The following is a 57,671-nucleotide window of genomic DNA, read 5'->3' as shown; positions in this document are numbered from 1 at the left end:
TTGTTTCTCCAGCCCATGGATTTCATTAAAGTATCTGGTATATAAAAGATTTTCATTGGAGGATATAAAGGACAGGCCTTTTTGGGAATCGAAAGAGAGAACAATGTCCTCCTTTCCATTATAGATAAAATCAAAATAGAATTCCTCTTGGGGTACGGCATATACCAGTCTGTACATTCCCGTCTTGGCATTGGCAGGAATAATAAGGGAGAAAGTCCCGTTCTTAACAGCGGTGTCGGCTATATAATTCTGATGGTCCGGATTTAGTTTATAGGCAATCAACCATTTGTAATCATCGGCCGGGGATAAATTTCCTGAAATGCTGTGCTGGGCCTTCGAAAATAGAGAAAAACATAGGATTGATAGGTATAATACGTTTTTTAAATTCATCTCTTTAAGGGCGTTTTATGGGACCGTTATTCCAGTTTTAGGGATAAGTATATTAAATGGTTGAATGGACTTATAGGCTTTATCAATCGAATTTATATGCTCAAATACCAACAGAAGTCGCAGTCCGTTACGGGTCTGCTTTTCTTTTAGTTTGGCAAGGTTGGGATGGGCTTGTACAAATTGCAACACGGCGGTAAAGGAACTGCTTTGGTAAAAATCAGATTGCTGGTCCGCTATAAAATAGCCGATCATCTTGCCCTTCTTCATCACTATTTTCTCCAGGCCAATACTATTTGCTATCCATTTGATGCGGACCGAGTTTAATAAGTCCTCCGCCTGGGTGGGTAGCTCCCCAAATCTGTCGATCAATTCCGTCTCAAATTTTTGTAACCCCTCTTCCTCGGAGACTTGGTTCAGTTCGGTATAGAGGTTTAAGCGTTCGGTTATATTGTTAATATAATCATCAGGGAACAACAATTCAAAATCGGAATCTATTTGGGTTTCCTTCACAAAGACTTTTGGTTTGCCACCAACTTCTTCGTAAAGCTCCTTAAATTCGTTTTCCTTAAGTTCGTCTATGGCTTCGGCCAATATTTTCTGATAGGCATCAAAGCCAATTTCATTGATAAATCCACTTTGTTCGCCCCCCAACAAATCACCTGCACCCCTAATTTCCAGATCTTTCATGGCAATATTGAAACCGCTACCCAGATCCGTAAATTGTTCCAATGCCTGAATTCTTTTCCTAGCATCGTTGGTCATAACATCATAGGGAGGGGTAATAAAGTAACAGAAAGCCTTTTTATTGCTTCGGCCTACACGTCCTCTCATTTGATGGAGGTCGCTCAGGCCAAAATTATTGGCATTGTTAATAAAAATGGTGTTGGCATTGGTAACGTCCAGACCGCTTTCTACAATGGTGGTGGAAATAAGTACATCGAACTCACCATTCATAAAGGCCAACATAAGGGTTTCCAATTTTTTGCCATCCATTTGCCCGTGGCCGATACCAATTTTGGCATCAGGCACCAGTCTTTGGATCATTCCGGCAACTTCCTTAATATTTTCAATTCTATTGTGGATAAAGAAGACCTGTCCGCCCCGTTGGATTTCGTAGGTGATGGCATCGCGAATGGTTTCTTCGCTGAATCGGATTACCTCGCTTTCTATAGGGTATCTATTGGGTGGTGCCGTATTGATGACCGATAGGTCCCTGGCCGCCATTAAACTAAATTGAAGCGTTCTTGGGATGGGCGTAGCGGTAAGCGTAAGGACATCTACATTTTCCTTTATGGATTTTAATTTGTCCTTGACCGATACCCCAAATTTTTGTTCCTCATCAACGACCAATAAGCCCAGATCCTTGAACTTCACGTTCTTGTTTACCAACTGATGGGTGCCAATAATGATATCTACCTTACCCGCTGCCAGATTTTCCAAGGTCTCTTTTTTCTCTTTGGCGGTCCTAAAACGATTTACATAATCTACCGTAACCGGCATATCCTTTAAACGCTCCGAAAAGGTCCGGTGGTGTTGAAAGGCCAAAATGGTAGTGGGTACCAATACGGCCACTTGTTTACCATTGTCAACAGCTTTAAAAGCTGCCCTAATGGCTACTTCTGTTTTTCCAAACCCTACATCCCCGCAAACGAGTCGGTCCATGGGCCTTTCGCTTTCCATGTCTTTCTTGATGTCTTCGGTAGACTTGCTTTGGTCCGGGGTATCCTCGTAAATAAAGGAAGCTTCCAGTTCGTGCTGTAAGTAGCTGTCCGGACCGTATTGAAATCCTTTTTCCAGTCTTCGCTTGGCATAAAGTTGGATTAGGTCGAAGGCAATTTTTTTAACACGTGACTTGGCCTTGTCCTTGATTTTTTTCCATGCCCCTGAACCCAGCTTGTATATTTTTGGGGGAGCGCCGTCCTTTCCATTGAATTTCGAAATTTTGTGCAAGGAATGTATGCTGACATAAAGAATGTCCCTTTCCCCGTACATTAGCTTTATAGCTTCTTGTTTCTTGCCTTCAACGTCTATCTTTTGTAAGCCCCCAAATTTCCCGATACCGTGGTCTATATGGGTAACATAGTCCCCAATTTCCAATTTGTTCAGATCCTTTAGGGTAATGGCCTGTTTTTTGGCGTAGCCATTTTTTAAGTGGAATTTTAGATAGCGCTCAAAGATTTGATGGTCCGTATAACAGGCTATCTTTAGGTCGTGGTCCAAAAACCCTTGGTATAGGGGAAGTACAACGGTTTTATAATGGACTTCCTTTCCCACTTCATCAAAAATATCGTGAAACCTTTTGGCCTGTTGGTCTGTGGCGCAAAAGAGGTAATTGGTAAATCCGTTTTTGTAGTTATCGTTAAGGTTTTCAATTAATAAATCGAATTTCTTATTGAAGGATGGTTGAGGTTTTGTATTGAAAACTATGGTTTCCGAATCACTTGAAGTTGTAGAGCTTCCATCGATCTCTACCAGGCCAAAATCGGCCAGCTGATGTTTTAATAAATCGGAATTGGTAAACAATTCCTGTGGTTTCGCATGCTTTATTTCTTTGGAGAGTTTGGTAAATGCCTCTTCTGCCTTTTCAAAAAATGAATCCAACCTAGCGTAGAGCAAACTAAGGTTCTTGCTAAAGATTAGGGTGTTTGGGGATATGTACTTTAGAAAGCTTTCCCGGTTTTCGTCCAGGAACTTGTTTTCCACATTGGGGATGATGGTAATCTTTTTGACCTTTTGTGTAGACAATTGTGTTTCCACATCAAAGGTTCTGATGCTGTCTACTTCGTCCCCAAAGAATTCAATTCTGTAAGGTTCATCGTGGGAAAAGGAAAATACGTCCATGATACCACCACGTACAGAGAATTCTCCTGGCTCCGTTACAAAATCGACCCTTTTAAATTTATATTCGAACAAAACCTCATTTAAAAAGTCTAGGGAAAGGGTATCCTCCAGTTTAATTTTTAGGGTATTTTTCTCCAGTTCCTTTCTGGTCACCACTTTTTCAAAAAGCGCATCGGCATAGGTTACGATGATCGCCGGTTTTTTTCTGGAGTTGATACGGTTTAGTACTTCTGCACGCAAAAGCACATTGGCATTGTCCGTTTCCTCAATCTGGTAAGGCCTTCTGTAACTACCGGGGTAAAATAACACATCGTTATCCCCTAACAGCTGCTCCAGGTCGTTTAAATAATAGGCGGCTTCCTCCTTATCGTTTAAAATTAACAAAAATGGAGCCTCGGATTTATGAAATATTTCTGCAATTACGAAGGAGAGGGCAGACCCTGTTAGTCCTTTGATATTGGTTTTAGGTTTTGAGGTCGCAGAGGCGTTATTTTGGAAATCGGCAATAGTTGCCCTCAGTTTTCCCAGTTGGGGAGACTGTGCGAACAGTTGTAACATTGAAGATTTTGTCAACCGTAAATTTTTATGCAAATATAACCCTTGATTATCCTTTTTACAAAAGATGGCAGGGAATTAAAAGATGAATATGTTCTAATTCAACAATTCTATGATTTTGGAAACGGTTTCCTTATTGTTAATTCCCAAGCCTTCTTGTTGATAGGCCAATTCCCCTTCTTGGTCAAAAACGCTAATAATGTTGGAATGGGAAAAATCCATAGGGGATATTTTTTTGTAGTTGACCGCCAGTACTGCTGAAAATTCACGGGTGTCCGCTTCGGAACCTCTTAGAAATACCCATTTTTCCGAGTCCATCTGATTTTCTTTTGCAAATTCTTTTAAGCGCTGTGGCGTATCTGTTTCAGGGTCTATGCTAACAAAAACAAGGGTAACCTTGTCCTTTTTGTCCGCCGGGATTTGCTCTTCTATACCGCGCATGTCCGCAACCAATCTAGGGCATGCGGTTTGACAGGAAGTGTAGATCATGACCATGACCAATACATCTCCTTTTAGTGCCTTCAACTGTATGTCCTCATTGTTCTGATTGGTCCATTTGGATGGTAGGTTATAAATGGATAGCTCGGAAATTTCACCCTCCTTTTTGGTGATCATTGCCAGTAGTTGGAGGTCCATTTTACAAACGCCACACTTACCAGGTTGATCATAGGTTTTGTCGCCCTCGCAATGCATTGGACATTGGTATTTTTCTACTGTCGTTTTGGTAGAGGTTTTTGTATTGCACCCTATATGATTGATGACCAAAAGGCATAACAATGCGGCATTGAGAATTTTTTTCATTTCTTTAATAAGTTAGGTTGTTATTGTTCGGTCCTTTGGTCTGTACACATCGGAATCCCAAATTTCTTATGGCATAATTGGCTTTTAGGCTGCCTCTAAAGGCGTAGCGCATAAAGGCTGCATAGTTCATTAAGTCCGATGCCCCAACAGCAGCACTACCACAAAATAGATTACTGTCCTTGTCCACATCCTTTCTGGATTCACCGGAAATTAAAACGGAATTAAAGTCCATGGTCCACTCCCATACAAGGCCGTGAAGGTCATAAATTCCCCAATAATTTTTAAAGGTGGAGCCTATGGAATTGTTAAATGTTTTTGGAGCTTCGTACCAATCCAGAATGAGCTGATTGTAGGATTCCTTTTTACGGGCATCTGCATTGCTTTTATCGGCCATAGCCGCATATTCCCACTCATCAACGGTTGGCAACCTTTTTCCTTGGCATTCGCAATATTTCTTGGCGGCAAACCAAGAAACGTTGGTAACCGCGGCATCCTCGGCTAATTGCGTTCCAAAGGATTCATCACTTTCCCAATTTAATAAGTAATTACCGTCTGCAAATAGTCGCTTGACCTTACTTTTTTTCCATTCAGGATATTCCTGAACGAATTCTAAATACTCCTTGTTGGATACTGGATATACGTCCATAGAAAATTCATCAACGGTGACCGCCGTTGAATCAACTCCGTAAAGTGGAATATAAGTCCCTCCTTTTACGGTAACCATTTGCTCTGCTTGTGCAAATGTGCTACTGGCGGTAATTATGCCAAAAAGAGTAAATGCTACTTTAAAGAAGGGACCCATAATTATCCTTTTATTATTTAATTTTATTTGTTTCTTACACTTTTGACCATAGACGGAGTTACATCTTTTTTGGAATTGCCCCAACTATTGTAAACATAGGTAAGTACATTGGCCACCTCTTCATCAGACAAGGTCTGCGCCGTCATAACACTATTGTATTTTTGTCCGTTTACGGTTATTTCACCTGTTTTTCCATGTAAAACAATGTCTATAGCTCTATTAACATCGGCATTTAAGTAATCCGATTTGGCCAAAGGAGGAAATGCATTGGCAATTCCTTGGCCCTCTCCCTGGTGACAGGCAAAACAGGTCTGCATATAGGTTGCTTTTCCAAATTCCATCTTTTCCTCCAAGGATTTGGCGGGAATTTCAGATTCCACAACGCCATTTGTGGAGGGCATTTTTTGAATTCCACTACCTTCAGGCTGGTAAATACCATCCTCCAGTTCACCGGAATAAATGGTCTTGTTTTTCTCACCTTCCACTTTAAGCATTCCAAGAGCTCCCTTGTTAAAGGCTCTGAATATGGAATGGTCTACCAATATAAAAGTTCCGGGTACATCTACTTTAAATTCAACGATCGCTGCTCCTCCTGCCGGTATTAGGGTAGTTTGGACATTTTCATTAATCATATCCCCACCTTCTACATGTACTTTATCGAATATTTCACCAATAACATGAAAGGAGGATACTAGGTTGGGACCACCATTGCCGACGAACAAACGAACTGTTTCACCTACCTTTGCGGTAAGGGCATTGTCGCCTGTCAAGGCTCCCATTTTTCCATTAAAAACTATATAATCCGCCTTTTCGTCAACTGCTTTTTGCATGTCAAAAGGCTGTAGACCGCGGTCACCATTGGCGCCTTTGGTGTAAAAATCGCCTTGCATTATATAGTATTCCTTATCTACCAAGGGCAGGCCACCTTCGGGCTCAACCAATATCAATCCATACATTCCGTTGGCTATGTGCATTCCTACGGGTGCAGTGGCGCAGTGGTATACATAAAGTCCGGGATTTAGGGTTTTAAAGGAAAAAACCTTTTCGTGGCCGGGAGCTACAAAGGAAGATTCGGCACCTCCCCCTGGACCGGTAACGGCATGGAGGTCGATATTATGTGGTAATTTATTGTCCGGGTGATTCTTTAGGTGAAATTCAACCTCATCCCCAACCCTGGTTCTTATAAAACTGCCTGGCACAGAACCGCCAAAGGTCCAGTACACGTATCGCACCCCATTGGTCATTTCTCCTTCCAGTTCCAGGATTTCCATATCCACCTTTAGTAATTTGGCCTTTCTATCCCCAACTGGGGTAGGTACATGGGGCGGAGCGGTTAGTTCTGCTATCATTTCACGATTTGCAGGGATATCTGCGGTGTTTTCGTAAACGATCTTTTCTTTTTTAGCACATGAGAGGATAAGGCTACCCATTCCTGCTACCAGCATAAGGAAAAGGAATACTTTTTTTGTTGATTTTGTATTCATAATATTTTGTTTTGGTTGCTTACTAAAAAATAAAGGACTTTTTTGTCTTTTATAGGGACAAAAATAATTGCGATTGTCAAATAAAAACATGACAGTTGTCATGTTTAATATTAAGTGTTGATTTTGATTGCTTTAGAAGCGTTAATGCCAAGAAAACAAATTATAAGGGGGATAAAAATACCTGTCCCAATTAGCATTGGGACATTGTTTTTGATAGAAGTTGTCTTATGAAATTTTTTAGGTCGATGGAGGCTAGAGGCCAATGGTCATTGAAAGCCATGAGAACAAATCAATTTACATATCAGAATGTGTATGACGGAAGACTGGGTTTAAAAGCTGTAACCTTTATAATCCATTTAAATGGAGGTTTCCAATGTCTCAATTACAAATTCCTTAAAAAACGACCTATCTATTTCGGAAAAGTTCACGATATTGAAGCCTGCAAATTGAAATTCAGCGCATAGATCATAAAAAAATATAAATATTAAAATCTATGCTATGCTTTATAGGCCAAGCAGATTTAAATATTGGCGGATTCATAAAAACCAAAATAACCAATGGAAAAAGATGAGAAGAAAAAGCTGCTTAGCAGCAAGAGGTACGGTCGCATAGGTAAGGACGGTTTTATTTATAGGGCCTGGATGAAGAACCAAAGGATTCCCATTAACACTATTGATTTATAATGGATTTTAAGGATAAAGTTGCCATTGTTACAGGAGCGGGGCAGGGTATCGGCCTGGAAATCTGTAAACAGTTGGTGGGGCAAGGAGCCCATGTAATCTTGAATGATTTGGATGCCGCATTAACGAAGGAAGCAGTGGCGGGCATGGATGGTGAAGTTGGAAAATGTATTGGTCTTTATGGGGATTCCAGTGATATGGAGGTAATACAACAAATGGTAGATACGGCGGTTGCAGAATTTGGAAAACTGGATGTGGTGGTAGCCAATGCTGGGATTACCCTCTTCGGGGAATTCCTAAGCTATCCGCCGGAATCATTCTTTGAGGTTATGAAAGTAAATTTGGGCGGGAGCTTCTTTTTGGCCCAGGCAGCAGCAAAGCAAATGAAAAAACAGGGTTTGGGTGGCTCCATACTTTTTATGTCGTCCGTAACCGGGCATCAGGCACATGAAAACCTAGCGGCCTACGGGATGAGCAAGGCCGCATTGGAAATGTTGGCCAAGAACTTGGTCATAGAGCTATCGCCCTTTAAAATAAATGTTAATACCGTGGCTCCTGGGGCCACCTTGACCGAAAGGACCTTGAAGGATAAAGACTATTTCGGGACATGGGAAAGTATTACGCCCATGGGCAGACCTGCTTCTGTCAATGATATTGCCCAAGCCGTATTGTTTTTGATCTCCGATAGTGCCAAACACATAACGGGACAAAGTTTGGTGATCGATGGGGGTTGGACATCGGTTAGTCCATCTCCTTATAAAAAATAATGGTCACTTTAAATATTTCTAATACTTTAACAATTAATAAAATATAATAGAATTTAAAATCTATGAATCCAGAAGTAGTTAGTGGAATTAATTGCGAATTGGGAGAAGGGCCGTTATGGGACCACTCCAGAAAACAGATATGTTGGGTAGATATTTTAAATGGAAATATTCATGAATGGTCTCCCGAAAACCATACTTCCAATACCATTTCGGTAGGCCAAATGATAGGTGCTATGGCTATTACAGACAATGGAAATTACATTGCTGCCATGAAGGACGGTTTTGGATACGTAAACCGTGAAAGCGGGAAAGTCGATATGATAGCGAATCCAGAATCGCATTTACCGGAAAACAGGTTTAATGATGGGAAATGTGATCCGGAAGGTCGGTTTTGGGCAGGGACCATGCCCATTGCAGAAGATAAATCCTCAGGTAGCCTTTATATGCTGGATGCGTCATTAAATGTTCTGAAAAAGGAATCCAACATTAGTGTTTCCAACGGTTTGGCGTGGAGTCTGGATCACAAAACAATGTACTTCATAGATTCCCCTACACGCAAAGTAGTGGGCTACGATTATAACAAGGAAAACAGGGAATTGTCCAATAAGAGAACGGTTGTCATTATTGCCGAGGATGACGGCTTTCCGGATGGCATGACCATAGACAATGAGGGAATGTTATGGGTAGCACATTGGGGAGGGTGGCAGGTAGCCCGTTATGATCCTGGAACTGGAAAAAAATTATCGGCCATTGCCATGCCTGTATCCCAAGTTACCTCTTGCGCCTTTGGGGGTGAAGCCATGCAGGATCTTTATATTACTTCGGCCAAGAAGGGACTAAGTAAAGCTGAGCTGGAGAAACAGCCTTTGGCAGGGTCCTTATTTGTGGTAAGGAATTGTGGTCATAAGGGTCTTCCTTCCAATAAATTTAAGACCATAGAATAATTATAGGTGCTTACCACAATCTATTTTCAAAAATTGCAAATCAAGATAACCAAAGAAATCAAATAAATTATAATGAAAGGATTGGACGTACTGGATTGGGTGGTGATCAGCGCCTATTTTGTGATATTGCTGGGAGTTGCCTGGTGGGTCATAAGGCAAAAACAAAAGAATACCGAGGATTATTTCTTGGCCGGACGAAACATTGGATGGTTTATGGTAGGGGCGTCTATTTTTGCCTCCAACATTGGGTCCGAACATGTAGTGGGATTGGCTGGTAATGGTGCCGGGGATAAAATGCCATTACTGATATATGAGCTCCATGCCTGGATAGTATTGATGTTGGGATGGGTATTTTTGCCTTTTTATGCCAGAAGTGGGGTGTTTACCATGCCCGAATTTTTGGAAAAGCGTTTCGATGCCCGTTCCAGATGGGTGCTTTCCATAGTGTCTTTAATTGCCTATATACTTACCAAGGTTTCTGTAACCATATATGCGGGAGGGGTGGTGGTATCTGCCTTGTTGGGTATTCCTTTCTGGATCGGTGCGGTGGCAACCGTTGCGCTTACCGGACTGTACACTATTTTGGGTGGAATGCGCGCAGTGGTCTATACAGAGACCATACAGGCCATAGTCTTGGTACTTGGGGCAGGAATCCTTAGTTTTATGGGACTGGAAGCTGTTGGTGGTTGGGGAGCGCTAAAGGCAACCATAGGAGTGGATTATTTTAATATGTGGCGACCCAATTCCGATCCAGATTATCCTTGGCTGCCATTATTTTTGACCAGTACCATTGTTGGAATCTGGTATTGGTGTACAGATCAGGTAATCGTACAACGGGTGCTTACTGCCAAAAGTATCAAGGCCGGTAGGCGCGGAAGTATCTTTGGGGCACTTCTTAAGTTGATGCCCGTTTTTCTTTTTCTTATTCCGGGAGTAGTGGCCTTGGGACTTAAACTTCAAGGAAAATTGGATTGGAACAGTCCGGATGAGGCCTTTCCGGTGCTTATGAGCAACCTTCTGCCTTCCGGCCTACGTGGATTGGTTGCGGCAGGATTGCTGGCTGCCTTAATGAGTTCCCTGGCTTCCGTTTTTAATTCTTGTTCCACTTTGTTTACCCTGGATATTTATAAAAAATTGAAACCCGAGAAACCTGAGGAGGAATTGGTTAAAACTGGGAGGACCGCTACTTTTTTTGTGGTAGGTCTTGGCCTGCTTTGGATTCCCGTGATAACAAGGCTTTCTGATGGATTATACGAATACCTACAGAATGTGCAGGCCTATATTTCCCCGCCTATTACGGCGGTATTCCTGTTGGGGATTTTTTACAAACGCATTAATGCCAACGGTGCCATTGCTACCTTGATAGGCGGATTGATTATTGGATTTTCCAAACTTACCTTGGAAATTATGAAATCCAGTTTTTCCGAAGGAAGTTTTCTATTCAACCTTGCCGATGTAAACTGGTTGGTATTTGCAGCCTATTTCTTTGCCCTTTGTGTGGCCATCGCGGTTATTGTGAGCATGTTTTATCCTGCTCCTTCGGCAGCACAATTGTCCGGACTAACTTTTGGTACTGTTACGGCCACACAGAAGGCGGACAACAAGTTGAGCTATACTATTTGGGATATAGTGGCTTCGGTCTTGGTGGTGTTCATTGTGCTGTATATTATGATATCATTTAGTACGCTTTCCTTGTAGCGGTTATTGATACCTGTTTATAGCCCTAATTTAGCCTAGTTTTTCCCTAAAAAAATCGATGGTACGTACCCAGGCCAATTCAGCCGCTTCCCGGTCGTACCTCGGTGTGGTATCATTATGAAAACCGTGGTTTGCCTTAGGATATATATAGGCCTTGTACTCCTTGCCATATTTTTTTAAAGCTTCTTCGTAGGCTGGCCACCCTTCATTGACTCTGGTATCCAGTTCCCCAAAATGGAGCATTAGGGGAGCATTTATTTTATCGATATTTTCTGTTGGCTGACCTCCGTAAAAAGGAACGGAAGCCCCTAAGTTGGGAATCTTTACGGCCATCATATTGGAAATCCAGCCACCAAAACAAAATCCTACCACGCCAACTTTGCCGGAGCATTCCGGATGAGCTTTTAAATGGTCAAATGCAGCAATAAAATCTTCCAACATCTCCTCTCGGTTTCGTTTGCTTTGCAATTCACGGCCATCATCGTCGTTACCGGGATAACCGCCCAGAGGTGTCAAGGCATCCGGGGCCAAAGAGATGAATCCTGCAAGTCCGGCCCTACGCCCAACATCTTCGATATGGGGATTTAATCCCCGGTTTTCGTGCACTACGATTATTCCTGGAAGCTTTGTTTTGGTGTCGGCCGGTCTGGACAACAAACCCTTTATGGATCCTCCGCCCTTTGGCGAATCATAGTGGATATATTCCGATTTTAATTTTGGGTCATTGGGTTTTATCTGGATTTTTTTTACGTAATCAGGGGAAATAAAGCTAAGGAGGGAAGCTACGGTAAGCCCGCCAACGGCATAGGTGGATAATTTATCCATAAATAACCTTCTACTTACCCTGTTGTGGGCATAGTCATCATAGAGGTCAAAAACCTCCTGTTTAATGTCTTCTTTTTTCAATGGTTTCATGGGCGTTGATTTTGGGTTGAACTTGCTTTAAATTTATTAGTTTTCATCAGGTACGAATATAAATAGTCGCACGTCACATATGGGGCGTATGCAGGGAGATTCTTTTGAAAAGGTTTTCCTGTTCTTCAAGGGCATTATTTAATGTTAATAGTAAAATGATGCTCAAGAATAGCAGTACTTATTAAAAATATGATATTTGTTTTAACTTTTTTAGGGATTTATGAAGGTAGCCAAATTTTCCCATTATCACAATGTAAAAAATTATTGGACTTAAAGGTTCAATTATTTAATAGTAGCTTTTTATTAAATAACAAACATGTGCATGTCACGTTTAGTCGAAGTAGATGGGGCTATTTTTTTATTGGAATAAAATTAATTATGAATAATGAGATTTAATTTTAATTATCTTTGATGTTCAGTTTATTGCCAGACTGGATCTTTAATACTTTCCCCCAAATAGATTAAATGTGCATTGGCCAGTGATGGTATCCCAAAAAGGGATTTAACTTTAATAGCCTTAAATTTGCTTAAACGATTACTATTAAAATTTGTCAAATACTACCTCCCAATTCTAATATTGAGTGTTTTGGCGGTTTTGTGGCTATATAAAATGGAGCAGGAAAAGCTGATTTCCTTACAGCAAGAAGAACTCTCCAATAAAAAGCAACTCATCGTTACACTTTTAAAACCTATGATAGCCAATCTTTATTATTGGGAGCAGTATGGTTTTGTTGAAAGCGATTTTGATCCGGACAAGAATGCCCATTTGGATAAGAAAATAGGCGATTTTGTGATCGGTATGGATAGCTATAGTCAGTTCAGACTTCTTGATTTGTCAGGGAAGGAGGTTTATAGGATAAATAGACAGGATAACGGTAAAATAGTAAAGAGTTTAGCCCTTCAGGATAAATCCAACAGGGATTATTATCAGGAGACTACAGGCCTCAAAAAAAATCAGATTTATTTGTCCCCATTAAATCTGAATCAAGAAAATGGAATACTGGAATTTCCATATAAGCCAATGATTCGTGGGATTGCCCCTATATTTGATGCACAAGGAACCAAGTTGGGAACAGTAGTTATTAATTTTAGTGCAGAAAGGTTCCTGGAACTACTTAAAAAGGACAACCTCTATTCCTTTATACTGTTAGACCGTTTTGGCAATTATCTTGTAAGTAAGGACAGTATAAAGGAGTTTTCACATTTAATCCCCAGCAGCCGAGATGTAACGTTCCAAGAAGAATTCCCTGATTTGATGGATTCTCTGGGGAGGGTAGCAACCACATCTTTGTGGCATAAGGGTGATCTGTGGATTAAAACCGAATTGGATTTTAAGACCGAACTTGCCCAAACTCCTTTATTTCAACACAAATTTGCGGACATTAGGACAAACAATAAATGGATCCTAATAAAACACCTGGATTCTGCCACTTTAAATGCTAGGTTGCAAAGTGAGATCTTTTCAATTTTCCTTATCAATCTATTGGCGATAGCTGTTATTTTGTGTTTATCATATCTAGAAGCAAAAAGTGATACTTCCAAAAGGAAGTATATGCTGGCACTTGAAAACATAAACAAGGAGTTGGAAAGTAAAAGAAATGAGCTGGAAAATAAAAACAACGAGTTGGCGACCATACAGAATAAGCTAGAGTTGCGCAACGCCCAACTTTTGGAGTATAATAATATAGTTGCCCATAATTTAAGAGCTCCTACGACCAGTGTATCTGCTTTGGTGTCCATGTTAAAGGAAGCCAAGGATTATGAAGAGGCCAAAAGTTATTTTCCTAAATTGCAGAAGGTTACCAGAGCTATTAACACCTTGGTAGATGATCTTTTGATTTATGTTAGGATTCTCAACGATGACGACCAGATAAAAATGGAACATATAGGGTTGGAGTCTTTAATAACGGACACCTTGGATCTGTATGTTGAGACTTTGGACAAAGAGACCATAGAGGTGAAGACTGATTTTAGCGCATGGAAAGAAATAAAGTTTTCAAAGATCTATCTACAGAGTGTAATTCAGAATTTAATTTCCAATGCCATTAAGTACCGGGATCCCAATAGAAAGTCGGTGATAGCTATCCGAACTTCCTGGGAGAACCACAAGAAAGTTTTGGTAGTGGAGGACAATGGAGTAGGAGTGGATTTGAGTCGCTATGGTAATGATATATTTAAATTATATAAAAGATTTCATCGTGGACTATCCGGGAAAGGTATGGGTTTGTTTCTGGTTAAAACACAATTGGAATCGTTGAACGCCAATATTGAAGTAAGTAGTGAATTGGGAAAGGGAACCGCATTTAAAATAATATTTGACCACTATGAATAACCTAAGTTTTCTTCTAATCGATGACGATGAGATTTTTCAGTTTATAATGAAGAATACCATTGCAGAAATAAGTCCAGATATTAAGATAGAATTTTTTACCGATGGTGAAAAGGGAATTGATTTCCTTAAGCAAAATCTGGGTACAGCCTTAAATCTTCCGGACGTCATCCTATTGGACGTGAATATGCCATTTATGGATGGATGGGAGTTTTTAAATGAATATAAGTCGCTTCAGACCGAAATAAAAAAGGATATCAGTATATACCTGCTAACATCATCCAATAATCCAAGTGATATAGCTATGGCCAAAGAAATAAGTGAACTTTCGGGTTATTTAGTTAAACCAATATCCAAGGAAGGAATTAAAAATTTGATTGGTCATTTACCAACAAGTGAGTGGTATCATAACCCATTTTAGAGGGTAGAACCAGCTAGAAGTCCGTTCCAATATTTTTACTTTTGCGGAGATAAATATGCAGGATCATTGAGCATTAGGTAACAATTGATGATTTTTATGTTCATGGCCCACTTTGGGGATTAGGTTGCAGCCTGTATATCTACTGCTACTTTAAGCTTGCTCTTGCCGCTTCCGTACACTACCCCTTTTAATGGAGGTACGTCATAGTAGTCCCTTCCCCAGCCTACCACAATATGTTGGTCCATGGGAATTTGGTTGTTAGTGGGGTCAAAATCTACCCATCCAAAACCAGGTATAAATATAGAGAACCAGGCATGGGAAGCATCTGCTCCAACCAATTTCTCTTTGCCTTTAGGGGGTACCGTTTCTATATAGCCGCTTACATACCTGGCTGGCAGTCCTACAGACCGGATGCATGCTATGGCTATTTGGGCAAAGTCTTGGCAAACCCCTTTTTTCTCCTTCATTACTTCGGCAACTGGTGTGGAAATGCTTGTAAACCCTGAAACAAACTGAAAATCGGTATAAATGCGCTGCATCAATTCAAAGGCGGCATCAAAGACAGAGCGATTTCCTTTAAAGGAAGCCTCGGCATAATCCCGTATATTATGATCCGCACGTCCAATAAATATAGATTCCAGGATGTATTGTCTAGCATCCAATATGGCAGGGTCCGTACTTCTTAATGCCAAAAGGGCTTGGTCCAAGGTAATTCCCCTACATGCCTCGGAAAAGAAAGAATCCTGGAACTGGGCATAATCCCGCATTATTTTGCTTTTTGTTGTTACTTCTAGCTCTATATGTTCTGCCTGTATGGAAAACCTGGTAATATAGTTTCCAAAAAAATCTATGCGTTCCGAAATTTCTGCAGGCTGGGGTGTTATCTGTATTTTATAATCCAACAATTGCTGCCCTTTGGATTCCCGTGGCCGCAGTGTTGCAATATTGTGACAATAAATTACCGGTGCATTGTATTCGTACTTGGTGGTATGCTTAACGTTAAAAATCATGTCAAAAAGGAAAGGATTGGGTGACCAATTGATTTTGTTTGTCCGTATGGTTAAAATAGGTGCTACTTATGGATTGCGATGTTCTGTATAGTAGTTCTGAGAGATTTTCCAACAACCCATCCAAATCTGCCCTAAAAAAATCGGTTTCCGATTTGGTTTTTACCAAATTGGAAGACTCTGCCAATCGCAATTTGGAGAAAGCGTCGAAAACAAATTTTTGATAATTGCTTAGGTTGTTATCCTTTCGGGAATGCGGTAAACGAGCAATGTCTTTTTGGATTCTGTTCAACATAAATGTCAAGGACCTAGGGTATTCCAAGTCCAATACAACTAGGTCCAATAAGTGCTCCAATTGAATGTGGGACCTGTAGCTATATCGGTAAATATTGAGGCTTTCATGACTGGTCAACAAATACTCCAAGAGATCGTACTCTACCTGTTCCTCGTATTTAATGGTAAGCAGGGAGCGACATTTAGTTATGGTCAGCATGCTTTGTTCCAATTGCAGGCCAATAAAATAAAGGAGTAATCCCTGTTGTACTAAAATACTCTCCTCTATAAGGCCCATAAACGCTATTAAACGGGTGATAAGTTGGTTGAGTACTTTTAAGATTTTGTTTATGGAACGGTCCTGGCCTTCTTCAAAGGATTGCCATATTTTTTGAATATTTTCGAACACCCGCCACATATCCGATGACCACAGATTACGTATGGAATAATAGGAATTTCCGAACATGGTAAGGTTGTGTGCTAGACTTCCGGGTCTGTCCTTATCCAATATAACGGATAACATTTCCTGCATGGGGTCTTCCATTGCCATTTTCCCGTCCGGGCCTTTTTCGGCGAAGCCCGGATAGGTGCCCGTTAAGTGGGTAACTGCTTTAAAGAGGACCTGAAGCTTAACGGAATCTGGCTTTTCATTTTTGTTCTGCACCAAGGCCATTTGTCGCATAACCATGCGTAAAAAACGGGCGTTGACCAAAGTACGGCCTACATAACGCCCCGCCCAATACAAGTTCTCGGCGGTAAGACTTGGCAGATCGTTTAGACCGGATGCGGCCAAAGAACTCCTTTTTTGCCAGTGCCTGGTTAAATCTTCCTTTACAGGGCCGTCCTCCAGCACCCAAAAATCCTTACTGGTGCCACCTCTTTGGTTGGATACCCTAATGGTTTCCCTGTCCGGGGCTACACGTACCAGCCCACCGGGCATGACGCTGTATCCGTTGTTCGAGGCTATGCAAAAGGTACGGGTTACCAGGTTTCTGGATTCAATAGTTCCGTCTACTAGATTTGGAGCCGTAGAAAAGCTTATTTTCTCTTGTGCTACAAACCGATAAGGCGTAAGTTCAATTTCCCTTTTTAGGTCATTTAGCTGCTGAGGGGTCATAAACTCCCCGAAATGGATACTCTCCCTATTGGTCCTGTCTATTCTTTTGATCACCAATTGGGATAGGTTATTCAGCACAAAATTTCTTTCCTGCTCCTGTCCACACCACCAAGATGCAATTTGCGGAAGAATCAAATCTTCGTTTAGCAGGTATCTGGCTATAGCCGGCATAAAAGGAATTAGGCCTGGGTTTTCTATTACCCCGCTACCCACTGGATTTATAATGGAAACATTTTTTCTGCGCACTACATCCAATAATCCTGCAACACCCAATTGGGAATCCTCCCTTAGTTCCAAAGGATCGGTAAATGCGTCATCTACCCTACGTAAAATAACGTCTATCTGTTTAAGTCCTTTTAAGGATTTCATCCATACAAAACCGTCCCTTACCACCAGGTCATTCCCCTGTACCAAGGCGTAGCCCAGGAAGGAGGAGAGATAGGCATGCTCAAAATAGGTTTCATTGTGCGATCCCGGGGTCAATATGACAATATTGGGATTATCTTTTTTTATAGGGGACGCATCAACGAGCATCTGGTTAAATTCCTTAAAGAAACCCGAAAGTCGCTTTACATTCATTTTGCTATAGATCTCAGGGAGAATTCTGCTGGTAGTGGACCTGTTTTCCAAAGCGTACCCCATTCCTGAAGGCGCTTCTGCACGGTCGTTCACTACCCATAGTCTACCATCCGTTCCACGCGAAAGATCGGCAGCATAAATGGAAAGAAATTTTTCCGTACTGTATTCAATACCGCTACATTGTCTTAAAAACCCACGATGCCCGTGAATTACTTCGTGGGGCACAATGCCATTTTTTATGAGATTGCCTTCGCCATAAATATCCTTTAGGACCAAATTTAAAAGCTGGGCGCGTTGTTTTAAGCCGTTCTCTACCGTTTGCCATTCGGCCTGGCGCAGTAAAAAGGGTACAACGTTCAGGTTCCATGGGCGATGCATTCCCTGAGGGTCGTTATAGACATTGTAGGTAACCCCGTTTTCTGAAAGTAGCCAATCTATATCCCTTTGTCGGGCCATTAATCCGTCGTAACCCAATTTATCAAATTCTGTGAGTAGTTTGTTCCAATAGGGTTTTACACCATTTTGTGGTGTAAACATTTCATCATTCTTATATTCGGTAATATAATTACTTAACCAGCTGGTACTTGTTATTGGCATAATAATTTATGAATTACTTCTTCCGCAAATCCAGCACATGTGGATATTCAGGATTTATAGGTATTTCTTTGTATACAAATGTATTGGAAGCAGGCTTAGGTTCTACCATCCTACCACTAAAATTTGTTGTAGGCCCCATTTCCATCGGTGTTGCCTTACCCTGCGAGTGTCCAAAGTCCCAAAATCGATTAATTCTTCTTGATTCAGCCTCATAACTATTCACGGGATAGGTGTCATATGAACGTCCCCCTGGATGGGCTACGAAATAGGTGCAACCACCAATGGATTTTCTGTTCCACATATCCACTATATCAAAGACCAGAGGTACATCTACTCCTATGGTGGGGTGAAGCGCAGACCAAGGTTCCCATGCTTTATAGCGGACTCCCGCTACATATTCTCCTTTAATACCAGTAGGGCTCAATATTACTTTAACTCCGTTACAGGTTAGGCTATAGCGCTCTTCCGTAAAGTTTTTCACTTTTACCTGTACCCTTTCCAAGGAAGAATCTACGTACCGTGCCGTTCCCCTGCCGGACATTTCTTCGCCCAATACGTTCCAGGGTTCTATGGCCATGCGGAGTTCTATCTGCATGGAATTGATCTCTATCATACCGTATAAGGGAAACCTGAATTCAAAAAATGGGTCGAACCAATCCAATTTAAAGGGGTAACCGGCATCATTTAATTGGGAAACGATATCCCTTAGATCTTCTTTTACGTAATGTTCCAACAAGAATTTATCATGTAATTCCGTACCCCAACGTACCAGATTATGTTTATATGGTTCCTTCCAAAACCAAGACACCAAAGTACGCACAAGTAACATTTGCATGAGGCTCATCTGTGCATGTGGCGGCATGTCAAAAGCTCGCAATTCCAAGATTCCCAGTCTACCCGAAGAGGAATCGGGAGAATATAATTTATCTATACAGAACTCGGCACGGTGGGTATTTCCTGTAATATCGGTCAATAAATGGCGGAATAATCGGTCCGTTAACCAAAAAGGCACCTCTTTATCCTCAGGAATTTGGGAAAAGGCAATTTCCAATTCGTAAAGATTTTCCAATCGAGCCTCATCTACACGTGGAGCCTGACTGGTAGGGCCTATGAACGCTCCAGAGAACAAATAGGAAAGCCCTGGGTGGTGCTGCCAAAATGTGAGTAGGCTACGCAAGAGTTGCGGATTTCGAAGTAATGGACTATCTGCGGGAGTGATTCCTCCCAAAGTAACATGGTTGCCTCCTCCTGTGCCCGTATGCTTACCATCGAGCATAAATTTTTCGGTCCCTAAACGGGATTTTTTTGCTTCCTCATATAACTTCAAGGTATTGTCCGTAAGCTCTTGCCAATTTTTAGCGGGATGAACATTTACCTCAATAACTCCTGGATCCGGAGTAATTTTCAGTACTTCCAAACGGTTGTCCCTCGGAGGCTCATAACCCTCCAATACTACCGGAATTTCCAGTTCCTTGGCAGTAGCCTCAATACTTGCATTTAAATCCAAAAAGTCCTCCGCACTATTCAGAGGGGGTAGGAAAAGGAATAATTTATCGTCCCGTACCTCGGCGCAGAGGGCTGTACGGACAAAAGGTTGTTTTTTGGTGGATGATCTTAACGTTTTGGAATTGATACGCTCCTGAAGGTCTTTTCCATAAGCTTTTAATTCTGGCCTAGCTTCGAAAAGTTCTGGCTCCGCAGTAGGTTCTGATGGTACTACCGGTTCTTTGGGCAAGGATTCCAGGGGAAGTCGTAGTCCAATCGGGGAATTTCCAGGGGTTAGAAATAGATGTTTTCCCCTAAACTCCCAGGTATTTGTAATCCAGTGGTCATTACTTTTGGCCAAGGGCAATACATGGCCTACGGTTTTGCCAATACCCTGTTCCAACACTTCGCCCAACTTTCGCCTTAATGCGGTGTCCTCTTTTTTGTAATCTTTTGGCTCCACATCTACTGGCAATTTACCTTCTTCCCACAGAAAATAGAAAGCATCTTCATAAGCCGGAATTATACTTTCATTGGGACAGTCCAAATACTTGGTCAATGTCTTTAGGAAAGTGTCCGTAATATCTTTTGGGAGGGTATAGGTCTTTGTAAAGGAGGCCAGCCATTTTGGTTCTTTCCAAATGGATTCCCCGTCTTTTCGCCAATGAATACCAATAAGCCAACGTGGTAAGGGTTCGCCAGGGTACCATTTGCCCTGGGTATGGTGCAACATTCCTCCTTGGCCAAAGGCATCCAACAGCCTTAGTGAAAGGGAACTTGCCAATTCACGTTTGTGTTCCCCATCTGCTGCGGTATTCCACTCTTCCGCTTCCATATCATCTATGGAAACAAAGGTGGGTTCCCCACCCATAGTTAATCGTACATCATTTAACTGAAGTTCCTCTTCTACGGCAAAACCTAAATTATAAATGGCGTTCCATTGATCTTCGGTATAAGGTTTGGTTACTCGGGGCGACTCAAAAATCCGGGTTACGGAATTGTTGAACGCAAATTCCGTTTCACAGGGATCCGTTAATCCGTATACTGGTGCGGCACTTTCAAAGGAAGGTGTACAGGCCAAGGGGATATGGCCTTCCCCGGCCAAAAGCCCAGAGGTGGCATCCAACCCTATCCAACCTGCACCGGGCAAATATACTTCTGCCCAAGCGTGCAGGTCCGTAAAGTCCTCTTCTGGGCCGGAAGGGCCGTCCAAGGATTTTTCATCCGACTTTAACTGTACCAAATATCCCGATACAAAACGGGCCGCCAATCCCAAATGCCGTAGCGTCTGAACCAAAAGCCAGGCAAAATCCCTACAAGAACCCAACTTCCTGTCCAAGGTTTCTTCACAGGTCTGTACACCCGGCTCCATACGGATGGTGTAGTTGAGGTAGTTGTACAATTTTTGATTGAGACCAATTAGAAAATCAATGCTCCGCATAGGAGTTAAGTCCAACTTTTTCAACCATTCCTGGAGCAACGGACCCTTTTCCGTTACTTCCAAATAGGGGAGAAGTTCTTTCTTCAAATCTTCAGAATAGGTGAACGGAAAATTCTCAACGGCTTCCTCTACAAAAAAATCAAAGGGGTTAATGGTCTTTAAATCTGCAATAATTTCTACCTCTACCGATAGTTCTGACGTTTTTTCCGGAAAAACAATGCGGGCCAAATAGTTGCCAAAAGGATCTTGCTGCCAATTGAAAAAATGATTTTCAGGCTTAATTTTTATGGAATATGCCTCTATGGGCGTTCGGCTATGTGGCGCCGGCCTCAACCTAAAAATATGTGGTGAAAGGCTTACCCTTCTATCATACTTGTAAACGGTTTTATGGGAAATAGCTACTTTTAATGCCATGGATAATCAAATTTTCAATATGCCCTAAGATAAGCACTAAAATCAGGAATCCCTCTGGTTAAATGCATATAGGTCAAAATTTTATCCATTAAAAATTAATCAACATTCCTTTTTGCTAGATTGATAATCTAGAAAGGATTTTTGAACGATTTGTTCTATAGGATTGTTGTTGGTCTCCTGGGTGCATAAAGGAACCTATGGGAAAGAAAAGGTATTTGGGATAAAGGCTATGACCAATGGTCTATAGAACTTTAAAATTAATGGTGTAAATCCATTTATCATCCTGCAGCTCATTTTAAAGAATGTCCAAACTTTGTTCATATCGTGAAAAACTAAAACTTATTCAAGATGAACTGGCTGAGAAAGCGGGCTTATCTGTGCGAACCATTCAGCGTATTGAGTCTGGAGTAGGGCCAAGGGGGCGCACTCTAAGGGTGCTATGCCATGTTTTAGGGATAATATGAAATGTTAAGGTACTATGATAAAAAATTAACCCGGAATATTTTGGCGAAACAGGTAACGAAAAGTATAATATCAAACAATTTTAATAACTTCCATTAAGTATAATAATACGGCAACCTATATTTGTGCTATTCCATTATTCCAATATATCTCCGCTATGTCCAGATACATAATAATCCATTTTTTCTTTTTAGGCTTAATGCTTGTTTCATGTAATGGTGCCCCCAACAAGCCAAAACACACCGATCAGCAGCTTAACGATCAAACCGAAAAAGCTTTTAAAACGGATAGCCTAATAGTTTATAAATCAGATAATCTAATAATCCATCGGCTATCGGACCACATATACCAACATATTTCATTCTTAAATACCAATGATTTTGGCAGGGTGGCCTGTAATGGCATGTTGGTTGTCTACGAAAATGAAGCGATAGTTTTTGATACACCAACGGATGATGAAAGTTCTCAAGAATTGATAAACTATGTGTCCAAAAAGCTTAATGGTAATATAAGAGCGGTGGTACCAACACATTTTCACGGAGATTGTGTTGGAGGGTTGGAAACCTTCCTTAAAGACAACATTTCAGCATATGCATCCAATAAAACCATAGAATTGTTGGGGGTCAAGGGGAAAGAATTCTCCAAGCCCTTGAACGGTTTTGCCGATAGTCTTACTTTAAATATTGGGAGTAAAAAGGCATATGTAGAATATTATGGGGAGGGCCATACCAAGGATAATGTAATAGCTTACTTCCCTCAGGACAATACCATTTTTGGAGGATGCCTTATTAAGGAAGTAGGTGCTGCCAAAGGCTATTTGGGGGATGCCAACGTAATGGCCTGGTCCAATACGGTGAGAAAAATAAAACAAAAATATCCTACCGCCAAGATGGTAATTCCTGGGCACGGAATAGCTGGTGGTATCGAACTATTGGATTATACCGTAAAACTGTTCGATTAAAAAGGTCTTAGTCTTTATAAAAGGTAGCGCCCCATTCATCCATATTCCTTAAAATGTTCTCTAGGGATTTTCCCTTATCGGTCAAGCTGTACTCCACTTTTGGAGGTACAACGGGAAAAACTTCCCGTGCAATTAGTCCGTCCTGCTCCAATTCCCGAACGGTCTGGGTAAACATTTTATTGGAAATCCCGGAAATCTTCTTCTGTAAAACACCAGACCTCAAAGGTCCCTCCAAGAGATGGAACAGTATTAAAGGCTTCCATTTGGTACCAATTAGGTTCAGGGTATAATGCAAGGGGCAATTATTTTTGCTCATTTTGGTATTGTAATCTATTTATAATCAATAAAATACTCTATTTGGTAACTATATTACTTTTTGGTAAGTTATTGCCATTTGGGCAAATATAGATTATTTTTGTGGTCTAAAATAGAATAGATGAATACAAATAAAACTTATCCAAAATCATTTTCCCACATAGGAATTACTGTTCCCAATATTGTGGAAGCCGTAAAATTTTATTCTGAGGTTATGGGCTGGTATATAATTATGCAGCCCTCCACAGTAAAGAAGGAGAGGGAAACAGCCATTGGTCAAATGTGTATCGATGTTTTTGGCGAGGATTGGGAGGAGTTTGAAATTGCCCATATGGCTACCTCGGATGGCATTGGGATAGAATTGTTTACTTTTCCGCATGGAGTAAAGGAAGTGCCGGAGTTTAATCCGTTTAATACCGGTCTATTCCACTTTTGTGTACAGGATCCCAATATAGAGGAGCTTGTGGCCAAGATAGTGGCCCATGGTGGTAAGCAAAGAATGCCCGTTAGGGAATATTATCCGGAGGACAAACCTTATAAAATGTGTTATGTAGAGGATCCTTTCGGGATTGTATTTGAAGTCTATACGCATAGCTATGAACTCACCTATTCTTCTGGGGCTTATACCAAATAGCGTAAAATAATTGATCCCTGGTCTCTTGTTAAAGAAGTTATATAAAATGAGAAACCCCGTAAATCATTTGATTTACGGGGTTTTCTTTGTACTCGAGGTGGGAATCGAACCCACACTCCGAAGAACTGGATTTTGAATCCAGCGCGTCTACCAGTTCCGCCACTCGAGCAAGGTAATTATTTCTTATTTTTCAGTTTTCTCAGTTGTTCTTTTAACCCCTGATTCATTTGAGACTGCAAAACTAAAAAATATTTTCTTTATATCACCAAAAAAATAACAACATTTATACTTTAGCAACCCAAATTAATTTCTAAATTTGCACCTCCTTATAAAAAGGAGTTCCAATAAACTAATAAACAATAGATTAACAATGCCATATCAAGTACCGGAGCCTAAAATTTTTACCTGTACACAAAGTACCAAGCTATCCGAAAAAATAGCGGAACACTTTGGTTCCAATTTAGGCAATGTTATTTTTTCTAGATATAGCGATGGGGAGTTTCAGCCATCCTTTGAGGAATCTATACGTGGAATGCGTGTGTTTATTATTGGTTCTACAAATCCTGGTCCCGAAAACCTGATGGAAATGTTGTTGATGTTGGATGCTGCAAAAAGGGCATCTGCAAGGCATATAACCGCAGTAATGCCTTATTTTGGTTGGGCCAGACAGGATAGAAAAGACAAGCCTAGGGTTCCCATAGCGGCCAAATTGGTAGCCAAAATGTTGGAGGCGGCAGGTGCTACCCGTATCATTACCATGGACCTGCATGCCGATCAAATACAGGGCTTTTTTGAAAAGCCGGTAGACCATTTATTTGCGTCCACTTTGTTCTTGCCTTATTTGGACAGCCTTAACCTTAGTGACCTTACCATAGCCTCACCGGATATGGGCGGATCAAAAAGGGCCTATGCCTATTCCAAGGCGCTTGGATGTGATGTTGTTATTTGTTACAAGCAAAGGGCACAGGCCAATGTAATTTCACATATGGAACTTATTGGGGATGTAGAGGGAAAAAATGTGGTTTTGGTAGATGATATGGTCGATACGGCCGGAACCTTGACCAAAGCCGCAGATTTAATGATGGCAAGAGGAGCGGTAAGCGTAAGGGCAATTACCACACATGCACTTCTTTCAGGGGATGCGTACGAGAAAATTGAAAAATCGAAATTATCGGAACTTATTGTAACCGATTCCATACCCTTAAAAAGGGAAAGTGAAAAAATAAGGGTAATAAGTTGTGCCGAGTTGTTTGCCGATGTCATGCACAGGGTACATCACAATACTTCCATTAGTTCCAAGTTTCTGATGTAGAAGTATATTATGAGTAAGTAATTTAATTAATATTTAATAAATACAATGAAGTCAATTACAATTAAAGGATCAGAAAGAGAAAGCGTAGGCAAAAAAGCAACAAAGGCCTTACGTAATGCTGGAAAGGTTCCTTGCGTTATTTACGGAGGGGATAAACCATTACACTTTGCAGCAGACGAACTATCGTTCAAGGATTTAGTGTACACTCCAAACGCACACACTGTTGTGGTTGATTTGGAAGGGGGTAAAAAATACGATGCGGTAATGCAGGATATTCAATTTCACCCTGTAACAGATAGCATTTTACATGTAGACTTTTATCAGTTGTTCAAGGATAAGGAAGTTACTATGGACATTCCTGTAAGATTGTTGGGTAACTCTCCAGGGGTTAGAAATGGTGGTAGATTATTGTTTAGGAAAAGAAAACTTACCATTAAGGCGTTACCAGACAATTTGCCAGATTTCTTTGATGTTGATATCTCTAAATTGAGAATCGGTGGAAATATTTCCGTAGCAACATTGTTGAAAGATGAATTTACCATTCTTCACCCAGAAAACACCGTGGTTGTTCAGGTTAAGGCTGCACGTAATGCGGTCATGACAGATGAGGATGATGAAGAAGAAGGAGAAGAAGGGGCAGAAGCTGCTGCAGAAGCACCGGCTGAAGGTGGTGAAGCATAGTTTTTATCTAAAATAAATGTAAAAGCATCCCGTATCTGCGGGATGCTTTTGTATTTTTACGAACTTCAATAATAGTGATATGTTCCAGTTTTTAGAATCATTTTTCAAATTGAACGGGACGTTGTTGGATGAAAAAGACGCCATGAAGAAATTTTTAGTTGTGGGACTTGGAAATATAGGGGAGGAATATGCGGAGACCCGACATAACATAGGGTTTAAAATTTTGGACTCCTTGGCCAGGGAGGAGGATTTTATCTTTGAAACAGCAAAGTTGGGAGATGTGGGTGCCTTTAAGGTTAAAGGGAGGAGTATAATTTGTCTTAAGCCCTCAACCTATATGAACAGAAGTGGAAAAGCTGTAAAGTATTGGATGGACAAGGAAAATATTCCCCTAGAAAATGTACTTATTATTACAGATGATATTAATCTTTCCTTCGGAACCATTCGTTTAAAGACCAAAGGCAGTGATGGGGGACATAATGGACTGAAAGATGTTCAACAGTACCTTCTTACTGCCAATTACAATAGGTTAAGGTTTGGTGTTGGATCCGATTTTGGAAAAGGTAAACAGATAGATTATGTTTTGGGCGAATGGAACCAGGAGGAAAAGGATGCCTTGGTGGAACGTTATGGGAGAATCAATGCGCTCATACGTTCATTTGTGCTTTCCGGTGTGAACAGGACAATGAACGAATACAACGGAACCTAAGTATTTTTATCGTACTTTGAACTCAGAAATATTATTTGTAGCGGTATTGCCCTCCCTGTCGATTGTAACAATTCTCCAATAATATACGGTGTTGGTTTCAACACTTACCTTTAGATCGGATTTCCCCGATGTTAAGGTATTTATCAGGGTAGTTGGCGGGGTTTCGGTAGAAAAATAGACTTCGTATCCTTCCAGATCATTGTCCACATCTGCGCCTTCCCATTCCAGAAGAACCTCATTGTTGATGTCCCTGGCTATGTTGGATCCAGTTTTGGGAGCTATGACCTCTGCGGGAAACGGAGCATGGGTGGTTTCTGTACCAGCATTAAAAAAACGCCAGGTTTCGCTACGTGCCGTTTCCGAAACTTGAGTGTTTTTGGAAACTATTTGCCACGAATAAGGGGCTCCCCTTTCAATATTCAAATTTGCTGAGGTGCCGCCTACCACAATGGTTTGGGTGGTGTTGGTATTCAAATTGGTAGCCCTTAATTCATAAGATTCCGTGTGGTCCGATGCTTGCCATCTAAATTGCACCGTAGAATTATTGGTTCCAGTTATAGCTATGCCGGTAGTGCATTCCGAATTTTTTTCCGGAAAGACTAGCTGTGCGGACAAGGGTGGCTTGGGAGAGTCTTTCCCTCCGCAACCCACTAGGGCCAAAAAACATAAAATTACGGTTAATGGTTTCATCCGTTTATTTTTTTACAACCTTAACATTACTATTTACACCTTCTCCCTTAAATTTAAGAATATAGATACCCGAAGGCAAGCCGGTAAAATTAATACTAATTTCATTGCTAATTAAAGGATAGTCCTTTTTGCGGATCAATTGGCCTGCAAAATTAAAAATTTGCGCATTTACGGTTTCCGGTCCGTTATTTAGGAAAATTTTGACCTCCTCCTCAAATGGGTTGGGGAATACTAAAGGTTCGTCCATAAGGAACAATTGATCTTCATAGACGCCTTGACATTGCAAATTGGTCGAAACCTTAATTTGATTGATACCTTGTTTAAGTTCGAGGGTAATGCTGGACGATTTTGTTTGTGTAACTATGCCGTTCAACTCAACATGGTACAAATCGCTCCCTTCCAAGTTCAATATGGCCTGGCTACCAGAGGCGGTGAGCTTGGAAGTTACGGACAAGGGTGGAGGTTCGGTAATGATAGCTTGAAAACAATAGGGTTCATATACCTTGTCCTCTTCTGTTCCAATAATACATATTTCATAAGTCCCTGCCGCTAGGCCTTCTTTAAAAAAGAAATTGGTGAAATTATTGCTCTCGTTTATTCCATTGCCAACGAGCGTAAAGTCGTAGTCCATATTTGTGCCGGCTACGATACGTATCGAACCGTTATTTTGGTTGCTGCAGGATTCGCTGTTGATTTCTACTTCAAAATTATCTGCAGGTAAAATATAAACAGCACATCCGCTCAAATTCACTGTGGCCCCCATAGGGGTGTTTAAACATAGGTCATCCCCATCATCAAAAACACCGTCTTTATCTTCGTCTGCCCTAAAGGTACCTTCTACACAAATATCCATAGAAAAGGCATTTAAGGACCCTCCATCCGAGGCAGCAATGTCCTTGACCTCCAATATCCAGTCCCCATAGGTGGATTCTCCATTAAAAGCTGCCAAAGAGCCTAAAGGTCTTACCGCGCCCTGTATGGCCGGAGTTGTCCCACATATAAATCCTTCTGCGCTATCGTCAAATGTAGCCAGGATATCCTGATTTCCTCCACAGGAATTGGATACAAGAATTACCCTGGTGCCTGCAGGGGATATAAGGGTTACTTCCAAATCCGCGAGAAAGGAATGGGTCAGATCCAGATTAACATTTATATCTGCTACGGGCAGGTCGTTCAAAAGGGTAATGGTAGAAGTTATGGTGGGTGCTCCGGTTGTAGATATTGTAATGGGCAAATCCTTGGCCGATTCCAAAGCACAGTTTAGCTCCAAGGTGGTAAAGCTAAAGGCCGGACCAAAGGTTCCCTCTCCACAGCTATTCTTGGGTTTAACATGCCAATAGTAAGTGGTTTCCTCTGCCAGATCGGTGGCCAAATAGTAGTTGAAAATAACAGTGGCCGAATCAATAATATTGGTGAAGGCCGCGTCATCGGCAATCTCAACATCATAGGAGGTATAAGAACTATTGGATTCCCATTCCAATTGTGAGGCTATGCGCGCACTTGTAGAGCCATTGGTGGGTAATTGCAAGACCACATCCGCAAAGGTAGTTTCCAATATTTTCACATCTATTACAACTTCCTTAGATACGTTTTCTGAAGTGGCCACTATGCTTATAGGGTAATTGCCGGGAGTTACCAAATCCGTATTGGAAAAGGTAATATTCACTAGGGTGTCGTTCACCATGGTGGAGGTAGGGGAAAAATCGACTGTCAATCCCGGGGGCATGCCAATGGCGGAAAAGGTGGCCTCCTCTGAAAAACCATTATATGTTTGGTAGTTGAAGGGCACAATTAAATCATTTCCTTGGCAAACTTCGTGTTGCAATTGGGCAAAATTCAATACTATGTCTGATGGTGTTATGGTAAAATCGGAAGCGTTTACCGCTAAAAAAATATTGTCGTGGGCACTGACCATTATTCGGCCCGTAGGAGTAGCAAATCCTGGGATCAATATGTCTTGTTGCCCATCATTGGGTACGCTGTCCGCCAATTTTATGGGAAAGGAAGCCCCACCATTGGCAGAAAAATAGATGTCAACTTTTTGTGTATTTACGGGACCCTGATTTGTTTTCGCTACATCCCAGGTAACCTCCTGTCGTGTGCCTGCAGTGTACATCTCATTGATGGACTGGGAAGTTACTACAAAGGGTCCGGCATTGTCTATGACCGTAACCTTGACAAGGTCCGAAGCAACTTGCCCGCCCCCAAGGGAATTGTCCCTGACGGTAAGTGCAAAGTCCAGTTCCCGTTCTACAGAGGAAACGGTTTCCCAAGTGGTATTTACGTTGGGGTTGGTTTGGGTAAGGTTGCCCGATACAATACTGCTCAACCTTGGAAAATATCTTGTTGGAGTTACCGTTGGTTTTAAGGATCTAAAATTGGCGCCACTGAGATTTGTGGGCCCAAAGGTGTTATGGGTAACTATGCCGTCATTTATTTGTTCCCAATTGTAGGTAAGTATATCATCTATGTCCGCATCGGTGGCATTGCCCCTTAACCTAAAGGCGGTAGATTTTGGGATGGTAAAGTTGCCGGTGGGCACTATTTCGGGTGGACTGTTCAACAAGGAGATTTCTTGGGCACAACTTGTTGTTTTGATATATTCCGATATCTGAAATATACTGTAGTAATGAAAATAGTCGTCCCCGTTCAGGGCTACATTGTTATTTCCGGAAATACCTGCATATCCCATGATTGTGCTTCCGCTTCCTGGTTCGGCCTGTACCAGAGTGCCTTCGGATTCAAAGGACCAGGTGTGGTTGGCGCCAAACTGATGTCCCATCTCGTGCGCCACAAAATCCAGGTCAAAAATGTCCCCTTGTGGTATAAGGGCAGAGGAATAGGCACTCCCTTTTCTGGAATCTATGCATACCGAGGCAATAAATCCGGCATTGCCCCCATTTTGGTCCTTTTGAAACAAATGGCCTACATCGTAGTTTTCAGCGCCAATAACCGTAGTTAAGGTATTTTGTACTTCAGAATTAAGATTTGTTCCATAGGGATCGGTATCCTTGTCCGTGTAGATGACCTCATCGGTATTGGCAACAATTTCCAGACTGATTCCCAAATCGGTTTCGAAAATTTCATTTACCCGTGTAATGGTAGCATTAATGGCGGCTAGGGCATCCGGTACTGTTCCGCCGTGGAACTCGGTATATTCCCCAGTTGCAGAGATGGCCACCCGAAATTTTCTCAACACCTGGCCGTCTACCAACTTTAAGGCGGTAGGCCCTTTGTCTTTTTCTATAAGGGAGGTGGTCTCGCAAATGAAATTAGTGTTCATCATATAGGCATCTTTCCTATTGTACACTATATATTCATTGTCGGAATCCGAAACCTTCTGCATGTAGGTAGCATTTTTGTTTTCGCCGTAAACAATCATGCTTTGTACACCGTTTTGGGAAACACTAAATCTTACCCTATCCTTTTCGTTATTTAAACCTCTACCGACATATGATTTTATTTGGGGGTATTTCTTGGAAAGTTCTGGGGAAAGGACGGAGGCTTCTTGAACAACGAAAGGAATCAAGTCCCCGTTTTCATCCGGAAAACTCACTATTTTTGAGGCCTTATTGCGTTGGGCAGCCTTAAGCTCGTTGATGAAAATATCCTTCTTTAGGGAAAAAGTAACGCCGTTCCTTATTTCCAACTTTGTTGACTGCCTCTGTAATCGACGGCTCCCGGAATCGGTTTTATCCCAATATTTGGTTTGACCAAAACCGCAATAGCAAAGAAAAAATATGGATATTGAAAAAACAAGACGTAATTTTACAACCATCAAGCTGGGTTTAGTACAAACTCAAAGATAAGTTTTTTTATTATTCCATTTTTGTGATAACAGTTCAAAGCATCTCCAATTACGATAAAGAGCACCCTACTGCCATTACCATTGGCACTTTTGATGGTGTACATATTGGTCATCGTAAAATATTGGAACGTCTCATAAATAATGCCAAAGTATTGGAGTTGAAATCTACGGTGCTTACTTTTTTTCCGCATCCTAGAATGGTACTTCAAAAAGATGTTTCTATAAAGCTTTTGAACACCATTGATGAAAAAATAAAAATTATGGAGGAATTGGGTATCGATTATCTAATTGTACATCCATTTACCAAAGAATTTTCACGCTTATCCGCAACACAGTTCGTTAGGGATATTTTGGTCAACGATTTAAAGACCAAAAAAATCATTATTGGTTATGATCATAGGTTTGGCAGAAATAGGAATGCCAATATTAATGATTTGATGGCTTTTGGGAATGCCTTGGATTTTGAGGTGGAGGAAATATCTGCCCAGGAAGTGGATGATGTTTCCGTTAGTTCCACAAAAATTAGGAAAGCCTTGGAAGATGGGGATATGAAAACGGCCAATATGTATTTGGGGTATAATTATATGCTAACAGGAAGCATTGTTAGAGGAAAAGGATTGGGGAGGAAATTAAACTTTCCAACTGCTAATTTATCCATTCCCGAGGAGTACAAGTTAATACCCAAAAACGGGGTCTATGTAGTGAGCAGTGTATTAAACGGCAAAACTGTTTTTGGAATGATGAACATAGGTTTTAATCCTACCGTGGAGGGCAAGACCAAAAGTATAGAGATTAATTTCTTCGATTTTGATCAGGATCTTTACGGAAAGAAAATACAGGTCGATATTATTGATCGGATAAGGGACGAAAAAAAGTTCAATTCCCTGGAAGCTCTACAGGCACAATTGAACAAAGACCGGGAGACGTCCCTTTCCATAATCTTTAATTAAATGTTGGATCGGTTTCTTTTTAAGCAAATCGATAATAGTCCGCTCCTAATTTTTAGGATATTTTTTGGCATTCTGGTAAGCCTTGAATGCTATGGTGCCATTGCTACGGGATGGGTCAAAAAAAATCTGATAGACCCGGAGTTTACCTTCAATTTTATTGGTTTCGATTGGTTGCAACCATTACCGGGAATAGGCATGTATTTGTATTTTGTTGCCATGGGTACCTTGGGGATTTGTATTGCCCTTGGTTATAGGTACCGATGGAGCGCTGCGGCCTTTGCCCTGCTCTGGACCGGTGTTTACCTGATGCAAAAAACAGCCTACAACAATCATTATTACCTGCTGGTATTGATTGCGCTGATAATGACTTTTTTACCGGCAAACAGGAATTATTCTCTGGATGCCAAGAGAGACCCTTCCATAAGGACGAGTCACATGTCCGCCTACATCAAATGGGCTATTGTTTTACAGTTGTTTATGGTCTATACCTATGCCTCCGTGGCCAAGTTGTATGGGGATTGGTTGGATTTTAGTATTATTGAGATTCTTTTTAAAAATAAAAAATCTTATCCCATTATTGGTGGGCTGCTTCAGGAACCTATGGTTCATAGTGTTGTTGGTGTTTCGGGTATTTTGTTCGATTTGTTGATCGTACCTGCCCTCTTGTGGAAACCGACTCGTAAATGGGCTTTTTTTGCTTCCATATTCTTTCATTTGTTCAATTCCATAGTCTTTCAAATCGGAATTTTTCCTTATTTGGCATTAGCGTTTACGGTATTCTTTTTTGAGCCTGAATCTATTCGGAAATTGTTTTTTAAAAAGAAGGAACCTTACCAAGGGGATGCCATTGTTGTGCCGCCCCAAAAAAAATTGGTTTTAGGAGTTTTATCGCTTTATTTTTTGATTCAATTGGCCCTGCCGGTACGCCATTATTTTATAAAGGACGATGTGTTGTGGACAGAGGAGGGACACAGGTTAAGTTGGAGAATGATGTTGAGGAGCCGCACCGGAATTACTACTTTCAGTATAGTGAACCATACCACTGGAAATTCGTATCTCGTAAATTTGGACGATTATTTAACAAGGGGACAGAAGAGTAAAATTAAATCTTATCCAGATTTTATGTGGCAGTTTGCCCAACGCTTAAAACGGGAATACACTGAACGGGGAGAAGATATTTCGGTTTTTGTAAACTCCAGGGTGAGTGTAAATGGAAAACCGTACCAAGAATTTATCGATCCAAAAATAGACCTTGCTAGCGCGTCCTGGAATTATTTTGGGCACAACGATTGGATCTTGCCCTCCCCATCCAAAAATTAGAGTAATAGTATTGACTTCTGGCTTGTTAAAACGGTTTGGTTCTATGGCAAAGTTGTAGTGGCATACCCCACGGGTCCCGGAGCATTACCAAATGGCTGCCGTCTTCCTTTGTTATTTCCTCAACAAAACTGGCTCCTTTGTCCAGCAATCTATTTTTATCTTTTTCAGCGTTTTGGGAAACAAAGGCCATATGAAAGTTTAATGGGTGCTTCGTTTTAAAATCTGTAATTTCTTCATCCGGTCTATAGTACAGTTCCAAAATTACCCGTCCTGTTGAATCTTCAAAAAAGGTCATAAAAGGAGCCTCAGTTTGTTCAAAAACTACTTCTAATCCCATATTGGAAACATACCAATCCTTAATATCCTCTACGTTTTTTACGTTCAAAGCGATGTGTTCAAAAACCATAAAATTTAATTTTGCTAATTATATCCGGTTTAAATTTATGCCGAAAATCCGAAGATTAGGTTAAATTTGCAGGATAAAAATTAAAAAAAATGTTGCAGTTACAGGCAATCCGTGAGGATAAGGAACAAATAGTTGAAGCGTTGAAAAAGCGTAATATTGAAGCCCTTCCGCTTATTGAAAGCGTTCTTCAATTGGATGAAAAACGACGGTCCCTGCAGGCACGCCTAGATAATACACTTGCCGAATCCAACAGTATTTCAAAGGAAATTGGCCAACTTTATAAAAGCGGTAAGGCTGCGGAAGCCAACGTCTTAAAGGAAAGAACCGGTAGTTTGAAGGAGGAGTCCAAGGATTTGAACGAGGCCTTGACGGCAACTGCAACCGAACTACAAAATTTACTGTACCAAATTCCAAATGTTCCACATTCATCAGTACCTGCTGGTAACACTGAGGAGGATAATGAAGAGGTGTTCAGGGAAGGGGATATCCCAACCCTAAAAGAGGGTGCGCTACCACATTGGGAATTGGCCAAGAAATATGACATTATAGATTTTGAACTGGGAGTAAAGATAGCTGGTGCTGGATTTCCTGTGTACAAGGGTAAAGGTGCTCGATTGCAAAGAGCCCTTATTTCCTACTTTTTGGATAAGAATGCCGCCGCCGGATATAATGAAATTCAAGTGCCACATTTGGTAAATGAGGCTTCTGGTTATGGTACGGGTCAGTTACCCGATAAAGAGGGACAAATGTATCACGTAGGTGAGGATGATCTTTATCTCATCCCCACCGCCGAGGTACCGGTAACCAATATTTTTAGGGATGTTATTTTAAGCGAATCCGATTTTCCCATTACGCATACCGCTTATACTCCTTGTTTTAGGAGGGAAGCCGGGAGTTATGGTGCCCATGTGCGCGGACTTAACCGCTTGCATCAATTTGACAAGGTAGAAATAGTTAGGGTTGAACATCCAACTAAATCATATGAGGCCTTGGATGGTATGGTAGAGCATGTTAAAAACATACTTAGGGAACTAAAATTGCCTTATAGGATCTTACGACTTTGTGGAGGCGATTTGGGCTTTACTTCTGCCCTTACCTTTGATTTTGAGGTCTTTTCAACCGCTCAGGATCGCTGGTTGGAAATTAGTTCGGTCTCCAATTTTGAAACTTTTCAGGCAAATAGATTAAAACTGCGCTATAAGGACGAAAATGGCAAAAGTCAGTTGGCACACACCTTAAATGGCAGCTCCTTGGCCTTGCCCAGGGTATTGGCCGGAATATTGGAAAATTATCAGACAGAGGATGGAATCCAAATTCCTGAAGTCCTTATCCCTTATACCGGTTTTGATAAAATCAGCTAAAACCAGTTGGATTAAAATTTGTATTTATAGCCTAGTAGATAATGGCCATCACTTTTGTTAAAGGTGATTTCCATATGTTTCTTTTGATATGGGGTAGTGAAAATATAGGAGCTTCCCACACCAATTATGGCGCCTGCCAAAACGTCCCAACCATCGTGTTTATCGGCCTGTATTCTGGAATAGCCCGTAAAACCGGCCAGCGCATAGGCTGCAGCACCATATTTCCAACCATAGCGTTTTTGGATAAAAGCAGCGCTCTGAAAGGTGATAGAGGTATGGCCTGAGGGAAAGGAGGAATTGTTGCTCAAATCCGGTCTAGGCTTGTCTATGGCCATTTTTAAACCAATGGTGAGTGCCTGGTTCAAGAGGAATCCTTTGGTAAATTGCCATGTTCCCTTTTGGTCTCCAGTAATTATAGAAGTGCCCAGGGCTGTTGTCGGCATGGTAAATAATAATACATCCCCTAAATTGGTAATAGTTTTGTCCTGGGCCTTTAGCATTGTGCCGAATAGTGTGATCAGCAATAATAACAGGGTTTTGATATGCGGATGGAATTTTATAAACCCCTGACTTAAGTTGGAAACCATAATTTATTAGCGTTGACTAATATGTGATATGCTGGGCATATTTGATAAGCAAATAAAATATATGAATTTAAAGATAAACTAAAGCTGGGGTTCCATGTTTTGGGGAGCAAGAATGCCCAAGGATTTTTCCATTATGGAAATATTAATATGTTTTTCTTCTACTTTGTAGAATTCCCCGTCTATTTGCGAATCTAAAAATAGCCCGTCATTCCTGCAAATTTGTAATGTTTTGGTTTGATAGGTTTTGATCTCCTTTAGCCAATGGTACTTACGTACCAACATTAATGCGCCGAACAACAACATTTTTAATTTACTTAGTTCGGGAACTATTAGTACGTCCAACTGGCCATCCATTAAAGAGGCTTTCGGGGTTAAGCTAATGTTGAATCCCAGTTCATTGGAGTTGGAAACGAATACTAAAAATGGGTTATTTATGGTATGGTCCTCATCTATGGATATCCTTACGTCCCTTCCTCTTTTAAACTCGATAAAAGATCTAAGAGAGGCCTTTAGATAACCAATAAGGGTTCTCTTTTTTAAGGCTTCATAGTTTTTTATGACATTGGCATCGAAACCCATTCCGGTATTACTGAAAAAAAAGGATTCATTTACTTTTCCAACATCTATAGTTACTATATGGTTATTTTTAATTATTTCAATAGCTTTTTCAATAATTGATGGAATCATAAGATGGGAGGCCAGTCCGTTTCCCGATCCTATAGGAATAATTCCCAGCAATATATTTGTGCCTACCAGACAAGAGGCAACCTCATTGATGGTACCATCCCCTCCACATGCTACAATGGTTTGGGCACCTTCTTGGATGGAATCTTTGGTAAGTGAAATAGCCTGTTTTTTATATTTGGAGTATTTAACGGAAAGGAGATATTCAGTTTCCTTAAAGTAAGATCTAAGAAATTCCTTTTCCAAAAAAATATTACCGGAACCGGCCTTTGGATTGATTATAAAATGAATATTTCTCAAAATATTTATTGCTGTGTCTTTAGCCCGTTGTGGGCGTACAAATAATTGGCTGCCTGGTAAAATGCTATGGTGGTGTCCAAATAATTTTTGTCTGTTGGAATTAGGGTTAGGTTATTATTGGTGGAATTCCATTCGTAAAAGTTAAACTTCTTTTGATCTCCCAAAACCATTACTCTATTTCCTTTTAAAAGGCCCAATTTCCTGTAATTGCCAATAAACGCCCTTTCGTCCTCCTGTTTCATACTAAAGATATTTTTTCCGAACAAATTACTGGTGTAATCCCAGTTTAATAACGAAAATACCGTGGGAAACATATCTATTTGGGAACAAAGCTTATTTATTTTTTGTGGTGCAGTATCCTGAAGATTGCAAATCATGGCCGGGATGTGATAATTGTTGATATCCAGTTCCCCTCTTCCGGCACTGCTGGCACAATGATCGCTCATAATAACCAGAACAGTATTCTTAAACCATGGCCTTGTCTTGGCAATTTTCAAGAATTGGGCTATAGCATAATCGGTATACTTTATAGCCCCTTGTCTGCTGGTCCCAGATGGGATATCTATTGAACCTTCAGGATAAGTGTAGGGTTTGTGATTGGAGGTGGTCATCACAAAATCAAAAAAGGGTTTGTTGTTTTCGTGGGCCATATCGGCTTCCTTTATCACCTTTCTATAAATGTCTTCATCACAGACGCCCCAAGCATTTTCAAATGTTACTTCGTCATCCTCAATGTTGGTTCTTGTGGTTTTTATTTCCTTGTCCAGTAGAAAACCTCTGCCACGGTCTACGATATTAAATCCGTTGCCACCAAAGTAGGTGTTCATATTATCGAAATAACCATCTCCGCCATAAAAGAAATTACGGCTATACCCCATGTTTTTAAATACTTCCCCAATAGTAAATAGTCCTATATTGTCTGTTCTTTTCACAATACTTCTTCCCTGTGTAGGAGGAATGGATAGGGTTATGGCTTCCATACCACGGACTGTTCTTGTTCCAGTGGCATACAGATTGGTGAAAAATATGCTGTTAGATGCCAAACTGTCCAGGGTTGTGGTAATGTTGTAATCGCCACCAAGGGTGTTCAAGTATTTGCCGCTCAAACTTTCTATACAAATGAAAATAATGTTCGGCTTAATGGGCTTGGCTACTGAATCTGTATTTTGAATTGTTCTAAGTATGGAATGGTCTTTTGGTTTTAGGAAAGTTGCCTTTTCATTTTTGTAGGATGCTTTCACCAGATCAAAAGCCTTATCGGTATTTATAGTCTTATAAAAATCGTCGAAAGAAAGTTCGTTGTTCCTGAAGGCGGCAAAAAAGGAATAGATTCCGGCCTTGGACAATTCGTTGTTGTACCTGTTGGCAAACTGTTCTGCCTGTTTGTTCTTAATAAATAATCCAGAAATAATAGCAATAAATAGAACGGCAAGGAAGGGTAATAACTTGGCTTTAAAGGGGGTGTTGCTTTTAAATGTTTTGGTAAATGCCGCTTTTTTGTAGGTAATAAAGATCAATAGCCCAACGGCAATTAAAATCAGGCCGACCAAATAGGGGATGGGGTAGGATTCGTTTATGTTTTTGACCACCTCGTAGGAATAGACCAAATAATCTACCGCAATAAAATTGAACCTATTTTTAAATTCGTCCCAAAAAGTGATTTCTGCAAAGAACGAAAACAGGAATATAATTAGGCCTATGTTATAAGCAAAATAGGTGATTGATTTGTCTACGATACTTCCGTGAAATTTTTGCGGCATCAGCAGTAAATATAAAGAGTAGGGCAGAGCAAAGAAGGAAACAGTGCCTACATCGAATAAAAACCCGATACCAAAGGTGGAGATTATTGTTGTGATCGAGGTGTCAATTTCCCCAAAGCTCCAAAATAAAAATACGGTCCTAACTAAGAAGGACAGTATTAGGAAAATGCAGATAAAGGTTTTTAGCAGTGCAAATCGGTCGGGGAATATTTTTTGCCACATTTTTTGAATCGATAAATATGAGTTAATATTAGGATAACATTCTAAAGAAATTTTAAAGAGTCAAACTCCTTGGGTCTTTGCACCAGTTAAAACTTATACTTAAATCCGGCTCTTATGATCTGAGTTTCATAATAATTTTCATAGGAAGCGCTAAAGCCTTCTCCAACAATTTTTTGTCTCAGGCCAAAGGTGTTAAAAATGTCCGAGGCGGAGAGGGTAAATTCTGCATGGCCTTCCCAAACTATTTTCTTTAGACCGGCATCAATCAAGGATCGGGACAGTTGTTTGCCTTGGGGAATATTCTTTTCGGAGTAATACAGCCCAGTAAGCTGCAGGGTCCAATTTGCGGGCAGAACAATTTCATTGTTAATTTTAAAATCACCTGCATTATCGGAAGATTTTTCAATAGAAAATGGTCTCACATAGGGGAATAGCAAAGTGCCGGTATAGTGGTCTATGTGGTTTACATACCAATTTAAACTGGCGGAAAGTTTCCAATTTTTGGTAATATCCTGACTCATCAGCAATTCGATACCCGTGTTGGTGGCATAACCCGTATTTTGATATATTTTGTTTACAATGTCATAATCCGGGTTGGATTCGTCCAAGCTAAAAATACGCATATATTGATCTTTTATCATTCTGTGGTAGAGGGCAGAAAAAAGGGAGCCCGTTCCCCAGCTGTATTTATGGGCCACCTCCATGGCGTCCGTAAATTGGGGACGTAAATACGGATTGCCCACTTTTAAGAGTTCCGGATCATCATATTTGGGAAAAATGCGCAGTTCGGGTTCGCCAGGTCGATCTACCCGTCTATTATAAAACATGGATAACCTGTTATGATCATTTAATTTATAGGTAAAGCGCAAACTGGGGAAAAGTTCAAAATAATTGTAGGCGTCGTTGTTCTGGTAATAGTTGTTAGCCGGGTCTATGTCGTAAAATACATCAGTATGTTCTGCACGCAAGCCGGCTTCAATATCATATTTTTCCTTTTCCAGCAAATAGTTGGTATAAAGGGCGTAGAGGTTTTCTCCCCAGTCGGAAAAGGTACCCATATCAGGATATATAATACTATTGTTCCCCGGAGTTATAGTGTACTCCACCGGCAACCTTCTGATTCTTACTTTGGATCCCAATTCTATTTTCCCATGCTTAAAAGCTCTGGAGTAGTCTGCAGATAGGCTGGTCGTATGCTCAATGGCCAAAATATTGGTGGCATCCCGTCCGACCCTTATGGCAGAACTGTCGTTCAGGAAATAGCTTTCATCTTCCAGCCCCCTGGTGTATTGGGCATTTGCGCTAAGGGTATGGCCTATCTTCGAAAATTTATGTTTGTAATTTACGGCGATATTTATATAACTTGTAACCTCTTCCTCCTGCCAATTGTAATACCTTTCCCGGCTATCTGTGTCCAAATTTGTAAAAGCAACCTGTGAAGTGTCTATGTGCTTTTCGCGGTCGTACATACCCGAAACCGTTATAACATCATTTTCATTTAGTTCCCAATCTATGCCCCCATTAATAATGGCACGGAATTGTCTACGGTTTTCCGGCACCTGTGATATGATATTTTTGCCGTCGTCATAGTGTCTCGTGGTAAATTCGTTATTCGGTAGGGCCTCCTGTAAAATAAATTCCGACAGTAAAAAATAGTTTAATTTATTGGCCTTGTAGTTGAAATTTAGACTGGGAATAAGTTTGGGGTTAAGGGAATAAGATCCAAGATCGGTTTTGGTATCCTCCTTCTTTTTACCCAATGCCCCCAAACCAAGCGAGAGTCCGGCATCTCCATTAAATCCGGTCTTTTTTTCCTTTTTATAAATGATATTGACGATTCCGGCGAAACCATTGGCGTCGTATTTGGCCGATGGATTATTGATTATCTCTATTTTTTCAATATTGGCCGCAGGGATATTGCCCAATCCCTTCTGATTGCCAAATCCGGTAAGACTGGATTGTTTTCCGTCTATTAAAATAACGACCTTGTCACTTCCCCGAAGTATTACCTTTCCGTCCTGATCAAAGGTTACCCCGGGCATGGTTTTCATGGCATCCAGTACAGAGCCCCCAGATTGGGCAATATTGTCGCTTAGATTAAAGGATTTTTTATTCAATTCAGCATTGGTAGTGGACTGTTTTCCTGTAACCTCTATTTCATTCAACATTTCGGCGTCCGGGGATAATTCTACCCGACCCAGATCAAAAACGAGATTAAGTCCACTGGTGGTAATTTTTTGTGAGGTGGAAGCATATCCTATATAGGTAAAATATATGGTGTAGGTGCCAACAGGGATATTTTCGATAAAAAATTTTCCATCATCTTCCGTAATACCTCCAGTTACCAAAGAATTATCGGGAAAATGGTTGACCGCTACATTTGCAAATGGCATTGGTTCTTTGGTGGAGGCGTCTAGCAATTGCCCGGTGATACTTATGGATTTTTGAGCAGAAACAATAGAAAGACCAAAAAGTATAAATGTTAATAAGAAGTTGGTATTCTTGATCATATTGGTAGTCAGAATTCAATTTTGCCCGAAAAGTAAGGGAGTAATCTAAAGAGAATTTAAAGCCCGATAACTTAGCTCGACAATTTCCTTGTGGACGTGGTGGAGCCAAAATCTATAGAAAAACAGTGATGCCCGTTTATGTAGGCGTAAGTAATGTCGTAACCGTAAAGGTCACATATTTTCTTAACTATGGCAAGACCCAGTCCGGTCGATTTAAATTCCTTATTTTCCCTGTAAAACCTTGTAAAAAGCTGTTGCGGATTGGCAATTGAAGTGGCGCCATAATTGTAGACGGAAAGAACCATGTTCTTCGACTCTATATTTATGGGTTTTCCATGAGAACTGTGTTTTATGGCATTGGAAATGATGTTGTTGCATAATATTTCCGCCAAATAAGGGTCCATATTGGCCATGATGTTACTGGCTTTTTCGAAGGTTAAGCTAATCGTGGAAATCTCATTAAAATTGGAAATGATTTGGGCTATTAAATCGGTGATATCAATACTCGCCCTGTGCGTAAACTGGTGGTTCTCCAACTTGGTCAACAATGCCAAGCGTTTATTTAATTGTGTTAGTCGCTGTATGTCTTTTTGTATGGACGCCAACTGGTTAAATTGTATCTCGGTTAACGATTGGCCATTAATTATATTTTCAATTTTGGCCTGTATAATGGCCAAGGGGGTCTGTAGTTCGTGGGAAACATCCTCTGTATATTGCTTTAAATTTTCATAATCATCACGTACTTTACCCGTTAACTGGGAAATTTCTTTGTTTAATTCAGAAAACTCCAGGATTTCACTGTCCAATAGTTGTAAAGGTTCTTTGGACAATAATGAAAACTTTTTCATTTGCTCCAAATTATGAAAGAACGGATTCCATATTTTTTTGTTATTGGATTTGTTCAGGTAGAATTGGAAAACAAAGACCAAGAGTATTATGACCATATAGGAAAGAATAATGGCCCATAAAATTTGGTTGGTTTCCACGACAAGGACGCGCACGGATATCTTATACGATTTACTGTTGATGCTTTTATAGGTAGAAAGTTCCCTGAACAACTCCATTTCATCTTGGGAAGGATCGAAGATAACTGTGTCCTTGGTAAAAGCTGTTTTTAATTCGTCTACTTCATTAATCTCTATTATGGGGGCCAAAGAACTGGGGTGTTGCCCTGCCAATAGTGCACTTTCTATTCTAGCTTCTGCGGAAAATAATTCCTCTTCTACCTCCTTTTCAAGCAACCATCGTACATAAAAGAATAGGGCAATGGTACTAAGGACCATCAATAGCATGCTTGCCCAAAGAAATGATTTGGACGCTTTTCGCAATAAAGGTATTTTTATGTTCTTTTTGGCCAAGTTTTATTCTTCTGTGAATTTATAACCACTTCCGTAAGCTGTCTTGATGTATTTTGCGCCTTCAGACGTTAATTTTTTTCGTAGGTTGTTGATATGGACATATATAAAATCGAAATTATCTGCCAGATCGCTGTTGTCCCCCCAGAGATGTTCTGCTATAATTTCTTTGGAGAGGATCCTGTTTTTATTGGTAATAAAGAAAAGCAATAAATCGTATTCCTTGCGGGTCAGGGTCAAGGGTTTGTCAAGGACATAGGCCGATTTCGCTCCTGTATCTACCCTTATTTCATTAAATAAAATATTTTCATCACCGCCAAATTTGCCCCTTCTCAAAACAGCCTTAATCCGCGAATTAAGCTCTGCCAAATGAAAGGGCTTGGTTATGTAATCATCTGCTCCCAAATCCAGACCTTCAAGTTTATCGCTTAAGGAATTATTCGCCGAAATAATGATCACACCCGTTTTTTTCTTTTCCTTTTTTAAATGTTTTAGGACTTCCAGACCGCTGCCGGTGACCAAATTAACATCTAGGATAATTACGTCATAATCGTATAGGGATACTTTGTAAATGGCCTCCTCATAATTGGAAGCACATTCGCAAACATTCCCATCCCTTTCCAAATAGGTGACAATGGATTGTTGTAAGGAAATTTCGTCCTCTGCAATTAATAGTTTCATCCAAAAAAAATAATAAACAAAGTTACAGCTTAAATCTAAGCTGAATTTAAAGTTTGGCCTACTTATAATTCTTTATATTGGCCTTAACACCCACTTTGTACATTCTACGTATCTTTGAAAAAAAGAATCTTTGCGACTACTTTTATTCATACTTATTTTTTCTTGTTCCCAACTGTTGCTTTCCCAAGAAGACTTTTTGGCGAAACAGTATTTTGAGGATGGTGCTTTTGATAAGGCCGTAGTGTTCTATGAAAAGTTGGTTGCCAAAAATCCGATGCGGACAGATTATGGCGAAGGCTTAGTGGCCTGCTACCAACAATTGGAAAAGTATGATAAGGCCGAGGAATTTTTGCTGAAGGCGGTGAACGAACAAAATATTTATCCTACCATGCTCATTGAGCTGGGGTACAATTATACCTTGCAGGACCAACCGGAAAAGGCGACCGAGTATTACAATGCAGCCCTCCAAAAAATTAATGAGAATCCCAATTTTGGCTATGGCCTTGGTTATAGGTTTCAGAAATATGCTTTGTTGGATTATGCCATAAAGGCATATTCCCTAGCCATGGAGCTTAATCCCCAGTTGGATTATAATTTTCAAAAAGCCAGAATCTACGGGGAGCAGGGGAATATAGAGCAGATGTATGAATCCTATTTAAAATTAATAAGTGAAGGCAAGGCTTCCCAGGCAAATGTACTGCGCAATATTAACGATTTTATTAGTACCGAGGCCGAAAATCCAAATAACATAAAATTCAAAAAGGTGTTGCTTCAGAATGCGCAAGGAAGCCCGGATATCCTTTGGAACGAATTGCTGAGTTGGCTTTTTGTTCAACAAAAACAATTTAGGAGCGCCTTTAACCAAGAAAAGGCCATTTACAAAAGGGGTGGGGAGACTTCGTTGCAGCGTTTACAGGGATTGGGAAAACTGGCCATGGAGGAAGAGGATTTAGATACCGCAAAGGATGTATTTCTATATATATCCGAAAATAGTGCAGACCCTATAGTGGCGCTGGATGCCCAGCTGAATCTTATTGAATTGGATTTATTGGAAGTTGATGATAAGGTGCTGGATAAGGTCCAAAAGAAGTTCGATGACCTGCTCGGCGTACACGGTTACCAAATGGAAACCCTCCAGCTACAGATAGCCTATGCCAAATTCTTGACCTTCAATAAAAATAACCCCGAACCTGCTATTGGGATATTACGCCAATGTTTGGAGCTGCCCCTGAATAATTATAGCAAATCCTATATTAAAAGTACTTTGGGCGATATTTTGGTCTTTGACCGACAGTTTAATCAGGCCTTGATCTATTTTTCCCAGATTCAGAAAGATTTAAAAAACGATGTCCTTGGTCAGGATGCCCGTTTTAAGGTGGCGCAAACTAGTTTTTACAAAGGGGATTTTGATTGGTCTTTAACGCAATTAAAGATACTGAGGGGGTCTACCTCGCAATTGATTGCCAATGACGCCATGCAACTAAGCCTGTTGATTTCCGATAACTCCTTGGAAGATTCTACCCAAACGGCCTTAAAGAAGTATGCCCGGGCCGATTTTCTGGCCTATCAAAATAAAAAGAAGGATGCAGTGGAGCTGTTGGAAGATATTCTCCAAAATCATAAAGGGGAAAAAATAGAGGATGAGGCACTTTTGAAACAGGCCGAAATTTTAATCGAATTAAAGGATTATGAAAAGGCGGAATTTAACTACCTTAAAATAGTGGAATTCTATGCCAACGATATTTTGGCCGATGATGCCAATTTCGCCCTGGCGGAATTGTATCGCAATATTCTGGATCAGCCCGAAAAGGCCAAGGTGCATTACGAGAAAATTATCTATAACTATCAGGATAGTTACTTTTTTCCGCTGGCAAGAAGGAATTTCAGGATGTTGCGGGGAGACAGTATTAATTAGTGCCCAATACCTTGGCCTGTCCTTAAAATGAATATAAATATTCCCTTTCGGGAAAGTAAAGAAATAGCATGTATATTTACAATGTTACCATGAATATCGAAGAATCTATCCAAGGACAGTGGTTGTCCTGGATGAAGGAGGTCCATATCCCGGAGATGTTGGAAACCGGAAAGTTTACCAAGGCTATTATGTCCCAGGTTTTGGTGGAGGAGGAGATGGGAGGGGTTACGTACTCCATTCAATATACCACAGATTCTAAAGAAACCCTTCAAAAATATTACGCCGAAGATGCAGAAAGACTGCGTAAAAAAGTGATGGAACTCTTTGCCGGTAAGTTTGTTGCCTTTAGGACAGAGTTGGCGATCATAAGCGAACATTAATTAAACACGCAGCGCCATGAGCAAAAAAGGGAAAAAGGCCCTCCATGCCAAGAAGGAAAAGTTCAATAGACCTTGGCAGGAGGAAAGTCCGGTAAAAGCAAAAAAACATTTAGGACAACACTTTTTGAAAGATGAGACCGTTGCCCAAAAAATTGGGGAAACGCTCAAATTGGATGGTTATCGCAATGTTTTGGAAATAGGCCCGGGTACTGGGGTGCTCACTAAATATTTGTTGGAAAAGGATATCGATTTGGTGGCTATGGATCTGGATGAGGAATCTATCATTTACCTTAACCACAGTTTTCCTTTGGAGCACAATAAATTAATGCAGCGCAAAGGAGAATTTAAGGTTTTGGAGGCCGATTTTTTGCAGTATGACCTATGGACCCTTTTTGGGGAGGAGCAGTTTGCCATTACCGGGAATTTTCCTTATAATATTTCCACCCAGATCGTCTTTAAGATGTTGGAATTTAAGGATCAGGTTCCGGAATTTACCGGAATGTTCCAAAAGGAGGTCGCCGAAAGGATTTGTGAAAGGGAAGGGAGCAAGGCCTATGGAATTCTATCGGTTTTGGTGCAGGCATTTTACGACGCTGAATATTTATTTACAGTTTCGCCACAAGTATTTGATCCGCCTCCCAAAGTGCAGTCAGGAGTATTGCGACTTACCAGAAAGGAAAATTTCCATTTGGAGGTGGATGAAAGACTGTTCAAACAGGTGGTCAAGGCAGCGTTTAACCAGCGCAGAAAGACCATTCGTAACAGTTTAAAAACATTCAATCTTTCCGATGTTCTCAAAGAAGATGCTATATTTGGCCTGCGCCCGGAACAATTGAGCGTTGCGGACTTTATTTCGTTGACACAGAAGATTGCAAATGATACCATTTAAACTCACCGAGGAATATTTAGCTGAAATAGAACAGCTAATAGACGACCAGCAGGATGGGCAATTGTCCGCGCTCTTGGCGGAGGTGCATTATGCGGATGTGGCGGAGATCATCAACGAATTGGATGAGGACCATGCCACCTATCTTATAAAACTTCTGGACAGCGAAAAAACATCGGAAACCCTTACGGAGTTGGATGTAGATGTCCGGGAGGCCATCCTCGCCAATCTATCTGCCAAGGAAATAGCCGGAGAGTTGGACGAGTTGGATACCGATGATGCTGCGGATATCATAGGGGAACTCCCCAAAAATATGGTCCAAGAAGTTATTTCCGAATTGGAGGACAGGGAACATGCCAAGCATATTGTGGACCTGTTGCGCTATGACGAAAATTCGGCCGGTGGACTTATGGCCAAGGAGCTGGTAAAGGTCAATGAGAATTGGAACGTGCTTACCTGCGTAAAGGAAATGAGGGCGCAGGCGGAAAATGTTACCAGGGTACATTCCATTTATGTGGTAGATGATGAAGGTAAACTTAAGGGGCGACTTTCCCTAAAGGATTTGTTGACCACTTCCACCAAGACCCATATCAGTGAAGTATATATTCCCAAGGTAGATGCGGTTAACGTAAATGAAAAACCAGAGGAAGTTGCCAAAATCATGTCCAAATACGATTTGGAAGCCATTCCTGTGGTCGACGAAATTGGAAGACTGGTTGGCCGTATTACCATAGACGATATTGTGGACGTTATAAGGGAGGAGGCAGAAAAGGATTATCAGTTGGCGGCCGGTATTTCCCAAGATGTAGAGGCAGATGACAGTATTTGGGACCTGACCCGTGCCAGATTGCCCTGGTTGTTTCTGGGCCTTTTGGGAGGTGTAGGGGCCGCAGCCATCATGGGTGGATTTGAGACGCTAATGAGCGATTATGGAGTGCTATTCTTCTTTACCCCGCTAATAGCTGCCATGGCCGGTAATGTTGGGGTGCAATCCAGCGCTATAATGGTGCAGGGATTGGCCAATGACGATCTTAAAGGGAGTATCACCGGAAGGCTAGTAAAGGAAATGTTGTTGGCCTTACTTAACGGTACCGTTTTGGCATCCATACTCTTATTTTTTACCTGGCTATGGAAAGGTAGTTTTCTTACCTCCCTGGCCATTTCCATCTCCTTGATCACCGTAACTGTGGTGGCAGGGATTATAGGGACCTTTATACCGCTCTTTCTGCACAAAAGGGGCATAGATCCCGCTATAGCCACTGGACCGTTTATTACTACAAGCAACGATATTTTCGGGATTTTGATCTATTTTTCCATCGCCAAGGTTATTTTGGGTATTTAGGGCACTCCGCCTTTTTGGGCGGCGGGCTTTCCGCGCTACATGGTAGCCTGCTGTAATCCCTAGTGCACTTGGTTTAACCAACAGAGTTTATGGGTACATAAAACCCTTGTAATTTAATGGTAAATGTGCTTGTATACTACATAGGAGTAAGGGAGGATCAATATCATTTGTTGTGTTTCTATAAAATTTGGGATTAATATGATTTGACGTTTGGCTGGATTTGTTGGTGAGAATCCAGTGAAATTATACTTTTTATTTACGCATTTCGTTCTTTTTTTATCATTAGTTTTCGTGAACCTGCAATTTTTTTAATGTCCAATGCAAGAGGTTAACTAAGTTCATGAATACGTTCTTCTTTCATTTTCTTTGCTTGTCCAAAGAAAACGAAACAAAAGAAAAGACACCTTCTCCGAGGAATTTTTTAGACCATGTCTAAAAACCGGTTTCAAAACTCCGCGCTTTTTTAAAAAGAAAAAAGCTGGATCTCGGAGTTTTTGAACCCTATTCTGCGGATCAGGAAAACCAACGACAAGCTTCTCGTTTTGGTTTTCGGCCTATTTTTATTTTAGTAGTAAATCAAGGAGTTTACACATCGGCCTAAGGAAGGCGTCCAAAGAGCATTTCACCTTAGTGAAAGCGGCCTGGATGCTGCGGCAGTGTAAAGTCCGTAGATTTCAAGAAAAGAAAAATCAGCCTAGCGTTTTTTGGTTCGTTTTTTGGGCGATGCAAAAAATGAACATAACACCATCTTTGGGATTGTTTTTATCTCTTTTCAATTCATGCACAACTTTTAGGGTTGATCCGTAAGGGAAGTGCACTATTTTTGTTTTTAGATAAAAAGCCTTAATACGGGTATTTGGCACAGATGACGTAAAGTTGGCGCAAAGATGGCGTTACCACAAAACCTGATCCGATTTAGTTTTGTTTTAAATTATTAAAACACCAAGAATGAAAAATGGAAATTTAGCAATTAGGGTAAAGGAATTAAGAAAGAGAAATGGCTTGTCTCAAGAGGTACTGACTGAAAATTCAGGATTGAGTTTAAGAACAATTCAGCGCATTGAGAATGGAGAAACCCAACCGACCGGTGACACCCTCAAAAGGATTGCCAAGGCACTAAATGTTACGCCCAATGAGCTAGTGGATTGGACCATTATGGAAGACAAGGGATTTTTGAAAGCCCTTAATTTGTCTGCACTTACATTCCTGTTCTTTCCCGTACTTGGAATATTGGTGCCATTAATAATGTGGATCTCTAAAAAGGACAAATTAAAGGACCTCAATAAGATAGGTAGGGATATTATCAATTTTGAAATTACTTGGACAGTATTGCTTTTTCTTGGGTTTCTGTTAAATGCTGTTTACATGGCCTATTATTGGGAAACAAATGGAGTTGTTTCTGCAAGTAGCATACTTTCCAGTGTGAGGTTCAATATGTTCTTTCTAATTTTTATGTATTTGTTTAATCTCGTATTTGTAATTTTCAACACCGTCTTAATTGCCAAGGATAAAGAGGTCAGGTATTTTCCCAAAATTAATTTCATAAGAAAATGATGTAGTTATTGTGAGCATGGCCTATGGCCTAGTACCTTTTCTCACATACTTCGCTTTGTCTGAATAACTACATTAGAATTAATGTTTTTGTGAACAAACAGATAGTATTTATAGTTTGTCCCAGTATTTAAACCCGAAAATAGTCCGGTTTCATGTTTCTATTAGTCCAGCGGTCGTGTATCTTTGCCACATAATATTAAGTTTATGAAAGTTCTCCATTTAGATGTAAATCACCCACTGATCATTGAGCAATTCAATGCCCTGGGGTTTCAAAATGATGAAGATTATACCTCCTCCAAAGCGGAAATTGAAAAGAAAATAGCCGATTATGATGGTGTTATCATCAGAAGTAGGTTCACTATAGACGAGGCTTTTTTGGATAAGGCGGTCAACCTTAAGTTTATAGGGCGCTTGGGAGCCGGTCTGGAAAACATAGATACCGACCATGCCAAGCGACTGGGAATCTTTTTAGCCGCCGCCCCGGAAGGGAATCGGAATGCTGTTGGGGAACACACCTTGGGAATGGTATTGTCCCTCTTCAATAAATTGAACAAGGCGGACAAGGAAGTAAGAAATGGGAAATGGGACCGGGAAGGAAACCGTGGTATAGAGCTGGAAGGCAAAACGGTTGGCATTATTGGCTATGGCAATATGGGCAAGGCCTTTGCCAAAAAATTAAAGGGCTTTGATGTGGAAGTTATATGCTATGACATTGTAGGTGGTGTTGGTGATGAGAACGCTAGACAGGTTGGGATTATGGAATTTAAACAAAGGTCGGAGGTCATTAGCCTTCATGTGCCTCAAACTCCGTCCTCCATCAATATGATCAATGCCGATTTTCTAAAGGATTTTAAGAATCCCATTTGGTTGATCAATACCGCTAGGGGGAAATGCGTGGTTACGGAAGACCTTGTTTCCGCATTAAAAGAGGGCAAGGTCCTCGGAGCCGGATTGGATGTGTTGGAATATGAGAAAAAATCTTTTGAAGATATGTTCAGCGGGTCAGAATTGCCCGAGGCCTTTACTTATTTGATCAATGCCGATAATGTGCTCCTAACACCGCATGTGGCCGGATGGACAGTAGAGAGTAAAATAAAATTGGCCCAGACAGTGGTGGACAAGATTAGGGAAAAATTCTGCTAGGCAAGGCCTGCAGCCTCTAATTCAGATCTTTTAGGCCATAGGGTCATTGTGCTGTTGTACTGTGCACTTGCCTTTTTAAGTTGAGATAATATAAATAGAAGATCATGAAAAATAGAGTAACAGGATTGGGCGGGTTTTTCTTTAAGACCAAAGACCCAAATGCAATTAAACAATGGTATAACAAACATCTGGGACTCAACACGGATCAGTATGGCTGTACTTTTTGGTGGAAGGACAAAGAGGGGCAGGACTGTTCAACCCAATGGAGCCCCATGAAGGACGATACCAATTACTTTAAACCTAGCAAATCCCCGTTTATGATGAACTTCCGAGTGGAGAATTTGGAGGAATTGCTCAAAGTTTTAAGGCAGGAAGGTGTTACTGTTGTAGGCGAAATAGAGGAGTACAATTACGGCAAATTCGGTTGGATTTTGGATCCGGATGGTAACAAGCTGGAATTGTGGGAACCCAATGATAAAGCGTTTCTTTGATTAGAAAATAATTATTACATTTAGTTCCATTATTAATCAACTAAAACACTGCCATGTCAGAAGAAAACAAAGATTTAGGAGATAAGGCCAAAGACGCCAAGGAATCTGCAAAAGAGTTTGCAAGTGAAGCTAAGGAATCGGCTAAGGAATTTGTCGATGATACCAAAGAGGCTGCCAAAGATTTTGGTCAGGAGGCCAAAAAAACAGCCAATGAATTTAAGGAAGGATTGGCAAGTGCCGGAGGGGATAATAAAAAAATTCTGGCAGGGGTTCTTGCCATTGTCTTTGGGCAATTAGGGGTACATAAGTTTATACTTGGATATCAAAAGGAGGGGATAATTATGTTGGTAGCAACCGTTATAGGTTATGCGACTATGTGTTTGATTATTGGGAGTTTTATTGTAATGGCTATGGCAATTATTGGTCTTATTGAAGGCATTATTTATCTAACCAAGAGCGATGAGGAATTCTACAATACCTATCAGGTAGGAAAGAAACCTTGGTTCTAAAAAAAATATAGTCGGGTTCTTTTGATCCGACTTTCTTTTTATCAATATTAATCGTAATATTACGATAAATTGAAATGCTAAACCAAGGGTCTTTTTAAGACCTAGGTTTGTTCTAAAAAGTATATTCATGGAGATACGCACTATGAAAAACAGCGATTGGCCAGCAGTTGCCCATATATACCAGCAGGGTATGGATACTGGTTTTGCTACCTTCGAGAAAGAGGTCCCCTCCTTTGAGGTGTGGGATGCAGGTCATCTTCAGCTAGGAAGATTGGTGGCCGTTAATGGGGAAACCATATTGGGCTGGGCAGCACTTTCCCCAGTATCCAGCAGATGTGTATATGGTGGTGTAGCCGAGGTAAGTGTTTATATAGGACAGGGCAGTAGGGGTCAAGGTGTGGGTAAAATGCTGTTGCAGCAGTTGATAGTTGAAAGTGAAAAAGCGGGTTTATGGACCCTGCAATCGGGTATATTTCCGGAAAATAAGGGGAGTGTGGAATTACATCTTAAAATGGGATTCCGTTTTATAGGCAAAAGGGAGCGCGTAGGCAAGCTGGACAATGTCTGGAAGGACAATCTTCTCTTTGAAAGAAGAAGTACTGTTGTAGGGGTGGATTAGTGCCATAAGACCGCTTTAAGATTGCCTCAACAAGGTAATCCTAAGCGGGGTTGGCTTCATCCTGTTGCCCCTCGGCCAATTTCCGTTCCAATTCTGCCTGAAACTCTTCCATAACGGGCTTTACCGTACTTTCCGGAAGGTCGGCTATTTTAATATACATTAAACCATCCACCGAGTTATTGAACAAGGGATCTACGTTAAAGGCTACCACTTTGGCATTCTGTTTAATATATTTTTTGATCAATACAGGTAGTCGTAAACTCCCTGGCTCCACTTCTTCAATGAGCCTATCAAATTTGTTAAGATCGGCTTCAGTTTCATCAAAAATAAAGTCCTTGTCTGCATCGTTGAGCTTTACCTTAAATTCCTTTTTGGGCCTAATGTACTGCGCCACATAGGGATCCCAATAATTACTTTTCATAAATTCAATCATCAAGGACTTGGAAAAGTTGGAAAATTGGTTACTGATACTTACCCCTCCTATAAGAAATTTATGGTCCGGGAACCGCAAGGTAGTATGGACAATACCTTTCCATAAAAGGAATAAAGGCATTGGTTTTTGTTGGTACTCTTTAATAATGTAGGCCCTGCCCATTTCTATGGATTTGGACATCATGCCGTAGAGCTCAGGTTCAAATCGAAACAGGTCCTGTAAGTAAAACCCGTCTATTCCGTATTCTTCAAATATTTCCGAGCCCATACCCATCCGGTAGGCACCAACAATTACTTTGTCCTCGTCATCCCATAGAAATAGATGGCGGTAATAATTGTCAAACTTATCCAGATCAATGGCATTATTGGTGCCTTCCCCTATGGCCCTAAAAGTAACTTCACGCTGTCTGCCTATTTCCTTAAGAATAAAGGGCATGTCTGCTGCCTTGGCCAAAAAGACCTCATAGTTTTTGCTTTGTAAGAGCCTGCAGTCTTTTTCCCTTAAACGTTCAATTTCTTCCTGTATCACTTCCGTACGTACCGCAGTAGCTATTTTTCGTGGGGCTTTCGGTATTTTTAGACTGGTAGGAATCTGATCCAATAGTCTTTCCTTCTCATAGGCATTGGAAAGCATATAGGTCTTGCGCCTTAAAAGATCGGCAAATTCTGCCAAGTTTTCCTGTTCGTTCTGTGTTTGTACGGAAATAGGTTGCCCAATACGCACTTTTATAATCCTGTTCTTTTGGGTGGTTACCTCAGAAGGTAATTTGGCCGTCCGGAATACATCACTTATCTTGGATAGACGATAGAACAACCTACTGTTCTTAGCGTGAAAATAAATGGGGACCACGGGTACCTCTGCACGTCGTATAAGTTTTAGGGCGGCTTCCTCCCATGGTTTGTCCACAATTAATTTTCCATCCCTGTAGGTAGAAACCTCCCCTGCGGGAAAAATTCCCAAAGGGTGCCCTTCCTGCAAATGCTTCATGGCACTCTTAAATCCGGAAATACTGCTCTTGGAGTCCTTGTGGTTCTCAAATGGATTTACGGGCAGTATGTAGGGGGATATGGGCGCTATCCTGTTTAACAGGAAATTGGCGATTATTTTGAAATCCGATCTATGGCTTAAAAGTAATTTTAATAGGAGCACTCCGTCTATCCCACCAAGCGGATGATTGGATATGGTGATATAGCATCCTTGTTTGGGCAAGCGTTTAAAATCTTCCTCTGGAATTTCGAATTTTATTTCATAATGGTTTAAAATAGCATCCAAAAAGTCCAGTCCATCCAAATGCTTGTGTTCGTCGTAAAATTGGTTAATACTGGAGATTTTGGTTACTCTCATAAGCACCCATCCAATAAACGTTCCGAGAAAGCCGTATTTATCCAGGTTAATAGCCTTCGCTACTTCCTTTGCGGTTACTAAACCCATACCTTAGTGTAATTTGGTAACCGCTAAGATAGGAAAATCGCTACAGCTATCCTTAATTATACTTTCCAACTAATTAAATGACCGCCCTATTGAACCACCAATTGCACCGTTTCCTTACCGCGTTGTTCCAGTAGGATCTCTTTTCCATTTTGTAGACTGGTTAAGGCTTCCGTGTTAAAATGCCTAATGGTATATAGGGAAACGCCCTCATGATGAACTACTTTGAACCTACTTTTTAAAAGATTCAAAAGTTCGTCCAATTTGTCAAATTTATTATCGACACATACGGAAAAACTAATGGCTGAATTTTGGATCAGGTCCACTTTCATCTGATGATCGTGCAATAATTTAAATAGTTCGCTGATACTATCCTCCACAATGAACGAAAAATCCAGGGAGGAAAGTTTCATGAGCACTAGGTTCTTTTTTACAATAAAGCAGGGAACCTTGGGTTCTATCCCTATACCTTTTCCAACTGTTGTGCCTTTATCCTTGGGGTTGATGAAAGATTTAACATGTAAGGGTATTTCCTTTCTCTGTAAAGGCTGCAAAGTTTTTGGGTGAATTACCGAAGCCCCGTAAAAAGCCAATTCAATGGCTTCGCGATAAGAGATATTGTTCAGCAATTCTGTTTTTTCAAAATATCTGGGATCCGCGTTCAAAACTCCGGGTACATCCTTCCAAATCGTAACCTCCTCTGCGTTTAGGCAATAGGCCAAAATAGCAGCGGTATAGTCGGAACCCTCACGGCCCAAGGTAGTGGTAAAGTTATTGTCGTCACTGCCCAAGAAGCCCTGGGTAATATTTAATTTGCGCTTGTCCACTTTTTCCGTGACATTTTGTTGGGTCTTCTCCCAATTTACGATAGCATCCCGATAATCATCGTTGGTCTTTATCAAAGTTCGTACGTCCAACCATTGATTGGCTATTCCAATTTCATTTAAATAGGCACTGAGAATGGTGGTGGAAACCAATTCTCCATACCCCACCACTTGGTCATAAACAAACCCATATTTAGGAGATTTGTTCCATACCAAAAAGCCCTGTATTTCATCAAAAAGTGTTTTTACCTTGGCAAAAACAGGATGCTTGTCATTAGGAAACAAGTCGTTCAGAATATTGTCGTGATATTGAATAACTTCATGCACTGCCGACGGTAATAAGGATTTATCCTTAAAATAAGCGTTAACTATATCTTCCATTGCATTGGTCGTTTTCCCCATGGCCGATACCACCAAGAGCGTATTGTTGTGACCTACTTCCTTTAAAACCTTTACAACGTTTTTTACACCGTTCGCATCCTTTACCGATGCTCCTCCAAATTTAAAAACCCTCATAACTTATTTAAAAATGTTTTTATTCCTTTTTCGTCCAAATGGACAACATTCCAATCGCGCAAAACATTGGCCCCTTTACTTTCGTAAAACGAAATGGCAGGTTCGTTCCAGTCCAAAACTTCCCAGCTAATGCGTTTAACGCCAAGTTGGTATCCATGTTCCACTACCTTTCCCAATAAGGCCGCACCCAGTCCACTGCCCCTCATGGCTTCTGTAACTATTAGATCTTCCAGATGTATAATTGGACCTTTCCAAGTGGAATATCTATTGTACAATAACGCCATTCCTACCACAGCCCCATCGGCTTCCGCCACATAACAATGAAATAATTTGTTATTTCCAAAGCCATCCCTTGTTAAATCGGCTACCGTAACCTCTACGGCATTGTCTTCCTTTTCAAAAATGGCCAATTCCTTAATCAACTTATGTACCTGCACCATATCCTTGGCTTCGGCATCTCGAATACTGTACTCCATAATTGTTACAAATAAAACACAAAGTTATAAATTTAAAAAATCAATATTTTACGAAAACGTTGTAGTTTCACAAATTAACCGATATTTGTGCTCAAATAAACAAAGCTTTTGCAATGCATAGAAAAAATACCACCCTAGGGGAATTCATTATCGAAAACCAATCGTCTTTTCAATATTCTTCAGGAGAACTTTCCAAACTTATAAACGCCATTAGATTGGCGGCAAAAGTAGTAAACCACGAGGTGAATAAGGCAGGACTGGTAGATATTATTGGGGCGGCCGGCGATACCAATATTCAGGGCGAGGACCAGCAAAAATTGGATGTTTTGGCCAATGAAAAATTTATTCAGACCTTGATTAATCGCGAAATTGTATGCGGGATCGCTTCAGAGGAGGAAGATGATTTTATCAGTATTAACAGTAGTGATGAGCGGCATCAAAATAAATACATTGTACTGATAGATCCCTTGGATGGGTCTTCCAACATAGATGTAAATGTTTCTGTGGGAACCATATTCTCTATTTACAGAAGGGTTACCCCAATAGGCACCCCTGTTTCACTGGAGGATTTTTTACAGCCCGGTAGGGCGCAAATAGCGGCCGGGTATATTGTGTATGGAACCTCCACCATGTTGGTCTATACCACTGGTGATGGGGTAAACGGATTTACCTTAAACCCTGCCCTGGGAACTTTCTATCTTTCCCATCCCAACTTGGAGTTTCCTGAGACCGGAAAAATTTACTCTGTAAACGAAGGTAATTATGTGCATTTTCCCCAAGGTGTAAAGGATTATATCAAATATTGCCAAAAGGAGGAAGGGGATAGGCCTTATACTTCAAGATATATTGGCTCCTTGGTTTCCGATTTTCATAGAAACATGATAAAGGGTGGAATTTATTTATATCCAAAGAGTAGTATAGCGGCAGAGGGTAAATTGCGATTGCTCTACGAATGCAATCCAATGGCGTTTATTGCAGAGCAGGCCAAAGGTAAGGCCAGTAATGGATTTGGTCCTATTATGGATATCAAACCCACAGAACTGCACCAAAGGGTACCTTTCTTTTGTGGAAGTAAAAAAATGGTGGAAAAGGCCGAGGAGTTTATGCAGGCCTCAAAATAGGAAAAGGAGCCAAAAGCTCCTTTTCTATATTATTGGAAATATTAATTTTTTAGAAGGTACAAATAGTCCTCAAAACTTATTCTTCCTGAAAATATATCTATAGATCTTTTAATTATAAGATTCGCACTTTCGGACCTGTATCCCAAACCTATGGCGTATTTGGTAATAAGGGCTCTTTCCTCCTCATCAATTACATTGTCAACAAAAATAATTCTGAACAGATCGTATAACCTTTCCAACCGCTCTTCGGAACTGGCAGGTGGGTTAATAGGATATTTGTTTTCAGATTTCATAACCTCTTTATACTCGTCCTCGGTAATATCAAGCTTATTGGCAAAACGGTCCAATAATTCCCTTTCCTTATCGTTTATTTCCCCATCAATGGCGGCCAAAGTAGCTATGGAAGCAAAATGCGCCAAATTTCTTCTATGTGCTCCACTACTATATAAATCTACGTAAGACATATTCATTTTATTTATTTGGAGCAAAGATAAATTTTTAGAAAAGTTTATTTATAAATTTCTATAATTATTTCCAAGTGGATTTCTTCCCCATAGTTATGGCTATTGAGCTAGGAGTACAATTGGTCGGTTTTTGTGGGCTCTTTGTACCATGCATTTTAGGGAATATTATAAAATGGTAGACCTAGGGTTTTTTACTTTTACCCTGGACAATACCGGATGGTCAACAGTACTTGGGTAATGTCCGGTTACCTTTATTGATTGAGTGTAATTGTCTGATTAATAGTATTTAGGAAGTGTAATTGTTAATTTGTAAGCATCATTT

48 protein-coding genes and 1 tRNA gene (1 of these 49 running past the window's edge) are annotated in these 57,671 nt (G+C 40.7%); 25 read left to right on the top strand and 24 right to left on the bottom strand.

Translation table 11 applies throughout. The features are described from left to right. The 5 genes from B9Y87_RS15110 to nirK form a co-directional block, all read right to left on the bottom strand. Positions 1–390: the 5' end (the start) of a redoxin domain-containing protein gene (locus B9Y87_RS15110; protein ID WP_085499808.1), read on the bottom strand. 942 nt of this gene lie to the left of the window's left edge; only the first 390 of its 1,332 coding nucleotides appear in the window; the start codon lies at positions 388–390; its stop codon lies off the left edge, out of view. A gap of 15 nt (positions 391–405) precedes the next feature. Then, positions 406–3,789 (bottom strand): transcription-repair coupling factor, encoded by a 3,384-nt coding sequence (gene mfd, locus B9Y87_RS15105; protein WP_394334966.1) that lies wholly within the window; start codon positions 3,787–3,789, stop codon positions 406–408. A gap of 93 nt (positions 3,790–3,882) precedes the next feature. Beyond that, positions 3,883–4,587 carry an SCO family protein gene (locus B9Y87_RS15100; protein WP_085499806.1) on the bottom strand — a complete coding sequence of 235 codons (705 nt, stop codon included), beginning with the start codon at positions 4,585–4,587 and terminating at the stop codon, positions 3,883–3,885. A gap of 4 nt (positions 4,588–4,591) precedes the next feature. Then, complete coding sequence (locus tag B9Y87_RS15095) at positions 4,592–5,389, bottom strand: formylglycine-generating enzyme family protein (RefSeq protein ID WP_394334965.1); 798 nt, start codon at positions 5,387–5,389, stop codon at positions 4,592–4,594. Positions 5,390–5,412: 23 nt separating this feature from the next. Further along, positions 5,413–6,873, bottom strand: coding sequence for a copper-containing nitrite reductase (gene nirK / locus B9Y87_RS15090; RefSeq protein ID WP_085499893.1), 1,461 nt, complete (start codon positions 6,871–6,873; stop codon positions 5,413–5,415). 557 nt (positions 6,874–7,430) lie between these two features. Between nirK and B9Y87_RS22325 the strand changes: the two genes are divergently transcribed. The 4 genes from B9Y87_RS22325 to B9Y87_RS15070 all read left to right on the top strand — a co-directional run bounded on the left by B9Y87_RS22325 (position 7,431) and on the right by B9Y87_RS15070 (position 10,962). Next, positions 7,431–7,556: a hypothetical protein gene (locus B9Y87_RS22325; RefSeq protein WP_262483184.1), complete on the top strand. Its 126-nt coding sequence runs from the start codon at positions 7,431–7,433 to the stop codon at positions 7,554–7,556. After that, positions 7,556–8,320 (top strand): SDR family NAD(P)-dependent oxidoreductase, encoded by a 765-nt coding sequence (locus B9Y87_RS15080; RefSeq protein WP_085499804.1) that lies wholly within the window; start codon positions 7,556–7,558, stop codon positions 8,318–8,320. The genes B9Y87_RS22325 and B9Y87_RS15080 overlap by 1 nt, the downstream gene beginning before the upstream one ends. Positions 8,321–8,382: 62 nt before the next feature. Then, positions 8,383–9,264, top strand: coding sequence for an SMP-30/gluconolactonase/LRE family protein (locus tag B9Y87_RS15075; RefSeq protein WP_085499803.1), 882 nt, complete (start codon positions 8,383–8,385; stop codon positions 9,262–9,264). 72 nt (positions 9,265–9,336) lie between these two features. Next, positions 9,337–10,962, top strand: a complete 1,626-nt coding sequence (locus tag B9Y87_RS15070; protein WP_085499802.1) for a sodium:solute symporter — start codon at positions 9,337–9,339, stop codon at positions 10,960–10,962. 30 nt (positions 10,963–10,992) lie between these two features. On the opposite strand, the gene B9Y87_RS15065 is transcribed toward B9Y87_RS15070, so the two are convergent. After that, complete coding sequence (locus tag B9Y87_RS15065; protein WP_085499801.1) at positions 10,993–11,877, bottom strand: dienelactone hydrolase family protein; 885 nt, start codon at positions 11,875–11,877, stop codon at positions 10,993–10,995. A gap of 610 nt (positions 11,878–12,487) precedes the next feature. Here B9Y87_RS15065 and B9Y87_RS15060 point away from each other — a divergent pair. Beyond that, entirely contained in the window at positions 12,488–14,209 is a 1,722-nt protein-coding gene (locus B9Y87_RS15060; RefSeq protein WP_139827248.1) for a sensor histidine kinase, read from the top strand. Next, positions 14,202–14,627 carry a response regulator gene (locus tag B9Y87_RS15055; protein WP_085499799.1) on the top strand — a complete coding sequence of 142 codons (426 nt, stop codon included), beginning with the start codon at positions 14,202–14,204 and terminating at the stop codon, positions 14,625–14,627. The genes B9Y87_RS15060 and B9Y87_RS15055 overlap by 8 nt, the downstream gene beginning before the upstream one ends. 119 nt (positions 14,628–14,746) lie before the next feature. On the opposite strand, the gene B9Y87_RS15050 is transcribed toward B9Y87_RS15055, so the two are convergent. Genes B9Y87_RS15050 through B9Y87_RS15040 form a run of 3 tightly spaced genes read right to left on the bottom strand, consistent with a single transcriptional unit; the run spans position 14,747 to position 21,540 of the window. Then, positions 14,747–15,637, bottom strand: coding sequence for a transglutaminase family protein (locus B9Y87_RS15050; protein ID WP_085499798.1), 891 nt, complete (start codon positions 15,635–15,637; stop codon positions 14,747–14,749). Between the two features lies 1 nt (position 15,638). Beyond that, complete coding sequence (locus B9Y87_RS15045) at positions 15,639–18,200, bottom strand: circularly permuted type 2 ATP-grasp protein (RefSeq protein WP_085499797.1); 2,562 nt, start codon at positions 18,198–18,200, stop codon at positions 15,639–15,641. 13 nt (positions 18,201–18,213) lie between these two features. Continuing rightward, entirely contained in the window at positions 18,214–21,540 is a 3,327-nt protein-coding gene (locus B9Y87_RS15040) for a transglutaminase family protein (protein WP_085499796.1), read from the bottom strand. A 302-nt stretch (positions 21,541–21,842) separates the two neighbouring features. On the opposite strand from B9Y87_RS15040, the gene B9Y87_RS15035 reads away from it, so the two are divergent. After that, positions 21,843–22,004, top strand: a complete 162-nt coding sequence (locus B9Y87_RS15035; RefSeq protein ID WP_085499795.1) for a helix-turn-helix domain-containing protein — start codon at positions 21,843–21,845, stop codon at positions 22,002–22,004. Positions 22,005–22,159: 155 nt separating this feature from the next. Next, positions 22,160–22,963, top strand: coding sequence for a subclass B1 metallo-beta-lactamase (gene bla / locus B9Y87_RS15030; RefSeq protein WP_085499794.1), 804 nt, complete (start codon positions 22,160–22,162; stop codon positions 22,961–22,963). A gap of 7 nt (positions 22,964–22,970) precedes the next feature. On the opposite strand, the gene B9Y87_RS15025 is transcribed toward bla, so the two are convergent. After that, positions 22,971–23,279 (bottom strand): winged helix-turn-helix transcriptional regulator, encoded by a 309-nt coding sequence (locus B9Y87_RS15025; RefSeq protein ID WP_085499793.1) that lies wholly within the window; start codon positions 23,277–23,279, stop codon positions 22,971–22,973. 120 nt (positions 23,280–23,399) lie between these two features. On the opposite strand from B9Y87_RS15025, the gene B9Y87_RS15020 reads away from it, so the two are divergent. After that, positions 23,400–23,912 carry a VOC family protein gene (locus B9Y87_RS15020; protein WP_085499792.1) on the top strand — a complete coding sequence of 171 codons (513 nt, stop codon included), beginning with the start codon at positions 23,400–23,402 and terminating at the stop codon, positions 23,910–23,912. Between the two features lie 89 nt (positions 23,913–24,001). Here B9Y87_RS15020 and B9Y87_RS15015 read toward each other — a convergent pair. Then, positions 24,002–24,081, bottom strand: a tRNA-Leu gene (locus tag B9Y87_RS15015). 201 nt (positions 24,082–24,282) lie between these two features. Between B9Y87_RS15015 and B9Y87_RS15010 the strand changes: the two genes are divergently transcribed. The 3 genes from B9Y87_RS15010 to pth all read left to right on the top strand — a co-directional run bounded on the left by B9Y87_RS15010 (position 24,283) and on the right by pth (position 26,614). Beyond that, positions 24,283–25,224: a ribose-phosphate pyrophosphokinase gene (locus B9Y87_RS15010; RefSeq protein ID WP_085499892.1), complete on the top strand. Its 942-nt coding sequence runs from the start codon at positions 24,283–24,285 to the stop codon at positions 25,222–25,224. A 45-nt stretch (positions 25,225–25,269) separates the two neighbouring features. Continuing rightward, complete coding sequence (locus tag B9Y87_RS15005) at positions 25,270–25,905, top strand: 50S ribosomal protein L25/general stress protein Ctc (RefSeq protein WP_085499791.1); 636 nt, start codon at positions 25,270–25,272, stop codon at positions 25,903–25,905. A 79-nt stretch (positions 25,906–25,984) separates the two neighbouring features. Next, on the top strand, positions 25,985–26,614 hold the full coding sequence (pth, locus tag B9Y87_RS15000) for an aminoacyl-tRNA hydrolase (protein ID WP_085499790.1): 630 nt from the start codon (positions 25,985–25,987) through the stop codon (positions 26,612–26,614). 6 nt (positions 26,615–26,620) lie between these two features. Here pth and B9Y87_RS14995 read toward each other — a convergent pair whose 3' ends face one another. Together B9Y87_RS14995 and B9Y87_RS14990 are read right to left on the bottom strand one after the other, a co-directional pair. Continuing rightward, positions 26,621–27,304 carry a hypothetical protein gene (locus B9Y87_RS14995; RefSeq protein WP_085499789.1) on the bottom strand — a complete coding sequence of 228 codons (684 nt, stop codon included), beginning with the start codon at positions 27,302–27,304 and terminating at the stop codon, positions 26,621–26,623. A 4-nt stretch (positions 27,305–27,308) separates the two neighbouring features. Continuing rightward, a complete protein-coding gene (locus B9Y87_RS14990) occupies positions 27,309–30,953 on the bottom strand; it encodes a reprolysin-like metallopeptidase (protein WP_245808723.1) in 3,645 nt (1,214 codons plus the stop codon). Between the two features lie 182 nt (positions 30,954–31,135). On the opposite strand from B9Y87_RS14990, the gene B9Y87_RS14985 reads away from it, so the two are divergent. Both B9Y87_RS14985 and B9Y87_RS14980 read left to right on the top strand, forming a co-directional pair. Continuing rightward, a complete protein-coding gene (locus B9Y87_RS14985; RefSeq protein ID WP_085499787.1) occupies positions 31,136–32,062 on the top strand; it encodes a bifunctional riboflavin kinase/FAD synthetase in 927 nt (308 codons plus the stop codon). Next, on the top strand, positions 32,063–33,382 hold the full coding sequence (locus tag B9Y87_RS14980; protein ID WP_085499786.1) for an HTTM domain-containing protein: 1,320 nt from the start codon (positions 32,063–32,065) through the stop codon (positions 33,380–33,382). 25 nt (positions 33,383–33,407) lie between these two features. Here B9Y87_RS14980 and B9Y87_RS14975 read toward each other — a convergent pair whose 3' ends face one another. After that, positions 33,408–33,788: a VOC family protein gene (locus B9Y87_RS14975; protein ID WP_085499785.1), complete on the bottom strand. Its 381-nt coding sequence runs from the start codon at positions 33,786–33,788 to the stop codon at positions 33,408–33,410. 89 nt (positions 33,789–33,877) lie between these two features. On the opposite strand from B9Y87_RS14975, the gene serS reads away from it, so the two are divergent. Then, on the top strand, positions 33,878–35,149 hold the full coding sequence (gene serS, locus B9Y87_RS14970) for a serine--tRNA ligase (protein WP_085499784.1): 1,272 nt from the start codon (positions 33,878–33,880) through the stop codon (positions 35,147–35,149). A gap of 11 nt (positions 35,150–35,160) precedes the next feature. Here serS and B9Y87_RS14965 read toward each other — a convergent pair whose 3' ends face one another. The 6 genes from B9Y87_RS14965 to B9Y87_RS14940 form a co-directional block, all read right to left on the bottom strand. Continuing rightward, complete coding sequence (locus B9Y87_RS14965; protein WP_245808722.1) at positions 35,161–35,673, bottom strand: phosphatase PAP2 family protein; 513 nt, start codon at positions 35,671–35,673, stop codon at positions 35,161–35,163. A 141-nt stretch (positions 35,674–35,814) separates the two neighbouring features. Beyond that, on the bottom strand, positions 35,815–36,720 hold the full coding sequence (locus tag B9Y87_RS14960) for a diacylglycerol/lipid kinase family protein (protein ID WP_085499782.1): 906 nt from the start codon (positions 36,718–36,720) through the stop codon (positions 35,815–35,817). A 5-nt stretch (positions 36,721–36,725) separates the two neighbouring features. After that, positions 36,726–38,702 (bottom strand): LTA synthase family protein, encoded by a 1,977-nt coding sequence (locus B9Y87_RS14955; protein WP_085499781.1) that lies wholly within the window; start codon positions 38,700–38,702, stop codon positions 36,726–36,728. Positions 38,703–38,788: 86 nt separating this feature from the next. Beyond that, positions 38,789–41,212: a TonB-dependent receptor gene (locus B9Y87_RS14950; protein WP_085499780.1), complete on the bottom strand. Its 2,424-nt coding sequence runs from the start codon at positions 41,210–41,212 to the stop codon at positions 38,789–38,791. Between the two features lie 71 nt (positions 41,213–41,283). Next, positions 41,284–42,540 (bottom strand): sensor histidine kinase, encoded by a 1,257-nt coding sequence (locus B9Y87_RS14945; RefSeq protein ID WP_245808721.1) that lies wholly within the window; start codon positions 42,538–42,540, stop codon positions 41,284–41,286. Positions 42,541–42,573: 33 nt separating this feature from the next. Continuing rightward, on the bottom strand, positions 42,574–43,248 hold the full coding sequence (locus B9Y87_RS14940) for a response regulator transcription factor (protein ID WP_085499778.1): 675 nt from the start codon (positions 43,246–43,248) through the stop codon (positions 42,574–42,576). A gap of 130 nt (positions 43,249–43,378) precedes the next feature. On the opposite strand from B9Y87_RS14940, the gene B9Y87_RS14935 reads away from it, so the two are divergent. The 9 genes from B9Y87_RS14935 (at position 43,379) to B9Y87_RS14895 (ending at position 52,087) form a co-directional block, all read left to right on the top strand. Then, complete coding sequence (locus tag B9Y87_RS14935) at positions 43,379–45,163, top strand: tetratricopeptide repeat protein (protein ID WP_085499777.1); 1,785 nt, start codon at positions 43,379–43,381, stop codon at positions 45,161–45,163. A gap of 68 nt (positions 45,164–45,231) precedes the next feature. Continuing rightward, positions 45,232–45,543, top strand: a complete 312-nt coding sequence (locus tag B9Y87_RS14930) for a DUF4286 family protein (RefSeq protein WP_072859792.1) — start codon at positions 45,232–45,234, stop codon at positions 45,541–45,543. Between the two features lie 16 nt (positions 45,544–45,559). Next, positions 45,560–46,432 carry a 16S rRNA (adenine(1518)-N(6)/adenine(1519)-N(6))-dimethyltransferase RsmA gene (gene rsmA, locus B9Y87_RS14925; RefSeq protein ID WP_085499776.1) on the top strand — a complete coding sequence of 291 codons (873 nt, stop codon included), beginning with the start codon at positions 45,560–45,562 and terminating at the stop codon, positions 46,430–46,432. Continuing rightward, entirely contained in the window at positions 46,419–47,771 is a 1,353-nt protein-coding gene (gene mgtE / locus B9Y87_RS14920; RefSeq protein WP_072859790.1) for a magnesium transporter, read from the top strand. The genes rsmA and mgtE overlap by 14 nt, the downstream gene beginning before the upstream one ends. A 948-nt stretch (positions 47,772–48,719) precedes the next feature. Beyond that, complete coding sequence (locus B9Y87_RS14915) at positions 48,720–49,325, top strand: helix-turn-helix domain-containing protein (RefSeq protein ID WP_085499775.1); 606 nt, start codon at positions 48,720–48,722, stop codon at positions 49,323–49,325. 204 nt (positions 49,326–49,529) lie between these two features. Continuing rightward, on the top strand, positions 49,530–50,468 hold the full coding sequence (locus B9Y87_RS14910) for a 2-hydroxyacid dehydrogenase (RefSeq protein ID WP_085499774.1): 939 nt from the start codon (positions 49,530–49,532) through the stop codon (positions 50,466–50,468). A 104-nt stretch (positions 50,469–50,572) separates the two neighbouring features. Then, positions 50,573–50,959, top strand: a complete 387-nt coding sequence (locus tag B9Y87_RS14905; RefSeq protein ID WP_085499773.1) for a VOC family protein — start codon at positions 50,573–50,575, stop codon at positions 50,957–50,959. A gap of 53 nt (positions 50,960–51,012) precedes the next feature. Next, complete coding sequence (locus B9Y87_RS14900) at positions 51,013–51,468, top strand: NINE protein (protein WP_085499772.1); 456 nt, start codon at positions 51,013–51,015, stop codon at positions 51,466–51,468. A 127-nt stretch (positions 51,469–51,595) separates the two neighbouring features. Then, positions 51,596–52,087: a GNAT family N-acetyltransferase gene (locus B9Y87_RS14895; protein WP_085499771.1), complete on the top strand. Its 492-nt coding sequence runs from the start codon at positions 51,596–51,598 to the stop codon at positions 52,085–52,087. A 40-nt stretch (positions 52,088–52,127) separates the two neighbouring features. On the opposite strand, the gene B9Y87_RS14890 is transcribed toward B9Y87_RS14895, so the two are convergent. The 3 genes from B9Y87_RS14890 to B9Y87_RS14880 form a co-directional block, all read right to left on the bottom strand. Continuing rightward, on the bottom strand, positions 52,128–53,951 hold the full coding sequence (locus B9Y87_RS14890; protein ID WP_085499770.1) for a GNAT family N-acyltransferase: 1,824 nt from the start codon (positions 53,949–53,951) through the stop codon (positions 52,128–52,130). Positions 53,952–54,037: 86 nt separating this feature from the next. Further along, positions 54,038–55,288, bottom strand: coding sequence for an aspartate kinase (locus B9Y87_RS14885; RefSeq protein ID WP_085499769.1), 1,251 nt, complete (start codon positions 55,286–55,288; stop codon positions 54,038–54,040). Beyond that, positions 55,285–55,764 (bottom strand): GNAT family N-acetyltransferase, encoded by a 480-nt coding sequence (locus tag B9Y87_RS14880; RefSeq protein ID WP_085499768.1) that lies wholly within the window; start codon positions 55,762–55,764, stop codon positions 55,285–55,287. The genes B9Y87_RS14885 and B9Y87_RS14880 overlap by 4 nt, the downstream gene beginning before the upstream one ends. Positions 55,765–55,877: 113 nt before the next feature. On the opposite strand from B9Y87_RS14880, the gene fbp reads away from it, so the two are divergent. Then, positions 55,878–56,885: a class 1 fructose-bisphosphatase gene (fbp, locus tag B9Y87_RS14875; protein ID WP_085499767.1), complete on the top strand. Its 1,008-nt coding sequence runs from the start codon at positions 55,878–55,880 to the stop codon at positions 56,883–56,885. Positions 56,886–56,926: 41 nt separating this feature from the next. Here fbp and B9Y87_RS14870 read toward each other — a convergent pair whose 3' ends face one another. Continuing rightward, a complete protein-coding gene (locus B9Y87_RS14870) occupies positions 56,927–57,349 on the bottom strand; it encodes a tellurite resistance TerB family protein (RefSeq protein WP_085499891.1) in 423 nt (140 codons plus the stop codon). Positions 57,350–57,671 lie beyond the last annotated feature (322 nt).

This window comes from Arenibacter troitsensis (genome assembly GCF_900177645.1).
Classification (GTDB): domain Bacteria; phylum Bacteroidota; class Bacteroidia; order Flavobacteriales; family Flavobacteriaceae; genus Arenibacter; species Arenibacter troitsensis.
The sequence above is the reverse complement of the archived record's forward strand: the minus strand, read 5'-3'. Positions and strand labels throughout refer to the sequence as shown.

Bases quoted from the DNA above. Each gene is read 5' to 3' on its own strand.
- B9Y87_RS14895 (WP_085499771.1), top strand. From the start codon at position 51,596: ATGGAGATACGCACTATGAAAAACAGCGATTGGCCAGCAGTTGCCCAT.
- B9Y87_RS15025 (WP_085499793.1), bottom strand. From the start codon at position 23,279: ATGAGCAAAAATAATTGCCCCTTGCATTATACCCTGAACCTAATTGGT.
- B9Y87_RS15065 (WP_085499801.1), bottom strand. From the start codon at position 11,877: ATGAAACCATTGAAAAAAGAAGACATTAAACAGGAGGTTTTTGACCTC.
- B9Y87_RS14880 (WP_085499768.1), bottom strand. From the start codon at position 55,764: ATGGAGTACAGTATTCGAGATGCCGAAGCCAAGGATATGGTGCAGGTA.
- B9Y87_RS14890 (WP_085499770.1), bottom strand. From the start codon at position 53,951: ATGGGTTTAGTAACCGCAAAGGAAGTAGCGAAGGCTATTAACCTGGAT.
- B9Y87_RS14915 (WP_085499775.1), top strand. From the start codon at position 48,720: ATGAAAAATGGAAATTTAGCAATTAGGGTAAAGGAATTAAGAAAGAGA.
- bla (WP_085499794.1), top strand. From the start codon at position 22,160: ATGTCCAGATACATAATAATCCATTTTTTCTTTTTAGGCTTAATGCTT.
- B9Y87_RS15095 (WP_394334965.1), bottom strand. From the start codon at position 5,389: ATGGGTCCCTTCTTTAAAGTAGCATTTACTCTTTTTGGCATAATTACC.
- B9Y87_RS14900 (WP_085499772.1), top strand. From the start codon at position 51,013: ATGTCAGAAGAAAACAAAGATTTAGGAGATAAGGCCAAAGACGCCAAG.
- B9Y87_RS15080 (WP_085499804.1), top strand. From the start codon at position 7,556: ATGGATTTTAAGGATAAAGTTGCCATTGTTACAGGAGCGGGGCAGGGT.
- B9Y87_RS15060 (WP_139827248.1), top strand. From the start codon at position 12,488: ATGGAGCAGGAAAAGCTGATTTCCTTACAGCAAGAAGAACTCTCCAAT.
- mgtE (WP_072859790.1), top strand. From the start codon at position 46,419: ATGATACCATTTAAACTCACCGAGGAATATTTAGCTGAAATAGAACAG.
- fbp (WP_085499767.1), top strand. From the start codon at position 55,878: ATGCATAGAAAAAATACCACCCTAGGGGAATTCATTATCGAAAACCAA.
- B9Y87_RS15075 (WP_085499803.1), top strand. From the start codon at position 8,383: ATGAATCCAGAAGTAGTTAGTGGAATTAATTGCGAATTGGGAGAAGGG.
- B9Y87_RS14995 (WP_085499789.1), bottom strand. From the start codon at position 27,304: ATGAAACCATTAACCGTAATTTTATGTTTTTTGGCCCTAGTGGGTTGC.
- mfd (WP_394334966.1), bottom strand. From the start codon at position 3,789: ATGTTACAACTGTTCGCACAGTCTCCCCAACTGGGAAAACTGAGGGCA.
- B9Y87_RS14955 (WP_085499781.1), bottom strand. From the start codon at position 38,702: ATGTGGCAAAAAATATTCCCCGACCGATTTGCACTGCTAAAAACCTTT.
- B9Y87_RS15035 (WP_085499795.1), top strand. From the start codon at position 21,843: ATGTCCAAACTTTGTTCATATCGTGAAAAACTAAAACTTATTCAAGAT.
- B9Y87_RS22325 (WP_262483184.1), top strand. From the start codon at position 7,431: ATGGAAAAAGATGAGAAGAAAAAGCTGCTTAGCAGCAAGAGGTACGGT.
- B9Y87_RS14940 (WP_085499778.1), bottom strand. From the start codon at position 43,248: ATGAAACTATTAATTGCAGAGGACGAAATTTCCTTACAACAATCCATT.
- B9Y87_RS15055 (WP_085499799.1), top strand. From the start codon at position 14,202: ATGAATAACCTAAGTTTTCTTCTAATCGATGACGATGAGATTTTTCAG.
- B9Y87_RS14905 (WP_085499773.1), top strand. From the start codon at position 50,573: ATGAAAAATAGAGTAACAGGATTGGGCGGGTTTTTCTTTAAGACCAAA.
- B9Y87_RS15020 (WP_085499792.1), top strand. From the start codon at position 23,400: ATGAATACAAATAAAACTTATCCAAAATCATTTTCCCACATAGGAATT.
- B9Y87_RS14950 (WP_085499780.1), bottom strand. From the start codon at position 41,212: ATGATCAAGAATACCAACTTCTTATTAACATTTATACTTTTTGGTCTT.
- rsmA (WP_085499776.1), top strand. From the start codon at position 45,560: ATGAGCAAAAAAGGGAAAAAGGCCCTCCATGCCAAGAAGGAAAAGTTC.
- B9Y87_RS15050 (WP_085499798.1), bottom strand. From the start codon at position 15,637: ATGATTTTTAACGTTAAGCATACCACCAAGTACGAATACAATGCACCG.
- B9Y87_RS15045 (WP_085499797.1), bottom strand. From the start codon at position 18,200: ATGCCAATAACAAGTACCAGCTGGTTAAGTAATTATATTACCGAATAT.
- B9Y87_RS14930 (WP_072859792.1), top strand. From the start codon at position 45,232: ATGTATATTTACAATGTTACCATGAATATCGAAGAATCTATCCAAGGA.
- B9Y87_RS15010 (WP_085499892.1), top strand. From the start codon at position 24,283: ATGCCATATCAAGTACCGGAGCCTAAAATTTTTACCTGTACACAAAGT.
- serS (WP_085499784.1), top strand. From the start codon at position 33,878: ATGTTGCAGTTACAGGCAATCCGTGAGGATAAGGAACAAATAGTTGAA.
- B9Y87_RS15100 (WP_085499806.1), bottom strand. From the start codon at position 4,587: ATGAAAAAAATTCTCAATGCCGCATTGTTATGCCTTTTGGTCATCAAT.
- B9Y87_RS15040 (WP_085499796.1), bottom strand. From the start codon at position 21,540: ATGGCATTAAAAGTAGCTATTTCCCATAAAACCGTTTACAAGTATGAT.
- nirK (WP_085499893.1), bottom strand. From the start codon at position 6,873: ATGAATACAAAATCAACAAAAAAAGTATTCCTTTTCCTTATGCTGGTA.
- B9Y87_RS15005 (WP_085499791.1), top strand. From the start codon at position 25,270: ATGAAGTCAATTACAATTAAAGGATCAGAAAGAGAAAGCGTAGGCAAA.
- B9Y87_RS14980 (WP_085499786.1), top strand. From the start codon at position 32,063: ATGTTGGATCGGTTTCTTTTTAAGCAAATCGATAATAGTCCGCTCCTA.
- B9Y87_RS14975 (WP_085499785.1), bottom strand. From the start codon at position 33,788: ATGGTTTTTGAACACATCGCTTTGAACGTAAAAAACGTAGAGGATATT.
- pth (WP_085499790.1), top strand. From the start codon at position 25,985: ATGTTCCAGTTTTTAGAATCATTTTTCAAATTGAACGGGACGTTGTTG.
- B9Y87_RS14870 (WP_085499891.1), bottom strand. From the start codon at position 57,349: ATGTCTTACGTAGATTTATATAGTAGTGGAGCACATAGAAGAAATTTG.
- B9Y87_RS14885 (WP_085499769.1), bottom strand. From the start codon at position 55,288: ATGAGGGTTTTTAAATTTGGAGGAGCATCGGTAAAGGATGCGAACGGT.
- B9Y87_RS15070 (WP_085499802.1), top strand. From the start codon at position 9,337: ATGAAAGGATTGGACGTACTGGATTGGGTGGTGATCAGCGCCTATTTT.
- B9Y87_RS14910 (WP_085499774.1), top strand. From the start codon at position 49,530: ATGAAAGTTCTCCATTTAGATGTAAATCACCCACTGATCATTGAGCAA.